Source organism: Pseudonocardia halophobica (assembly GCF_027922425.1).
Taxonomy (GTDB): domain Bacteria; phylum Actinomycetota; class Actinomycetes; order Mycobacteriales; family Pseudonocardiaceae; genus Pseudonocardia; species Pseudonocardia halophobica.
On record NZ_BSFQ01000001.1, the window covers coordinates 1 to 55,216 of the forward strand.

The window sequence follows — 55,216 nt, forward strand, 5'->3', positions numbered from 1 at the left end:
CTCCTCAGAAGCCACCAACGACAAGAACCGATCAGCCACACCCTGCCGTCGCGGGCGTCCGGAACACCTCGTCCCGAACATCAACAACCTTACGGAGGACCGATGACCATCGCGACACCGCAGCTGCCCTTCGCCCGCCCTGGCGTGCTGGACATCGCGCCGCTCTACGCCGAGCTGCGCGAGCGCACCCCGATCTGCGTGGTGCGCACCGCGACCGGCGACCCCGCGTGGCTGGTCACGGGGCACGCCGAGTGCCGCACGCTCTTCGCCGACCCGCGCCTGGGCCGGTCCCATCCCCACCCCGAGCGCGCCTCCCGGGTGTCCGGCTCGGCGATCCTGGGCGGGCCGATGATGGGCGACCCCGAGACCGAACGCGAGCAGCACGCGTTGATGCGCCGCCTCCTCGCCCCGGCCTTCTCCGCCCGCCGGATGCTGCGCCTGCGGGAGCACGTCGACGAGCTCGTCGGGCGGGCGCTCGACGCCCTCGAGGCCGCCGGCTCACCCGCCGACCTGCACGAACACCTCGCGCTGCCGGTGCCGATCCTCGTCATCTGCGAGCTGCTCGGGGTGCCGTACGAGGACCGGACCCGGTTCCGCGCCTGGTCGGAGGGCGCGGGGCGGCTCGACGACCGCGAGGCCGCCCAGCAGTCCCTCCAGGCCCTGGTCGGCTACGTCTACGGCCTGGTGGCGCGCAAGCGCGAGGAGCCGGGCGAGGACGTGCTCAGCGACCTCGCCGCGTCCGGCCCGGAGCACGACTGGCAGAGCGCCGCCCTGGCCGCGGCCCTGCTCTTCGCCGGCCACGAGACCACGGTGACCCGCATCGACGTCGGCACGGTGCTCCTGCTGCAGCATCCCGGGCACTGGGCCGCGCTGGCCGCCGATCCCTCGCTGGTGCCCGACACCGTCGAGGAGGTCCTGCGGCTGGCCGCGCCGGGCGGCAGCGGGCTGCCCCGCTACGCGCACGCGGACGTCGAGATCGGCGGTGTGACGATCCGGACCGGCGACTGCGTGGTCCTCGCCCCCGCGGCCGCCAACCGGGACCCGGACGCGTTCGCCGAGCCCGAGCGCTTCGACCCGGGCCGCGCCGACGCCCGCAGCCACCTCTCCTTCGGTCATGGACCGCGCTACTGCATCGGCGCGAGCCTCGCTCGGGTGGAGCTGCAGGCCGTGTTCACGGCGCTCCCGGCCCGCTTCCCCGGGCTGCGCCTGGACCGCCCGGTCGAGGCGCTGCCGTTGCGGTCCGACCTGCTCACCGGCGGCCTCGACGCCCTGCCCGTCGCCTGGTGAGACGCCCGAACCCCGTTCGCCCAGGTCACCCGAGGTCGTGAGTGGCAACTGCCCCTAGAGGGGCAGTGGGCACTCACGGGGCCAGGAGGCGACCGGCGTTCGGGACCTCGGGTGGGAGGCCCAGCTCCTGCAGGATCCGGTAGGTGGTCGCGGTGGCCGCGGAGAGCACCGGGATGCCGATCTCGTCCTCGACCGGCTGGATCGAGGGCAGGGACGGCATCTGGACGCAGCAGCTCAGCACCAGCGCCTCGGCGCGGGACAGGTCCAGCTCGTGGCGATGTTTCCGCAGGTCGGCCGGGTCCAGCCGGGCGACGGCGAGGTTGTCCGGCACCTCCAGCGACAGCGAGTCGACCACCTCGACGCCGGCCGCCTCCAGGTACTCGACCACGGCCTGGGTCAGCGGCTTCATGTAGGGCGTGATGATCGCGACCCGGGACACGCCCAGGGCGGCGATGCCGTCGAGCAGCGCCCCGGCCGAGGAGATCACCGGGGCCTGCGCGCCCTCGGCCCGCAGCGCCGCGGTGATCGAGTCCTCGGCGGTGCAGTGGTAGCCGGGCCCCTGGGCCATGATCGCGACCAGGCAGGCCGTGGCGACGACGTCCGGGCGGGCGTCGGCCAGCTCGGTCGCCGCCCGCTCGGCCTGCGCGTTCATCGCGCGCAGCTGCTCCGGCGTGACGTGCTGCATCCGGGCCCGCGCGGAGTGGAAGACGAACCGGTTGGCCGGGTCGACCTCCTCGCGGGCGCGCAGCATCCGCGGCAGCTCGGTCTCCATCGTGAGGTTCGAGCTCGGGACGATCATCCCGATGTGGTGGTCGGTCATCGCTGCTCCACCGGGCGCATCTCCGGGACGGTGAGCTCGCCGGCGTCGACGATCAGCTCGTCGTCGAGGTAGAGGCTGTTGCCGCGCATCGGGATGTCGAAGTGGCACGCGGTGTCGTTGGGCCCGCCGAGCTCGTTGTTCGGGCCGATGGAGAACATGACGTTGCCGTAGAAGCTGCGCAGCTCCATGCCCATGCCGCCGCCGAACTGGGTCAGCCCGTGCCAGTGCGCGCGCTCGTCGAGGCCCCAGCCGACGTGGCTCATGCCGTAGCCGCGCGGGTCGTCGAAGCTCTCGATGTAGGAGGAGAGCAGGTCCGCGTCCAGGCCCGAGGAGCCGGCGCCGCCGCGGATGTCGCGGATGAACCCCTCCTCGATGGTGATCTCCACCGGGGTCTGGACGTAGGTGTTGAACGGCAGCAGCACGTCCCCGGGGGCGAGGACGATCTTCCCGTCGACGCCGTCGTCGGCGCCGCCGGTGAACACGAACGCGGCCGGCCAGTGGTCCCAGCGGCCGGGCTGGTCGGTGTAGCCGTACTCGCTCATCGTCGGGTAGACGCCGAGCTTGTAGGTCACGTCGGTGCCGTGCGGGCTGGTGATCCGCATGGTCTGCGCCTTGGCCAGCAGCTCCGCGCCGATCTCCACGCGTTCCCGCAGCTCCATTGTCGGCATCAGCCGGGCCAGCAGCGGGGCCGGCTCCACCGCGGTCAGGATCCGCGTCCCGGCGGCCTGGATCTCGAACTGCTCCGGGCTGAACAGCAGGAACGTGCAGTCCACGACCATGTCGACGCTCTTGAGCGCCTCCACCGCCAGCCGGTTGTCCGCCAACCCGGAGTCGCCGACCGCCCACGCCCCCGACGCGCTCGTCGGTGCGGGCAGCCGCAGGTGGAAGCCCTGCGCGCCCAGCTTGCCGATCGCCCACAGGAACGCGTCGGCGTACTCGGCGCGCTCGTTCCCGCGGGTCAGCACCGCCACCGTCTCGCCCTCGTGCACCGCCGAGAGGGTCAGCTGCTGCAGGCAGATCTCGTTGAACAGGTTCTGGTCCATGGCTCCTCCGGCCTCGGCTCCCGAGATAGTCCGAACACTGACGATTACCGGTACGAGCCGCTGCGTCAAGCGCTGGATGTGACATCCGGGTGACGAAATGCCGGATCGGCCGGACCTGAACCGGTTACGAGACGTCCCGATCGGTCCCGGCCCAGTGCTGCGCCCGCAACTCCCGCTTGAGCACCTTGCCCGCACCGGACAGCGGCAGGACCTCGACGAACTCCACGGACCGCGGGGCCTTGTACCCGGCGATGAGGCCCTTGACGTGGTCGCGCAGCTCGGCGGGATCGGGGTCGCTCCCCGGCGCCCGGACGACCACGGCGTGCACCCGCTCGCCCCACTCGTCGTCCGGCACCCCGATGACCGCGCAGGCGGCGACGGCCGGGTGCCCCGCGAGGGCGTTCTCCACCTCGGCCGAGTACACGTTCTCGCCGCCGGTCACGATCATGTCCTTGAGCCGGTCGACGACGAAGACGTAGCCCTCCGGGTCCATCCAGCCGCCGTCGCCGGTGTGCATCCACCCGTCGCGGACGGCCGCGGCGGTCTCGTCGGGCCGGTTCCAGTAGCCGAGCATCACGTGCGGACCCCGCACCGCGATCTCCCCGACGGTCCCGCGCGGCACCTCGCGGTCCTCGGCGTCGACGATCCGGACCTCGGCGTGCGGCGCGGCCCGGCCGGCCGAGCGCCGCAGCCGGTCGGTCGCGTGGTCCTCGGGCAGCAGCAGGGTGGCGACGGGCGAGAGCTCGGTCATGCCGTAGGCCTGCACGAACTCGGCGGTCGGCATCCGCTTCGCGGCCCGCTGCAGCACCGCCTCGGAGATCGGCGAGGCGCCGTAGGTGAGCCGGCGGACGGAGGAGAGATCGGCGTCGGCGGTCTCGGGCGGGTCGACCAGCATCTGGATCATCGTCGGGACCAGCAGCAGGTCGGTGACGCCGTGCCTCGCGATCGCCTCGGCGACCCCGCCCGGGGTGAACGACGGGACGATCACGTGGGTGCCGCCGACGACGTTGCGGGCGACCCAGGCGGCACCGTCGGCGAGGTGGAACATCGGCGCGGCGTGCAGCAGGCGCCCGCCCGGCGTGGCCAGCGCCCCGGACGCGAGCGACCCGAGCGCCGACGCGAGCAGGTTGGTGTGGCTGAGCACCACGCCCTTGGGCGTGCCGGTGGTGCCGCCCGTGTACCAGATCCCGGCGGGCGCGTCGCCGCCCCGGCGCGCGTCCTCGACCGGTTCGTGCCCCGCGACCAGCACCTCGTGCGCGACGGTCCCCTCGGGCGCCGGGCCGTCGCCGCACCAGACGACGCGGCGCAGGTCCGGGGTCTCCGCGCGCAGGGCGGGCAGCAGGCCCGCGAAGGTCTCGTCGACCAGCAGGATCCGCACACCGGCGTCGCGCAGCGAGAAGGCGATCTCGGCCGCGCTCCAGCGCACGTTGACCGGGGCGAGCACGCCGTCCGCCCACGGCACGGCGAACAGGTACTCGTGGTAGCGGTCCGAGTTCAGCGACAGCATCGCGACCCGGTCCCCCGGCCCGCAGCCCAGGTCGCGCAGGCCGGCGGCGAGCCGCGCCACCCGGTCGATGGACTCCGCCCAGGTCCGTACCCGGTCCCCGGCGATCGTGGCCGGGAGGTCCGGGGTCTGCTGGGCCGCCCGGTGCAGGGCCTGGGTGAGGTACATGGTCGCCTCCGGGGCAGCGCTGCCGTGGCCCCGGAACGTAGCGGCCTGTCCGGTTTCGCACCACCCGCCGGTCAGCGGAGAAGCTCCGGGTCGAGCCCGGCGAGACGCCCGCGGTCGGCCAGGATGTCGATCTCCGTGATCCGGCCGTCGACGACGGTGAACGCCAGCAGCGCGACCGGGCGGCCGTCGAGCGTCCCGAGCACCCCCGGCTCGCCGTTGACCAGCACCGGGTGCCGGACCTGGTCCTCGCTGCGGTAGGCCGCCGCCTGGCCGGCCACCGCCCGCGCCCCGTGCACCGCGCGCAGCCCGTCGCCCGTGTCGGCACGCAGCACGACGTCCGGGTCGAGGACCGCGACCAGGCCCTCGATGTCCCCCTCGCGCGCCGCGGCCAGGAACGCGTCGACCACCTCGCGGCGCGCGCCGCGGTCCGGCCGCAACGCCGGCTCGGCCCCGCGGACCCGGCGGCGGGCGCGGCTGGCGAGCTGGCGGGCCGCGGCCGGGGTGCGCTCGACGAGAGGCGCGATCTCGTCGAACGGCAGCCCGAACATGTCGTGCAGCACGAAGGCCAGCCGCTCGTCCGGCGCGAGGGTCTCCAGCACGACCAGCAGCGCGAGCCCGACCGAGTCCGCGAGCTCGGCGCCGTACTCGGGGTCCGCGGCGTCGTCGCGGCGGACGATCGGGTCCGGCAGGTGGTCCGGGAAGGGCTGCTCGCGGCGAGTCTGGCGGGCCCGCAGCTGGTTGAGCGCCACCCGGGCGACGACCGTGGTCAGCCAGGCCCGCGGGTTGTCCACGTGCGCCGGGTCCGAGCGGTGCAGGCGGATCCAGGCCTCCTGCACGGCGTCGTCGGCCTCGCTGAGCGAGCCCAGCACCCGGTACGCCACCTGCCGCAGGTACGGCCGGTGCTCCTCGAAGTCAGCCACCGGATCCATCCGTCACATCCTCCCGTCGGCGCGTGTCGAGGTGGTGACCCACGAGAACCCGCCGATGTGACGGCGGGACGGAAGGAGACCGACATGTCCTCACGCATGACCAACCCCGCCATGGTCGTCCCCGGTGCCCTGCAGGCCCTGCTGGCGCTCGGCGAGGCGGAGAAGGCGACCGGCATCCCGGAGACCGTCCTGGAGCTGGTCCACCTGCGCGCCAGCCAGATCAACGGCTGCGCGGTGTGCCTGCACATGCACGCCCGCGCCCTGCGCAAGGCCGGCGAGTCCGACGAGCGCATCGACACCGTGGCCGGCTGGCGCGACGCCCCTTTCTTCACCGACGAGGAACGGGCGGCGCTGGCCCTGACCGAGGCCGTGACCCGGCTGGCCGACCGCGCCGACCCGGTGCCGGACGAGGTGTTCGAGGAGGCGGCCGCGCACTACGACGAGCAGCAGCTCGGCGCGCTGATCCTCTCGATCGCGAACATCAACCTGTGGAACCGGCTCAACGCGACCACCCGGCAGGTCGCCGGCGCCTACTAGGCCGCACGAAACTACTGGGGCTGGCGGAATGCGGCCGCCGCCGCGACCCCCTTCGCCGGGTCCCAGCCCGGCACGTCCGCGACGGCCCGGATCATCGCCTCGGTGATCCGGCCGTCCGCGGCGAGCAGGGCCGCGACCGCGGCGGGCGACACCGCGCCGTCGACCTCGTTCTCGCAGAACTCCACGACGAGGTCGCGGCAGGCGTCGTCGCTCAGCGCGGGCAGCCCGACGCCGGTGAACCCGTCGGACCTCTCGTAGGGGGCGCGGGACCACCCACCGTCGAACCCGTAGACGAAACCCACCCACTCCCCGGCGGCCATCGAGGCCTCCGCCGGCGGGGCCCACCAGTCCGGGGCGCCGGCGAGCGGGTCGGTCTCGGGCTCGCCGAAGTACTCCGCCGCCGTGCGGAAGTAGGTGTCGGAGTACTCGTGGTCGTTGCCGATCAGGACCGCCCGGTCGCCGAGCGGGTGCAGGTCGGCCCAGTTGCCGCCGCGCCGGGCTCGGCGAAGCAGGAGCTCCCCCACCCGCGGGTGGCGCAGATCGCGGCGAAGGCGGCCCAGCGGCCGCGCATCTCGGCGGGCGTCGGCAGGTCGAGTGCAACGAGGGTCACCCGGACAGGGTGTCCTACGCCGGTGTCCAAACATGAAACACCTCGGAGGGGGAAGGCTCCGGGAGGGTGGCGGCAGCAGCAGCCTCCCCGAGAACGACGAAGGAGTCGATCCCCGCATGAAGACCAAGGCCGCGGTCGTCTACGAGACCGGCAAGCCGATCGAGATCGAGGAGCTGGAGCTCGACGGCCCGAAGGACGGCGAGGTCCTGATCCGCTACACCCACGCCGGGCTGTGCCACTCCGACGTGCACATCTCGCACGGCGACCTCGAGGCCCGCCTGCCGATGGTGCTCGGCCACGAGGGCGCCGGCATCATCGAGGAGGTCGGCCCCGGCGTCACCCGCGTCAAGCCGGGCGACCACGTCGTGTGCTCCTTCATCCCGAACTGCGGCACCTGCCGCTGGTGCGCCACCGGCCAGCAGGCCATCTGCGACATGGGCGCCACCATCCTCGAGGGCTACCTGCCCGGCGAGCGCTTCCCGTTCACCGGCCCCAAGGGCAACTACGGCGCGATGTGCATGCTGGGCACCTTCTCCCAGTACTCCACCATCCACCAGAACTCGGTGGTCAAGGTCGACGACGACCTGCCGCTCGACAAGGCCGTCCTCGTCGGCTGCGGCGTGCCCACCGGATGGGGCTCGGCGGTCAACGCCGCCGACGTCAAGCCGGGCGAGACCGTGATCGTCTCCGGTGTGGGCGGCATCGGCATCAACGCCGTGCAGGGCGCCCGCTACGCCGGCGCGAAGAACCTCATCGCCGTCGACCCGCTGCAGAACAAGCGCGAGAAGGCGATGGAGCTCGGCGCCACCCACGCCGTCGGCTCCATCGAGGAGGCGGCCGACCTCGCCCGCCAGATGACCAACGGCAACGGCGCCGACAAGGCCGTCGTGACCGCGGGCATCGTCACCGAGGAGATCGTGACCGGCGCGTTCGACGCGATCGGCAAGGGCGGCACCGTGGTGCTGACCGGCCTGAACAAGCTGTCGGCGCAGAACGTCAACCTGCCCGGCTCGATCTTTACGCTGTTCAAGAAGACGGTGAAGGGGTCGCTCTTCGGCGACTGCAACCCGACCACCGACATCCCGAAGATCCTGGGCCTGTACCAGTCCGGGGACCTCAAGCTCGACGAGCTGATCACCAAGACGTACACCCTCGAGCAGGTCAACGAGGGCTACGACGACCTGCTCAACGGCAAGAACGTCCGCGGCGTGCTCGTCCACGAGCACTGAGTCCCGGACACCCGATCCGCCGCGGCGGGACCGGAAACGACCGGTCCCGCCCCGGCGGGGGAGCTTGCGGACCCGCCCGTCGAACAGAGCCTCAGGCCGGCCGCTCGCGCAGCGCCTCCGGGTCGATGTGCAGCTCGCGGATCCGGCGGTAGAGCGTGGTGCGGCTGATCCCGAGCCGGCGGGCGGCGTGCACCTTGTTGCCCCCGCAGCTCTCCAGGCAGCGGACGATCGCGTCCCGCTCCGCCTGCCACAGGGCGCCCGGGACCGGTTCGCGCGGCCCCTCCCGGTAGCCCGGCGGCAGGTCGGCCTCGGTGAGGTCGCCCGCCGAGCGCCGCCCGGCGACGTACCCGACGACCGTGGCGAGTTCCCGCAGGTTCCCCGGCCAGTCGTGTGCGGCGAGGGTCCGGAGCGCTCCGGTGGTGAACCGGACGGCGCCGCCGGCGCGCTCACGCAGCAGCGCGCCGGCGAGGGCCGGGATCCGGTCGCGCCGGCTGCGGACGGTGGGCAGCTCGAGGCGGACCGGACATCGGGCCCCGAACGCGGCCGTCTCCCCGGGCGGCAGGCCGTCGAGGCCTGCCGTCAGCACGAGCCGCACGCCCCGCCGGTCCGCCTCGTGCCCGAGGTGCGCCGCGACCGCCGGGGCCAGCAGGTGGGCGTCCTCGACCAGCAGGGTGCCCCCGCCGGTCGCCTCGGCCAGCGGCACGTGCGTCTCCGCCACCGTGACGAGGGCGCCGGCCAGCACCGCGACCGGTCCCGCGCCCGCGAGCTGGGTCGCGACCGTCGTCCGGCCCGTGCCCGGCTCGCCGAGGACCAGCACGTTCGCCTGCTCCGCGCGGTAGCGCAGGATCCGCGGCCGCAGCTCGGCGTGCCAGTCCCGGTCCGGCACGGGCACCGCCACGCGCACCACCGAGGGCCGCTCCGGCCGCTCCAGCTCCACGAGGAAGCCCCCGCCGCCGACCGGCTCGACGCGGGCGACCATCCGCCGGCCCGACGCCAGCTCGACCTCGGTGTGCACCGCCCCCGGCCGGCCGTGCCGCAGGGCCTGCAGCGCGGCGTGGTCGACCGGCTGCAGCAGGTCCGCCGCGGCGTCGTTGGTCAGCACGAGGTCGGGCCCGAACGCCACCAGCGGCCCCGCCGCCCGCAGCCGCGCCGCCTCGAACGCCGCGAGCACCCGGCGGTGCGAACCACGGGCCTCGGCCAGCATCCCGTCGGCGATCTGCTGGGCGGCGCCGAGCAGGAAGGGCCGCAGCAGCGGGCTCGCGTCGGCGGTCAGGCAGGTGATGTCGAGGACGCCGGCGTGCCGCCCGGTCAGCGGGTCCCGGATCGGCACCCCGTAGCAGGCGAACCGCTTCAGCGACTCCAGGTAGTGCTCCGCCCCGACGACGGCGATCCCGCGCCGCAGCTCGGCGACCGTGGCCACCGAGTTGGTGCCGCTGACCTGCTCGGTGAACAGCTGGCCCGGCACGACCCCGACGGACTGCAGCACCGGCTCCAGCTCGGGCGAGCCGAAGCGGATGTCGACCAGCCGGGTCTCCCGGTCGGCCAGGACGAGGGCGAACCGGGACCCGCGCAGGTGCCCCTCGAGCGCGGTGAGCACCGGGCCCGCCGCGCGGCGCAGGCGCGTGCCGGGATCGGGCTCGACGACCGCGCCGACGTCGATGCAGGCGGCGGGGTCCAGCCCGCAGGACTCGATGCGATGCCAGGACTGGGCGATCTCGGGACGGAGCACGGACAAGCCCGGACCCTCCTCGCTGCGGGATCCGACGGTGGGGAGTCGACACCGATCTTATGCCGCGCCACGCATCCGTCGACTCCGAGCGGACGAACCGAGGGGTCCTCAGGTTGGCCACAGGGGACGTGTGCACGATGTGACGGGTGCAGCTCGACATCGACCGGCCCCCGACGGCCGTGGCTCCCGAGCGCCCGCGGCCGGATCTGCTCGGTCGCGTCGCCGTGCTCGTGCTCGGGGTCGTCACGGTCCTGTCGGTGGTGCGTGCCTTCGGCCCGCTGACCTACCCCGGCGACATCTGGCGCCAGTCGGACACCGCGTCGATGGCGCGCAACTACGCCGAGCACGGCCTGAACCTGTTCATGCCCCAGATCAACTGGGGCGGGAACGGGCCCGGCTACGTCGAGTCCGAGCTGCCGATCATGCCGTGGCTCACCGGCATCCTGTACACGCTCTTCGGCGACCACGAGTTCCTCGGCCGGCTGGTGTCGCTGGCCTTCATGCTGCTCGCCACCGCGGCCTTCTGGGGCCTCGCGAAGCGGATCCTGCCGCCCACGGCCGCCCGGTGGGCGCTGATCGCCTGGGCCGTCTCACCGGCGTTCATGCGGTGGGGCACGGCCTTCATGCCCGAGGCCACCGTCCTGGCGTTCACGCTGCTGGCCCTGCTGGCCTTCTGCCGCTGGCTGCAGGAGGACCGGCCGGGGTGGCTGGTGGCGGCGGCCGGAGCGGTCTCACTGGCCGGGCTGGCCAAGCCGACCTCGTTGCACGTCGGGCTCGTGATGGCGCTGTGGCTGCTGCTCGCGGCGCGCGACCGGTTGCGCCGGCCCTCGGTCTACCTGGCCGGGCTCGCCGCGCTCGTGCTGCCCGCGCTGTGGCTGCGGCACGCCTCGGGCCTCTACGAGACCTACGGGAACACCTTCGGCGTGATCTCCGGGGGCGACGACAAGTTCGGCAACCTCGCCATGTGGCTGGGCGCCGACTTCTACCTCGGCAACCTCCGCAGCGAGGTGCTGTTCATCTACGGCGTGGTCGGGGTGCCGTTCGCACTGCTCGGCGCGGTGTGGCTGTGGCGGCTCCGCCGCGGGGCACCGGCCGCGCCGTTCCTGCTCGCCGGCGCGGTCGCGCTCGTCGTCTACTACTTCGCGGTCGGCCGCTACAGCGGCTCCGACCTCGGCATCCAGTACCACGTCTACTCGCTGCCCTACGCCGCGGTCGCGACCGGCATCGGCGTCGTCGCGGCGCAGCGGCTGCTGCGCGACCGGCTCGGCCCGCGGCTGGTCGCGGCGCTCGGGGTGCTGACCGTGCTGGCGCTCGGCGCCCAGTCGGTCAACGTCTTCCGCCAGTCGTTCGACCCCGACGCCGGCGCCCTCGGCACGTGCGCCACGCAGCTGGCGGCGGTGTCCCGGCCCGGGGACCTCGTGGTCGTCGGCACGGACAGCACCACGACGATGGACGGCGTCGCGAACAACTACCAGGAGCCGGTGATCCTCTACCGGGCCGACCGGTACGGCTGGGTGCTGGCCGCGGACCAGTACGACCCGGCCCGGCTCGCGGGCATGCAGGCGCAGGGGGCCCGCTGGTTCGTGAACCCGGTGCCCGGCCAGCTCACCGGGCCGCTGGCGAGCTGGTTGCGCGACAACGCCGAGCAGGTCCGCACCTCGGCGTTCGACGGCTGCGACGTCTGGGCCCTCCGCGGCGCCTCCTGAGCGGGCCCCTCACTCGGCGGCGGCCAGCCCCGAGCCGTCCGGGGCGCCGAGCAACGGCACGGGGACGCTGACCAGCGTGACGGTGGTGCCCGCGTCGTCCCGGCGGATCGACACCCGGTCCATGCAGCCGCGCATGACGCTCATCCCGTAGCCCTTCTCGCCGTGGTCCGGGCGCCACACGCCCTCGTCCCGCACCGTCACGACGACCTGGCGGTGCGTGGGCCCGGCCACCAGCCGGCCGACGACCTCGACGTCCCCGGGGACGCCCCCGGCGTAGGCGTGCTTGACCGCGTTGGTGCAGGCCTCGCTCACGGCCAGGATCGCGTCGACGCGCTCGGCCTCGGGCCACTCCAGCGCCTGGAGCCAGCGGTCCAGCCCCGCCCGGAAGAAGGCGAGCTGCACCGGGTCCGCGCCGAACCGGATGCTGTAGAAGCCCGAGTCGTCCGCCATGCCCCGAGGATGACGAACCCCGGGGCCCTTCGCGACCGCTGGCCGGAGGCCGCCCCGATCACCCGTGCCGGTCAGCTCGGCGCGCGCGGCTCCGGGACCTCCACGACGACCGGTTCCTCGGCGGGCGAGGGGATCCCGGCCGCCTCGGGCCCGACCACCTCGACCAGCTCGGGCCCGCCCTCGACGTCGAGCCCGGGCGTGCGGTCCGTCCCCGCGAGACCGAGCACGCGGCGGCGGGCCCGGGCCCGCCTGTCCAGCTCGGCCTGCTCGGCCGCGGTCCACGTGTGCCGCTCGACCGGCGGCTGCCTGGAGACCATCGCCCGTACCCCCTGATCACCCTCACCCGGAAGATCCACCGCCACCACCCGCTGTCAGCGGGATCACGCCGTGGTGCGGCACACCCAGTGTGCGCCCGCCACGCCCGAAAGCCCAGGTCCCGGCCCCGGCCGGGCCCTCCTGTCGGGCGGGGCCGGTCGGACGGGACGGTCCGGGCCGGTTCGATGGTGAGCTGCGATGTCATCTCTCCGTAACATCGGATCCCCGTCGCCGTCCGGCCGACGGCACGGACGGGGCAGCACGAACGGGCAGGGCGGTGCACGAGTGGGTCGAGTCGGTCGCTTCCGCCCGATCCTCGCCGGAGCCACCCTCCGCGACCGGATGTTCGCTTGCGGCGGGGCGCTCGCCGCGCTCTGCGTCACCGCACTGCTCGGGGCGATCGTCGTGGGGCACACGGCGGCCCTCCCGTACCTCGTGGCGCCGATCGGCGCGTCGGCCGTGCTCGTGTTCGCGGTTCCCGCGAGCCCCCTCGCGCAGCCGTGGTCGGTCGTGGGCGGCAACGTGCTGTCGACGCTGGTCGGGCTCGGCGTGCTGGCCCTCGTCGACGACCCGTTCCTCGCCTCCGGCCTCGCCGTGGCCGGGGCGATCGCGGTGATGTCGCTGCTCCGCTGCCTGCACCCGCCCGGCGGGGCGGCCGCGCTGATGACGGTGATCGGCGGCAACGTGATCGCGGGCGCCGGCCCTCTGTTCGCCTTCGTCCCGGTCGGTCTGAACTCGGTCGTCCTCGTCACGCTCGGGTGGCTGTTCCACCGCTTCACCGGCCACGCCTATCCGCACCGGACGCGGCGGGCCGATCCCGCGGAGCGCCGCAGCCGCTTCCGCGCCGAGGACGTGGACCGCGCCCTGGACGAGGTCGGCGAGGCGTTCGACATCAGCCGCGAGGACCTCGGGCTCCTGCTCCGCGAGGTCGAGACCCAGGCCCTCGTCCGGCGGCACGGCGAGCCCACCGCGGGCGACGTGATGTCGCGCGAGGTCGTGCGGGTGGAGGTGCACGACACCGCGGACACCGCGCGGGCCCTGCTGCTCGCGCACGACGTACGCACCCTGCCGGTGCTCGCCGCCGACGAGACGGTGGTCGGGACGGTCGGGCTCCGCGAGCTCGTCCGCCCCGGCGCCTGCGTCGGCGAGCTGGCCTCGCCGCCCCTGACGGCCCCCGCGGACCTGCCCGCGCTGGCGCTGAGCCGCGCCCTCACCGACGGGCGCGCCCACGCCGCCGTGATCGTCGACGCGGCCGGGCGGCTGCGCGGGATGGTGACCCAGACGGACCTGATCGTGGCGCTCTGCCGCGCCCTGACCGACCCGGTGTGAGAGCGCGACCCCCGGTGCCCGCGAGTACCCCGACGTCGATAGAGGTGGCCCGGCTGACGCCGAAGGCCGCTGCGAGTTGCTCGACCGCTCGGCCGACGGCGAGAGCGGCTCGGGCCGTGGCAACCTGTTCGGGTCGAGCTTGCCGGGCCGGTCCGGCCGCTGCGCTGGGCCTCAGTCGACATCCTCGTGTACGCCGGCAGCAGGGGGCATCGCGAAGGTCTGGACGTGGTCGATGGCTGCCTGTAGGGCGTTTTTCAGCGGAGCGATGTCGCGGGCGACCTGGGCCAGGAGCATGCCGCCCTGGAAGGCGGAGAGCAGGAGATAGGCCAGTCGGGTGGGATCCGCGTCGTTGCTGATGCGGCCGGACTTCTGCATCCGTTCGAGTCCATCTCGGAAGATGTCTCTCCACTGCTCGAACGCGTTCGCGAGTTCCGTGCGAACGTCGAGGTCGGTCTTGATGATCTCGCTGGCGAGCGACCCGAGGCTGCAGCCTTCCTGGTAGGAGCGCTCGTAGGCGATGTAGTAGCCCGCCCATTCCCGAAGCGAGTCGAGGCTGTCGAAGTGGGTGAACCGCTCACTGCGATGGAACGTGAGGACGCGCTCGGCCTGCCACTCGATGACCGCGAGGACAAGGCTCTCCTTGGTCGGGAAGTAGTGGTTGAGCTGTGACCCGCTGACGCCGGCCGCGCGACGGAGCTGTTCGTTGTTCGTCGCGTGGACGCCCTTGGTGTAGATCAGCTCCGCGGCGTGCTCGAGGATGCGGGCTCGGGTCGCCTGCCCCTTGGCCGTGAGCTTCTGCGGCACCCGGGCTTCCGTGGCGGCGTCCATGACCCACACGATAACCCAGATTGGGCTTGACAGCCCACATCGTGCCGTGTTGACTCCCATCAGTGGGCTAACGAGCCCAAAAAAGCGGCGCACGGAGCCGGCGCCCATGAGATGTGGAGGCACCCATGAAGGCGATCGTCGCGATGGATCAGGCAGCGGAAGCGGCCGGGATCACGCTCGCGGAGCGGCCCGAGCCGAAGCCGGCGATCAACGACGTCGTCGTTGAAGTCCATGCGTCGGGCTTCGTCCCCGCAGAGTGGGAGTGGCCCTCGACGTGGGTCGATCGCTCGGGTCACGATCGCGTCCCGGCGATCATCGGCCATGAGTTCGCGGGAGTGGTCTCATCCCTCGGCTACGGCACGACGGGACTCTCGCTGGGGCAGCGGGTGTTCGGGATCACGGACTGGCACCGCGACGGAACGCTGGCCGAGTACGCGGCGGTGGAGGCACGCAACCTTGCGCCGCTGCCGGGGAACGTCGACTTCACGGTGGGTGCGAGCCTGCCGATCTCCGGCCTGACCGCGTGGCAGGGCCTGTTCCAGCACGGTCGTCTTCGGGCGGGGCAGAGCGTCCTCGCACACGGCGCCGCGGGCGCGGTCGGATCTGTGGTGACCCAGCTCGCCCGGGAGTTCGGCGCCTACGTCATCGGTACCGGTCGGGCGGCGGACCGCCAGGCGGCGCTCGACTTCGGCGCGAACGAGTTCCTCGCCCTCGATCACGAGGATCTCGACGACATCGGCAGGGTCGACCTGGTCTTCGATGTCATCGGCGGTGAGATCCAAAGGCGCTCGGCGAGCATCATCCGGCCCGGCGGGACACTGGTGTCGGTGGTCGGACCTGTCGAGACTCGCCCTGTCGACGCCTTGGCGGTCGACTTCGTCGTCGAGTCCGTTCCGAGTCAGCTGGTGGAGATCGTCGACCGGGTACGAGATGGGCGGCTTCGCACGCACGTCGGAACCGTCGCGACCCTCGACGAGGCCATCCCCGCGCTCAACCCGACAGAGCGGCGCAAGGGCAAGACCGTCATTCGCGTGCGCCCCTGAGCGTCGCGCGGGCGGCTCATGTCCGGCGATGCGGAGAACCGCCACATTCGGTCGGTCAGCTCAGCGCCGAGCAGGGCCAGACGAGCGGCGCAGTCGTGGCGGCGGGCTCGGAGCAGCCCGACCGTCGGGACGTCGATAGCACCCGGCGCATTTGGTAGCTCTCGCCGTACTTGAGCAGCATCCCCGTCCGCAGTTCGGACGTAATTCCCATCCAGCCGGACGGTGCCTGCGCTGAGATCCAGGTCCTCGGGTCGATCTCATGCTGGGTCATCCAGCGGTCCAGAAGCGCCCCGACGGTCGCGCGGGTGCGAGCCACCTCGAGGTCGTCGGCATCGGCCAGCAGGCGCGTACGGAGCTTCTCAGCCTCCTTCTGGGCCGCCCGCTCCGAGCGGGCGTTGCCCGGCTGCTCGATCGGGACGCTGTCCGTGAGGATGATCCGCTCGCCGGTGCTGGGATCCTCGCCGGTCGACACGCGTACCTGGAACCTGTGCGCATCCGGCGGATGCTGCCCCGTCGCCGCGACTTCGGCGGCTCCTCCACGGCGGCCACAGGCTGGAAGCGAGCAACGCTTGTGGATCAGACCGTGGATCGTGATCCACTTCGACGCCCTGGAACGAGTCGGGCCCCGACCAAATTAACTGGTCAGGGCCCGGTTCCTTGCTGTGCGCCCGAAGGGATTCGAACCCCTAACCTTCTGATCCGTAGTCAGATGCTCTATCCGTTGAGCTACGGGCGCGTGTACCGCATTCAGTTGTACTACATGCCGTGTCCGACCCGAGAGTCGGCCCACGCCAGCGCGGAGGCTCCGGGATTTGAACCCGGGATGGGGGGTGACCCCAAACCGCATTAGCAGTGCGGCGCCATAGACCAGACTAGGCGAAGCCTCCCGGGGCCTCTCGGCCTCCAGCGGGTCCAAGAGTACACACGGCCCGGAGGGGGTTCGCACCCCACCCCGGGTCCGCGTGCCGGGGGCCCGTCAGCCGGGCGTCTCGGCCAGGTCGAGGAAGGGCCCGAGGGCGTCCGGGTTCTGCAGCGCGCCCTTGCTCACGGCCTTGTCCGGGCTGACGCCGGCGAGGATCTTCTTGACCGGGACCTCGCACTTCTTGCCGTTCAGGGTGCGCGGCACGGCGTCGACGAGCACGAACCGGTCCGGCACGTGCCGGGGCGAGAGCTCGCTGCGCAGGGCCTTGCGCAGCCGCGGCTCGACGTCGTCCAGCGACGCCCCCGGGGCCAGCACGAGGAAGCACAGCAGCGCCCCCTCCTCCTTCGCGCCCAACGCCGTGGTGTCGATCACAAGGGAGTCGGCGACCTCCTCGAAGCCCTCGACCACGGCGTAGAAGTCCGCGGTGCCCATCCGGACCCCGCCGCGGTTCAGGGTGGAGTCCGAGCGGCCGTAGATCACGAAGGAGCCGCGCGGGGTGGCCCGCACCCAGTCCCCGTGCCGCCAGATCCCCGGGTACATCTCGTAGTACGCCTCGCGCAGCCGGCTGCCGTCCGGGTCGTTCCAGAACATCACCGGCATGGACGGCATGGGCTGGGTGATGACCAGCTCGCCGACCTCGACCGGATCAGCGCTGACGAGATCTTCGCCACGCTCGTCGAACGAGTGCACGTCGGCGCCCAGCGCGGCGACCGACAGCTCGCCCAACCACACGGGCACGGTGGGCGCCGAGGCCACGAACGCCGCGCAGACGTCCGTGCCGCCGGACACCGAGCAGATCTGGATGTGCTCGCCGCAGGCCTCGGCGATCCAGCGGAAGCCCTCGACGGACAGCGGGGAGCCGGTGGAGCCCAGGGCCCGCATCCGGGACAGGTCGTGGGAGTCCCGCGGCCGCAGGCCCTTCTTCAGACAGGACTGCACGAACGGTGCCGACACCCCGAAGACCGTGACGCCGTGCTTCTCCGCCAGCGCCCACAGCGCATCCAGGTCGGGGTAGCCCGGGTTGCCGTCGAACAGCAGGATCGTCGACCCGACGAGCAGGCCGCCGACCAGGAAGTTCCACATCATCCAGCCGGTGGTGGTGAACCAGAAGAAGGTCTCCCCCGGACCCAGGTCGTTCTGCAGCCGCATGGCCTTCAGGTGCTCGAGCACGATCCCGCCGTGGCTGTGCACGATGCCCTTGGGCAGCCCCGTGGTGCCCGACGAGTAGAGCACCCACAGCGGGTGGTCGAAGGGCACCGCCTCGAACTCCAGTGGGCCCGCCTCGGCGGTGAACTCCGCCCAGGGCGTGGTGCCCTCCAGCGTCGCCTCAGGGTCGAGATAGGGCACCAGCACGGTCTGCCGCACGGTCGGCAGCTGCTCCTGCAGCGCCGCGACGGTCTTCCGGATGTCGAAGGCCTTACCGTTGTAGCGGTAGCCGTCGACCGCCAGCAGGACCACCGGCTCGATCTGGGCGAAGCGGTCGTGCACGGCCCGCGCGCCGAAGTCCGGCGAGCAGGAGGACCACACCGCGCCCAACGACGCCGCCGCGAGGAACGTGACCAACGTCTCGACCGAGTTCGGGGCCAGGGCCACCACCCGGTCACCCTTGGCGACGCCCGCGGCGACCAGCCCGGCGCGGGCGCGGGCGACCTGGTCGCGCAGCTCGGCGTGGGTCACCGTGCGCTCCAGCCCGTCCTCGCGGGCGAACACCACGGCGGTGTCGGCGTCCTCCCGGCCCGGCCCCGGGGTGAGCGCGTGCTCGGCGTAGTTCAGCGTGGCGCCCGGGAACCACTCCGCGCCCGGCATCTCCCGCGAGCCCAGCACGGCCGTCGGCCGGTCCCGGAAGATCACCCCGAGGAACTCGGCGGCCGCGGCCCAGAAGCCCTCCAGGTCGCGGACCGACCAGGCGTGCAGCGCGGCGTAGTCGGTGTCCGAGCCCAGCTCGACGCCCTTGTGCTCCTGCACCCACCGGGCGAACTCCGCGATGGCGGTGCGACCTGCCTGCTCCGGCGACGGGGACCAGAGGACCTCGGGGACGTCGACGTCGAGAGTCATGGCGTCATCGTCGCCGACGCCGTGCGTCCCGGGCCACCCCCGGAGGACGGGGTGGTGACGCGCCTCTCAGCGCAGGTGGGAGTCGAACCAATTCAGCATCCGCTGCCACGCGTCGGCAGCGGTGGCCGGGTCGTCGTCGAAGCGGTGGCCGGAGCCCGGGTAGGTCACCAGGTCCGTGGCGACCTCGGACTCGCGGGCGGCGTCGAGCAGCCGGTCGAGCTCCGCCTTGTCGTCCCGGTCGCCGTAGATGCCGAGCCACGGGCAGGTCAGGCCGGGCGCGGCGGACACCAGCGCGGGGAGCGGACCCACCGGCTCGTCGATCCCGCCGCCGGCCACCGTGACCGCGGCGCCCAGGGTCCGCCGGGCCGCCACCAGCAGCGCCACGCTGCCGCCCAGGTCGAAGCCGATCACGCCCATCTGGTCCGGGGCGACCTCGTGATCCGCCAGCCAGCCGAACGCGGTGTCGGTGTCGGCCATGACCTGCTCGCCGTCCAGCCGGGCGACGTGGTCGGCGACCTGCTCCTCCGCGCCGTCGAGCTCGTCCGCCCCGTCGCGGTGGTAGAGGTGCGGCGCGACGACCAGCCAGCCGTCGCCGGCGATCCCCTCGACGAGCCGGCGCACCGTGTCGGTGACCCCGCGCGCCTCGTGCAGCACGACGATCCCGCCGCGGGCCGTGCCCTCGGGTTCCGCGACCGTGAGGCGCAGGTCGGAGCCGTCGACCAGGGGCACCGCCTCGGTGCGGATCTCGCTCATGTGGACAGCCTTCCACGACTGCGGGGCACGCCGGGGACGGGGCGGGCTACCGTGACGCACATGACGCCGATCCGCCCCGACCTGGACTCCCTGCCCGCCTACGTCCCGGGCCGGGCGATCCCCGGGGCGATCAAGCTGGCGAGCAACGAGGTCGCGCTGGCGCCGACCGCGCCGGTCCTGGCGGCGATCGCCGAGGCCGCGGCGGCCGGCAACCGGTACCCGGACCTCGCCGTCGTCGGGCTGAGCGAGCGGCTCGCCTCGGAGCTCGACGTCACACCGGACCGGATCGCGGTCGGCTGCGGCTCGGTCAGCCTCTGCCAGCAGCTCGTGCAGATCACCTGCCGGGAGACCACGGACGAGGTCGTCTACGCCTGGCGGTCCTTCGAGGCCTACCCGATCGTGACCCAGATCGGGAACGCCCGCGCCGTCACCGTGCCGCTCGACGGCGACTTCCGGCACGACCTCGAGGCCATGGCCGCCGCCGTCACCCCGCACACCCGGCTCGTGTTCGTCTGCAGCCCGAACAACCCCACCGGCACGGTCGTGCACCGCGCGGAGTTCGCGCGGTTCATGGACGCGGTGGGCCCGGACGTCGTCGTGGCGCTCGACGAGGCCTACCACGAGTACGTCACCGACCCCGAGGCCGTCGACGGGCTGCCGCTGATCGACCGCTACCCGAACCTCGTGGTGCTGCGGACCTTCTCCAAGGCCTACCGGCTCGCGGGGCTGCGGGTCGGCTACGCCGTCACCGCGCCGGAGATCGCGACCGCGCTGAAGAAGGTGTGCGCCCCGTTCAGCGTCAGCACCGTGGCCCAGGCGGGCGCGATCGCCGCCCTCGACCACGCCACCGAGCTGCTGGCGGCGTGCAAGGAGGCCGTGGGCGAGCGGGTCCGGGTGCGCGAGGCCCTGCTCGCGGCCGGCTACACCGTGCCGCACACCCAGTCGAACTTCGTGTGGGTCTCGCTCGGCGAGCGGACCGCGGACTTCGCGGCGCACTGCCTGGAGCACAAGGTCGTGGTCCGGCCGTTCCACCCGGACGGGGTCCGGGTCACGGTCACCACCCCGGAGGAGGACGACCGATTCCTCGAGGCGGCCCGCAGCTTCTGACCCGGGCCGGATCCCGGGGTCCTTCGACCCGGTATCTCCGGGCATTTCCCCGATGTCCGGGCCGCTGCACGGGTGTTCACTGCGGATATGAGCAACTCGCCGTACGAGTACACCGGCCACCAGTCCGGGGACGCCCCGCTCGTGCCGCGCGACGACGAGCGCAACTGGGCCATGGCCGCGCACGTTCTCAGCTTCGTGTCCGCCTGGTTCGCGCTCGGCCTGTTCGCGCCGCTGATCGTGCTCCTGGTGAAGGGCGGCGACTCGGCCTACGTGCGCCGGCACTCGGTCGAGTCGCTGAACTTCCAGATCAACGCCCTGGTGTGGACGGTCGTGTTCGGTCTGCTGATCTTCGTGGGGATCGGGCTCGTCCTGCTGCCGCTCTACGGGGTGTTCTACGTCGCCTGCGTGGTGCTGGGCACGGTCCGGGCCTCGCAGGGCGTCGACTTCCGCTACCCGCTCACCCTGCGCCTCGTGCACTGACCCGCGCACGCGGACGGGCCCGGACCGTGGTGGTCCGGGCCCGTCGCCTGTGCGTGCGGTGGGAGTGGTGCGTTCTCGGTCAGTGTCGTGCGCCGCGCCTCGCCCAGAGGTTCGAGACGAGCACCACCAGGATCACCGCCACGACGATCTGGAAGATCGTCTCCCAGAAGTTCCAGCCCGACGTCCGCAGGTTCAGGGCCCGCGCGATGAACGTGCCGATGAACGCGCCCACGAGGCCGACGATGATCGTCAGCCAGATCGGGATGTTCTGCTTGCCGGGCACGAGCAGGCGGGCCACGGCGCCGATGATGAGCCCGAACACGATCGCGGTGATGATGCCGGTGACGGTCATGGAACTCTCCCGACTTCGTTGCAGGGCCACCCCCGCGGTCGCCCCCCAGGGCGTCTGCCTAGCACAGCGCAGCGACCACGGCCTGCCGGAAGGGCGGTCGGGACCGAAGCGTTATCTCTCGTTCCGTCGCAGGTCAGGAGTACACCCGGACGGATGACCACGGTCGGCCCAGCGGCCGCGCCGGAGGACCCGAACGGGACGAATATCGTCACCGTCCGTTTACGGCCGTCGATCACCGGGCACCCGCACCTCGACCACATCGGACACGCTCCGGAAGAACCCGGCGCGATCGTGAGGAGGAACAATGGGCGTCATCGGTTGGATCGTCGTCGGGCTCATCGTCGGTGCCCTTGCCAAGCTGATCATGCCGGGCAAGGACCCGGGCGGGATCATCGTCACCTGCATCATCGGCATCGTGGGCGGCCTGCTCGGCGGCTGGATCAGCTCGGCCCTCTTCGGCGTCGACACGGGAAGCTTCTTCGACCTGCGCACCTGGGTGATCGCCCTGATCGGATCTCTGGTGCTGCTCGGTATCTACCGGCTCATCGTCGGCCGCCGTTCGCGCAGCCACGCATAACGCGAGCCGCCGCACTGCACACGAACGGCGCCCGCCCGGAGAACCCGGGGACGGGCGCCGTCGTGTGTGCGGCCCCGGCCTGCTCAGCCCTCGAGCACGTACCCGGCCCCGCGGACCGTGCGGATCCGCTCGGGGCCGATCTTGCGGCGCAGGTAGGAGATGTAGACCTGGACGAGGTTCGGCGAGGCCGGCTCCGACCACACCTGGTTCGCCAGCTCCTCGTGCGACACCGTGGCCCCCGGTTCCGTGAGCAGGGCTGTGAGCAGCGAGAACTCGGTGGGCGACAACGACACCGGGCTGCCGTCGACGGTCACCTCGCCGAGCTCGGTGTCGACCACCAGCTCGCCGCGGCGGATCAGCGTGTGCCCGAGCGCGCCGGTCAGCCGCAGCCGCAGCCGGATCCGCGCGGACAGCTCGTCGACGGAGAACGGGCGCAGGACGTAGTCGTCCCGGTCGCTGCGCAGCTGGGCGATCACCGCGTTGCGGCGCTCACGCGGGGTGAGCACGACCACGGGCACGCTCGGCGACTCGGCGTGCACCGCCGCGAGGACGGCGGCGTGCTCGGGTCCGGGCAGGTCGACGTCGAGCACCAGGAGGGCGGGAGGGGCGGCGCGGATCGTGTCGAGGACGGCGATGCCGTCGCCGGCGAGATCGGCGCGCATCCCCTCCGCACGGAGGGAGCGCAGCACCGACGCCGACGCGGCGGTCGGGGGCAGCGCCACGAGGACGGGGGCGTACGGGGGCACGGAGGCTCGAGCCGTCGCCTGCGACGGCACGAACACGGACGCACCCCCCGGGGGAGCAGCGGGGAGCATCACGGACAGCTTGGCGTGAAAGCCCCACGATCACAATCCGTCAACGGTTCGAACGGCGTGTGCCGGACCGACGAGCGGCTCTCCCTGAGAGGGAGGCTGCTCCGAACGGAGCAGTCTCTCCGGGGATCCCGGGGAGAACGGGGCGCTCCGGCGCCTCACGGCGACCTGTCGGCGCGCTGAGGCAACCCCGGCTCTCAGCTTCGCCCGGTCGGTACGGCGTTGCTCCATATGGTCATCGATCATGCGACGGAAACCCTCCGCCGCGGAGGACCGGCTCGACCCCCGCGAGCTGGTCGCCCGACTCTCCGCGGAGCACGGCTCCCCCACCGGCCGACCGGGCCGTCCCACCCGTCGGCGGCACGCTGCCGGCGCCACGGCCACGATCCCCACGCCGCGCTCCGCCGACGACCCGGCCTCCGACCCCGACTCCCCGGACCTCGCGGACTCCCCGCGCGAGCCCGCGTTGCTGACGCACACGTCGTCGCTGCCCCCGGTCCGGCTCGACCCCGAGGGTGCCGGGCCACCGCCGATCAGCCCGATGACGGGGATGCCGGTCATCACGGCCGCCGACATCATCGCGGGCCCGGGCACGGGTGAGCTCGCCGACGGCACCGGGGCCGCGGACGACACCGACATCGAGCGGGAGGCCCCCGAGCCCCGCCGCGGCCGGCGCCGCGCCCCGCGCTCGGCCCTGCGCCGGTGGGCCCCGGTCACCGTCGGCACCGCCGCGGTCCTCGTCGCGGCCGCGGTCGCCCTGCTGCTGCGCCCGGTCTCGGACGAAGGGCCGGACCTGTCCGCGTCGCTGACCTCGTCGGACACGGCCCAGGGCACGCCCGACGCACCCTCGACCGGCGTGGCCGCCATCCCGGCCCCCGGCGCGCTGAGCCAGGCGGTGGACTCAGCGCGCGAGCACGCCACGACCACCACGCGCCCGCCGGCCGCGGCCGCGAACCCGGCGACCGGCACGGCCCGGGCGCGCGGCCCGGTCTCCGGCGGGGACGGCTCGACGGCGGCCGGCCGCCTGGGCTGGACGCCGATCGGCGGCGACGAGTTCTCCGGCGGCCTCGGCAAGTGGGGCCTCTACGACGGCGCGGGGCACGGCGGCAACGGCCGGCGCACCCCCGACGCGGTCTCCACCTCGGGCGGCGTCCTCACCATCCGCGGCGACTCGAACGGCAACACCGGCGGCATGGCGTACAACGAGAGCCGCCAGTACGGCCGGTACGAGATGCGCGCCAAGTTCCCGGCGGGCGACTCGCAGTACCACCCGGTGCTGATCCTCTGGCCGAGCGACATCGAGTGGCCGCGCGGCGGCGAGGTCGACTTCGCGGAGACCGACAGCGCGTCGGGCGGCGTGTCCTTCTTCCTGCACTACGGCGCGGACAACAACCAGAAGTCCGCGAACCGGAAGATCGACATCACCCAGTGGCACAACTACGCCGTGGAGTGGACGCCGAACGGGATCACCGGCTACCTCGACGGGCAGCAGTGGTTCTCCAGCACCGATCCGGGCACGCTCCCGCCGGGGAAGATGCACCCGACGATCCAGCTCGACTACTTCCCGGACGGCGGCTCCCCGCGCCCGAGCGAGATGCAGGTCGACTGGCTGCGCATCTACTCCTGAGCCGGGTCACTGCCGGCGGATCAGCCGGACCACGTCGTCGACGCGCGGCTCCAGCAGCGCCCACCCGTCACGGAGGAGCTCCAGGGGCCGCCCGTCGGCGAGCTGCCAGATCACGGCCCCCGCCGTGAGTGCGGCCAGTGCGACCAGGACCAGCAGCAGCCGCCCGAAGCGGGCCCGGCGCAGGCGGCGCCGGCGCCGGGCGGCCGACTCGGCCCAGGTCCGGGGGCCGGTGGCGCGCCTCGATGCCCGGGTGGCACGGTGCGCCGGCCCCTGCGGCGGACGCCGCACGGGGATGCGGGCGGTCGGACCGTCGGTCCAGGTCGGCTGCAGGCTCATGGGTCGATCCATCCGGCGGCGGGTCGGTCATCACTCTGTCGAGCAGATGTCTGTCCGCGTTAACCGTCGGACTGGGCCGAACGGGCGTTCCTGCTCACCCGTTCCACCTACGGTGACCGGTCTGTTCCGCTCCGTGCGACTGCGCTACGTGGGGTAGCGGATCAGCAGCGAGGCGTGCACGTCCTCCGGTCCGACGGCGGCGTATCCGTGAGGAGCGTCGGCGGCCCACTCGAGATACCCGCCGGGCCCGGCGAGGCTTGGCGCGTCGAGCCGGCCGGCGCGGAGCTCGCCGGCGAACACCGTCGCGTGCTCGGTGACCCCGGGGTGGTGGGCCGGCGAGACCTGCTCGGCTCCGGCGGGGATCCGCATCCGGTAGAGCTCGTAGGTGGCCGGGCCGTCGTCGAACACCCGCAACAGCTCCATGTCGACCGCCGCACCGCGGATCCGGGGGCTGCCGCCGCCCGCGACGAGCGCGGTCAGGGCCACCCCGAGCGCGGCGGCCACCGCGTGCAGCGTGTCCAGGGTGGGGTTGCGGGTGCCGGCCTCGAGCCCGGAGAGCGTGGCCTTGCCGACCGACGCGCGGCGGGCCAGCTCGGACAGCGACATCCCCCGTTCGGTGCGCAGCGCCCGCACGCGCGGGCCGACGTGCGCGGCACCGCCGGGGAGGGCCGGCGCGGCGCCGATCCCCGGCTCCCTTGCCGCCGTCGCGTCCACGCGGTTATGGTCCCATCCCGGCGGCCGTTCCGTAAACGGAACGGCCGGGAGGAGGCGTGGTGCGCGCGATCGCACGACCGGTGCTGGCCGGGGTGGTCACGGCGATCGTCGGCTTCGGCGGCTCGTTCACCGTGGTGCTCACCGGGCTCCGGGCGGCGGGCGCGTCCGAGGCGCAGGCGGCGTCGGGCCTGCTGGCGGTCGCGGTGGGGTCCGGGATCGTCGCGCTGGTCCTGGGCCTGCGCACCCGCATGCCGGTGAGCATCGCCTGGTCGACGCCGGGGGCGGCGCTGCTGATCTCGTCCGGCGTCCCGGAGGGCGGCTTCCCGGCGGCGGTGGGCGCGTTCCTGCTGTGCGGGGTACTGATCGTCGTCGCCGGGCTGGTGCGCCCGCTCGGCCGGCTCATCGCCGCGATCCCCGGCCCCATCGCGGCCGCGATGCTCGCCGGGGTGCTGCTGGACCTCTGCCTCGCGCCCGTCCGCGCCCTGCACGACGTTCCGCTGCTGGCCGCGCCCGTGATCGTCGTCTGGGCGCTGGTGGCGCGGTTCGCCCGGCAGTGGGCGGTGCCGGCCGCGCTGGTGGTGGCGATCGCGGGCATCGCGCTCACCGGGCCGGGCCTCGGCGGGATCGACCTCGCGCCGCGGCTGGAGTGGACCACGCCGGTGTTCACGCCGTCGGCGTTGATCGGGATCGGGCTGCCGCTGTTCCTGGTCACCATGGCCTCGCAGAACGTGCCGGGCATGGCGGTGATGGCGCAGTACGGCTTCGTGCCGCGGCTGCGCGGGATCCTCGTCGCGACCGGCCTGGCGACCCTCGGCGCCGCCCCCTTCGGCGGCCATGCGGTCAATCTCGCGGCGATCAGCGCGGCACTGGCCGCCGGGCCCGACGCCGACCCCGACCCGGACCGGCGCTGGATCGCCTCGGTCACGGCCGGGCTCGGCCTGGCGGTGCTGGGCCTCGGCGCCGGGCTGGCCACCGCGCTGCTCCTGCTCTCCCCGCCGGTGCTGGTCGAGGCGGTCGCGGGGCTCGCCCTGCTGGGCGCGCTCGCCGGGGCCGTGACCTCGGCCGTCGCGCAGCCCGACGACCGGGAGGCGGCGATCGTGACGTTCGTGGTCACCGCCGCCGGGGTGTCCTTCCTCGGCCTGGGCTCGGCGTTCTGGGGTCTGCTCGCGGGTGGCGCGATGCTGCTCCTGCACCGCCGCCGCACCCCCCGACCCGTGAGCGGCAACCGCCCCTAGAGGGTCAGTCGCCGCTCACCACCCCTGCTGACCTGCGATTTCGGTGAGCAGGGCCGCGAGCCGGGCGTCGGACTCGGCGAGGGCGACGCGGTCGAAGGTCGAGGAGCTGACCAGCAGCTCGTCGGCGCCGGTGCGGGTGAGCAGCGCGTCGAGCCGGGCGGCGACCGTCGCCTCGTCGCCGACGATCGTGCGCCGCAGCGCGCCCTCGACCGTGGTCCGCTGCCGCTCGGTCAGCGGCCGGTCCGGGTCGGGCGGCTCCAGCGGCGGGAACTCGCCGGTGCTGCGTGCGGCGGCCAGGGCCCAGGCCTCGGGCAGGGCGAGATCCGGGTCGCCGACGAGGAGGTCGAGCGACACGACCACGTACGCCCGCTCGCCGGCCCGGTCGCGGTAGTCGGCGAGGGCCTCGGCTCCGGCCGGGGTGTCGTCGAGCACCGGGCCGCCGACGACGACGGGCAGCCCCAGGTCCCCGGCCACCGCCATCCCCTTGCCCGTGGCCAGCACGAACAGCGGGACCGGTGCGTCGAGCCGCGGGCGGGCGGTGACGGGCCCGCTGCCGTCGAGGTAGGCGCGGAGCTCGTCGAGGTCCTCGCGGAACGTGTCGGTCCCGTCGGTCCGCAGCGCCCGCCGGACGGGTGCGGTGAAGCCGAGCGAGCGCCCGACGCCGAGATCGACCCGGCCGGGGTGCAGCGCCGCGAGCACCCCGACCTGCTCCGCGACGACCAGCGGCTGGTGGTTGGGCAGCATCACCCCACCCGACCCCACCCGGATCCGCTCGGTCGCGGCCGCGACGGCGGCCATGAGCACGGTCGGCGCCCCCGAACCGATGCCGGGGACGGCGTGGTGCTCGGCTACCCAGAACCGGTGGTAGCCGAGCTGCTCGGCCCGGCGAGCCCGCTCCACGGTGTGCCGCACCGCCGCGGAGTCCGGCTCACCCGCGCGGGTCCGCGACCGGTCCAGCAACGAGAGACGCACACCCCGTCCAACACGGCGCGAGTCGGCAGTATTCGGTCACCGAGTCGGTCGCGTGAGAGTGCCGGCTCGCGGGATCAGGTGAGGTTGCGGCGCTCCAGGAGCGGGCGGATCTCGGGGTCGCGGCCGCGGAAGGCGCGGTAGGCCGCCATGGCGTCGACGCTACCGCCCCTGGACAGCAGCTCCCGGCGGAAGTGGTCGCCGTTCTCCCGGCGCAGGCCGCCGTTCTCGGCGAACCACTCGACGGTGTCCGCGTCGAGGACCTCGGACCAGATGTAGGAGTAGTAGCCGGCCGAGTACCCGCCCGCGAAGACGTGGTTGAAGTAGGTGCTGCGGTAGCGCGGCGGCACGAGCGGGTGCGCGATCCCGGCCTTGCGCAGCGCCTCGGCCTCGAAGGCCAGCACGTCCTCGACGGTGTCGTCGACGCTGAGCGTGTGCCAGGCCTGGTCCAGCAGCGAGGCCGCCAGGTACTCCGTGGTCCGGTAGCCCTCGCCGTAGGCCCGGCTGGCCAGCAGCTTCTCCAGCAGCTCGGGCGGCAGCGGCTCGCCGGTCTCGTGGTGCCGGGCGTACCGACGGAGGATCTCCGGGCGCTCCAGCCACATCTCGTTGACCTGCGACGGGAACTCGACGAAGTCCCGAGGTACGGACGTCCCGGAGAAGGTGGGGTACCGGACGGCCGAGAACAGCCCGTGCAGCGCGTGCCCGAACTCGTGGAAGAGGGTGCGGACCTCGTCGATCGTCAGCAGCGTGGGCTCGCCCTCGGCCGGCTTGGCGATGTTCAGCGTGTTCATCACGACGGGCCGGGTGCCGAGCAGCCCGGCCTGCGGGACCAGGGCGTTCATCCAGGCGCCGCCGCGCTTGGACTCGCGGGCGTAGTAGTCGCCGCCGTAGAGGCCGAGCGGGGTGCCGTCGGCGTCGAAGACCTCCCAGTACCGGACGTCCGGGTGGTAGGTCGGCAGGTCGTGGCGCTCGTGGAACTGGATCCCGTACAGCTCCTCGGCCGCGTGGAAGACGCCGTGCTGCAGCACCCGCTCCAGCTCCAGGTACGGGCGCAGCAGGGCCGCGTCGACCTCGTACCGCTCCCGGCGGACCCGCTCGGCGTAGAACGCCCAGTCCCACGGCTCGAGCGCGTGCCCGGCGATCGCGGCGAGGTCGGCGGCCTCCGTGTCGGCGTTGCGCATCGCGGGCGGGGCGAGGTCGGCCAGCATGGCGGCGACGGCGTCGACCGAGGCGGCGGTGTTGTCGTCGATGACGTAGGCGGCGTGGCTCGGGAAGCCCAGCAGCCGCGCCCGCTCCGCACGCAGCGCCGCGAGCCGCAGGACGACGTCCCGGGTGTCGTTCTCGTCGCCCTGCGCGCCGCGCCCGATCGACGCCTCGAAGATCTCGCGCCGCAGCTCCCGGTCGGTGAGCGACTCGAGCACGGGCTGCCCGGTCGGCAGCACGAGGGTGATCAGGAAGCCGCTGCCGTGGCCCCGGTCCTTCGCGGCGGCCGCCGCGGCGGAGATCGCGCCCGGGGACATCCCGTCGAGTTTCGCGGGGTCGTGGACGTGCACGGCCGCCGCGTTGGCCCCGGCGAGCAGCCGGCCGCTGAAGGTCGTGGACAGCGAGGACAGCTCGGCGTTGATCGCGCTGAGCCGCTCCTTGTCGGCCTCGCCCAGCTCGGCCCCGGCCCGGACCGCGTCCCGGTGGTGGCGCTCGAGCAGCCGCAGCGACTCCGGGTCGAGGCCCAGCTCCCCACGCTTCCCGTGCAGCTCGGCGATCCGCGCGAACAGCCGCGGATCCAGGGCGATCGCGTCGGCGTGCGCGGCGAGCATCGGCGCGACCGCGGCCCGCACCTCCTCGATCTTCGGGGTCGTGTGCGCGCCGGCGCGGCTGAAGAACACCCGCGAGACCCGGTCGAGCGTGCGGCCCGAGAGCTCGAGCGCCTCGATGGTGTCGGCGAAGGTCGGCGGACCCGAGTCCAGGATCGCGTCCACCTCGGCCCGCTGCTCCGCCATCCCCGCCTCGAACGCCGGCAGGTAGTCCTCGTCGGTGATCGCCGCGAAGTCCGGGAGGCCGTAGGGCAGCTCGCTGGGCACGAGGAAGGGGTTCGCCATCCCCTCACGCTAGCCCGGGCCGAGGTGTCGGAGCGCCGCACGCGCGGCGGGGGGTCACCAGAGCGACTGGACCACCACGCCGTCGTGCAGGGTGGAGACCTTGTTGCGCTTGCTCCACTCCATGAAGGCCGGGAGGTCCACCCAGTCCTGGATCGCCAGCCGCCAGTGCTCGGGCACCCCGGCGGGGCCCTGGTAGATCTCGTGCAGGACGAAGATCGTGTTCCCGGTCGGCGACGAGTTCGGGTCGACCGGGTCGGACAGCTCGGGCCCCTTCGAGATCTCGTAGGAGAGCAGCGCCTCCTCGCCCTCCCGCGGGTGCCCCGTCATGAACTCCGCGTGGCTGGCGAAGATCCGGTCGCCCTCCGCGACCTCGTCCGGGCCGACCGTCCACATGACGACGATGTTCGTCCTGCCCGTCTCCGACATCGGTGTCCTCCTCGGGGTCGGCCCCGCCCCGGCGGCGGGACGCCCACCCGGGATACGCGCACCGACCCACCGCGGGCACTACGTACTTGTGCGTACCGGCCCCGCCAGCAGGTCCGCCGCCCGCTCCCCGACCATCACCGCGGTCGCGGCGGGCCCGCGCCGCGGCACGGCCGGGAGCACCGAGGTGTCCGCGACCCGCAGGTTCCCAAACCCGTGCACGCGCAGGTCGGGATCGACCACGCGGCCGAGGGCGGCGCTGCCGCAGAGGTGCACCGAGGTGGTCAGGACGTCCCGGATCCAGCCGTCGAGCCGCACGTCGTTGCCCAGCACCCAGCCCTCGGGTGCGGCGCGGTCGAGGTCCGCGACCCGCAGCAGGTCCGCCGCGACCCGGACGGCGGCCCGCAGCCGTCGTCGATCGGCCTCCGTGCGCAGGTAGCGGTAGTCGAGCAGCGGCGGGGCGAGCGGGTCGGCGGAGGTGATCGTGAGGTCGCCGTGGCTCTCGGGGCGCTGCAGGGCGCACATGAGGTGCACGTCGCCGCCCTCGCTGAACGGCCGCGCGAACAGCAGGACCTCCAGGTCGCCGGCCGGGTCGGAGCCCGAGTCGAGGTTCAGCGCCGCCTGCCCGGCGACGGCGTCGGGGTGCGGCGGCGGGCCCGGCCACCGGAAGGGCAGGTAGACGCTGGGGTGGTCGGACCACCCCTGCCCGACGGGCAGCTCCGCCCGCAGCGGGACGCCGGCCTGCTGCAGCACCGGCGCCGGCCCGATCCCGCTGTGCAGCAGCAGGTGCGGCGAGCCGACGGCCCCGGCCGCCAGCACTACCTCGCCGGCCCGGATCGTCCCCGCCGTCGTCTCGACGCCGAGGGCCCGGTCGCCCGCGAGAAGCACCCGCAGGGCTCGGACGTCCGGGCGCACGGTCAGCGTCGGCGCCTCCGGCGCCGCGCCCCAGGGCGGCGGGAGGTACGCCGTCGCGGTGCTGATCCGCACGCCCTCCGCCGCGTTCGACGGGATCGGTCCCGCCCCGGGCGGCCCGCCCGCGTTCTTGTCCGGCTCCGCCGGATAACCCAGCGTGGAGCAGGCCGCGAGGAAGACCGGCGTGACCGGGGCCAGCAGCCGTCCCGCCGGCCGGCGCACCCGCAGCGGACCGGCCGAGCCGTGCCGCGGCCCGTCGACGTCGAGGTCGGCCTCCGAGCGCCGGTAGTACGGGAGGACGTCGTCGAAGGACCAGCCGGGGACCGCCCAGTCGGCGAAGTCCTGCGGCACGGCCCGCACGAAGTACGACCCGTTGATCGCCGACGAGCCGCCGACCACGCGCCCGCGCGGCACCGAGACCATCCGCCCGCGCACCAGCCGGGCGGTGTACTCCCAGTTCAGCGGGTGTCCGGGCGCGGTGGCGGCGAGCGAGGCGGCACTGGTGACGTCGGGCAGCCGGGAGGCCGGGCCCGCCTCGACCAGGCAGACGGAGCGGTCGCCACGCTCGGCGAGCCGCCCGGCCAGCGCGCACCCGGCCGAGCCCGCGCCGACCACCACCACGTCGTACCCGGGGTCGGTCACGGTGCGAGGATGCCGCACGTGAGCCCCCGGGACAGCAGTGCCGCGCGCGACCTCGCCGACTTCGTCTCCGCCTCCCCCACCCCGTACCACGCAGTGGCCGAGTCCGTCCGCAGGTTGCGCGAGTCGGGCTTCACCGAGCAGGTCGAGACGGAGGACTGGGACGCCTCGCCCGGCGGGCGCTTCCTGGTGCGGGACGGCACGCTGCTGGCCTGGCACGTCGGCGACGGCGCCCGGCCCGGCTCGCCGCTGCGGATCTTCGCCGCGCACACCGACTCCCCCACGCTGAAGGTGAAGCCGCGCCCGGACACCGGGGCCGCGGGCTGGCGGCAGGTCGCGGTCGAGGTCTACGGCGGCGCGCTGTGGAACTCCTGGCTGGACCGCGACCTCGGACTGGCGGGCCGCCTGGCGCTGTTCGACGGGACCGTGGTGCCGGTGAACGTCGACCGCCCGCTGCTGCGCGTGCCGCAGCTGGCGATCCACCTGGACCGGCAGGTCAACCAGGGCCTCACCCTCGACTCCCAGCAGCACCTGCTGCCGGTCTGGGGCATCGGCGACGTCCGGGAGGGCGACCTCGTCGAGTTCCTCGCCGCCGAGGTGGGGATCGACCCGCGGCAGGTCGCGGCGCACGACCTCGTGGTCCACGACCTCACCCCGCCCGCCCGGCTCGGCCGCGAGGGCGAGCTGCTCGCCTGCCCGCGGCTGGACAACCTCGCGTCGGTGCACGCCGGGCTGGCGGCCCTGCTCGCGGCGTCGCGCTCCAACACCGGCGTGATCCCGGTGTTCGTCGGCTTCGACCACGAGGAGATCGGCAGCGGCACGGCGACCGGCGCGGCGGGCCCGCTGCTGGAGACCCTGCTGACCCGGCTCGCCGGCGGGTTCGACGCCCGGGCGCGCGCGTTCGCCGCGTCGCGCTGCCTCTCGGTGGACGTCACCCACGCGGCGCACCCCAACTACCTGGAGCGACACGACCCGGGGCACCGCAGCATCCCCAACGGCGGGCCGACGCTCAAGGTCAACGCCAACCAGCGCTACGCCACGGACGCTCCGGGCGCCGCCGCCTGGCAGCGGGCCTGCCGCGGCGCCGGCGTCCCCACCCAGTACTTCGTCGGGAAGAACACCGTGCCCTGCGGGACCACGGTGGGGCCGATCGTGGCGACCCGGCTCGGGATCCGGACCGTCGACGTCGGCATCCCGGTGCTGTCCATGCACTCGGCGCGCGAGCTGTGCGGCGTCGACGACCCCGGGCACCTCGCCGCGGCGGGCGCAGCCTTCCTCGCAGACCCGTCATAACGGGCTTACGGGACTCCTGTCACGCTTCCGTTTGACGCCGCACCTACGTGGGGTCACCGTCGGGCCGTCTATCCGCGACGACGACGACGGGGAGCAGACCGATGACCGGCACCACGGATTCTCGCGACGACGAGGCGATCCAACGGTCCCAGCGGCGGCGGGCGGTGGTCGCCTCGACCGTCGGCACGACCATCGAGTGGTACGACTTCTTCCTCTACGGGACGGCGGCCGCGCTCGTCTTCCCCAAGCTCTTCTTCCCGGGTCAGGACCCGTACGTCGGGATCCTGCTCGCCTTCGGCACGCAGTTCGCCGGCTTCGCGGCGCGGCCGATCGGCGCGGCGATCTTCGGTCACTACGGCGACCGGATCGGCCGCAAGTCCACCCTGATCATCACGTTGCTGCTGATGGGGATCGGGACGGCGCTGATCGGCGTGCTGCCGTCGTACGCCGCGATCGGCATCGCCGCACCCCTCCTGCTGACGATCCTGCGGATCGTGCAGGGCGTCGCGGTCGGCGGCGAGTGGGGCGGGTCGGTGCTCCTCGCCATGGAGTGGGGCCACGCCAAGCAGCGCGGGTTCATGGCCAGCTGGCCGCAGCTCGGCGTCCCGCTCGGCCTGCTCCTGTCCACCGGCCTGGTGCAGCTGATGTCCTCGACCACCGGCCCGGCCTTCCTCACCTGGGGCTGGCGGGTGCCGTTCCTGGTGAGCGTGGTGCTGGTCGGCGTCGGGCTGTACGTCCGGCTCCGGGTCCTGGAGAGCCCGGAGTTCGCGGCGGTCAAGGCGAAGCAGACCGTCGTGAAGATGCCGATCATCGACGCCTTCCGCACCCAGTGGCGGGAGATCCTGAGCTCGGCCTTCGTGCGGCTCTCCGAGCAGGCGCCCTTCTACCTGTTCATCACGTTCGTGCTCAGCTACGGCACCCAGCAACTGCAGCTGGCCCGGGGTTCGCTGCTCAACGCCACGCTCATCGCCGCCGCGATCGGCCTGTTCAGCGTGCCCTTCTTCGGCTGGCTGTCGGACCGCATCGGCCGGCGGACCATGTACGGCATCGGCATCGTGTGCACCGCGCTGTTCGCCTTCCCGTACTTCGGCCTGCTGAACACCCGCGTCGGTGTGCTGGTGCTGCTGGCGATCGTGCTGTCGCTGGTCTTCCACGACATGCAGTACGGCCCGCAGGCCGCGCTCATCGCCGAGAGCTTCGGCACCAACATCCGCTACAGCGGCGCGGGCCTGGGCTACCAGCTCGCCTCGGTGATCGCGGGCGGGCCCGCCCCGCTGATCGCGGCGTACATCCTCAAGAACACCGGCTCCAGTACGGGGATCTCCTGGTACATCGTCATCTGCTGCGTCATCGCGATGATCGCGCTCCTGGTGATGCCGAGACGCTCGCTGACGGACGAGCGGTCGGTGCGGGCCGCCGTCACGCAGGGGTAGGACCGGGCCCGCCCGCGTCCCGGCGATACGGTCCGTGGTCGTGACGGACGTCTGCTTCGAGACCGCCCGCGGCATGGCGGCAGCGCTGCGCCGCATGGAGATCTCGGCGCGCGAGCTGGTCGGGGCCCATCTCGACCGGATCGGGTCCTGCAACGGGGCGGTCAACGCCGTCGTCACGCTGGTCGCGGAGCGTGCCCTCGCCGAGGCCGCGGCGGCCGACGAGCGGCTCGCGGCGGGCGAGCCGGTCGGGCCGCTGCACGGCCTCCCGATGGCGCACAAGGACACGCACGCCACGGCCGGGATCCGCACCACGAAGGGTTCGCCGATCCTGGCCGACGACGTCCCGGTGGAGGACGAGCTCGTGATCGAGCGGATCCGGGCCGCCGGGGCGATCACGCTCGGCAAGACCAACGTGCCGGAGTTCGCCGTCGGCTCGCACACCTTCAACCCCCTCTTCGGCGCCACCCGCAACCCCTACGACCTGGGCCGCAGCGCGGGCGGCAGCTCCGGCGGCGCCGCCGCGGCGCTGGCCACGGGCATGCACCCGCTGGCCGACGGCAGCGACACGGGCGGGTCGCTGCGCAACCCGGCCTCGTTCTGCAACGTCGTCGGGCTGCGGCCGGCGCCCGGCCGCGTGCCGTCGCACCCCGTCGAGCTGGCCTACTCCACCCTCAATGTGCAGGGGCCCATGGCGCGGACGGTCTCCGACGTCGCGCTCCTGCTGTCCGTGATGGCTGGGCCGGACCCGCGCAGTCCGATCGCAATCGAGGAGCGGGGGTCGGTGTTCGACGCGCCGCTCGAGCGGGACCTGACCGGGCTGCGGGTGGCGTGGTCCCCGGACCTCGGCGGCTCGATCCCGGTCGACGCGGCCGTGAGGGCGGCGCTCGAGCCGCAGGTCCGGGTGTTCGAGGAGCTCGGCGCCACGGTGGAGCGGGCCGACCCGGACCTGCGCGGGGCGGACGAGGTGTTCCGCACCCTGCGGGCCTGGAGCTTCGCGGTGTCGATGGGCCCGCTGCTGGCCCGGCACCGGGACCGGATGAAGGCGACGCTCGTCGGCAACATCGAGGAGGGGCGGCGGCTGACCGGCGCGGACGTGGCGCGCGCCGAGATCCTGCACTCCGCCCTGTTCCAGCGGATGCGGCGGTTCTACGAGCGGTACGACGTGCTCGCGCTCCCGGTCTCGCAGGTGCCCCCGTTCCCGGTGGAGATGGAGTACCCGACCGAGATCGCGGGCGTCGCCCAGGGCTCCTACCTCGACTGGATGCGCTCGGCCTACCTGATCTCGGCCTTCGGCCACCCGGCGATCTCGGTGCCCGCCGGTTTCACCCCCGACGGGCTGCCGGTCGGGTTGCAGCTGGTCGGCGCGCACCGCGGGGAGGCCGGCCTGCTGCAGGTCGCGCACGCCTTCGAGCAGGCCACCCGCGTCGGCGAGCGCCGGCCGCCGCTGGTCGCCTGACGTGCGTCGCCCCCGGCACCCAGGGGGTGCCGGGGGCGGCGAGATTCGCGTCAGCTCCCCCTGACGCGGTGGCTTCGAGCTCGTGACCAGCATGAACCCGAGATGGAGCCGACACCAGGTGGGTAATGTGCGTACACAAGATTGAGGATGCGGGCGCTAGGGTGGCCCTCCGATCCACGGGGGGACAGCATGTTGATCACCACGATGAACGACGTTCCGGGGCACCGGATCACCCAGGTCCACGGCGAGGTCTTCGGGCTCACGGTGCGCTCGCGCCACGTCGGCTCGCAGCTCGGCGCGGCCTTCAAGTCGCTCGCCGGCGGCGAGCTCAAGGGCATGACGAAGAACCTCGAGGCCAGCCGCGAGGAGGCGATCGACCGGCTCACCCGGGCCGCCGAGGCGCACGGGGCCAACGCCGTGGTCGCGATGCGCTTCGACACCACGGAGATGGGCGACACCTGGTCCGAGGTGTGCGCCTACGGCACGGCCTGCTCGGTCGAACCCGCCTGAAGCAGCTCCGCGACGGCGTCGGCGGCCTTCAGCCCCGAGCCGGTCAGCACGGCGACCACCCGCTCGCCGGGGTGCAGCACGCCGCGGTCCCGGAACGCCCGGACCGCGGGGACGACCTGCGCGCTCGTCGGCTCGGCGTAGAGGCCGCGGCGGGCGAGCTCCAGCGTCGCCGGGCCGATCTCCTGTTCCGGCACGGCCACCATCGCGCCGCCGGAGGCGCGCACGGCCGCGAGCACCTCGCGGTCCCGCACCGGCTGCGCGATCGCCGTGCCCTCGGCGATCGTGCGGGGCCAGGCGGCGGGCGCGACGGCGTCGGACCCCGCCTCGAAGGCCGCGACGAGCGGGCTGCAGTGCCGCGGCTGCGCGACCAGCAGCCGGGGCCGGCGGTCGATCGCGCCGGCCGCGAGCAGCTCGCCGAAGCCCAGGTGGCAGCCCAGCACGAGGCTGCCGGCGCCACACGGGAGGACGACGGCGTCGGGCGCTGCGAAGCCCAGGTCCTCCCAGATCTCGTAGGCCAGCAGCTTCGTGCCCTGCAGGAAGAACGGATGCCAGTTGTGGCTGGCGTAGAAGACCTCGGCCGAGCGGCGGACGGCCTCGTCGGCCGTGGCCTGCCGGCTGCCCGGGACGAGGTCGACGGTCGCCCCGTGTGCGCGGCTCTGCCGGATCTTGGCCGGTGAGGTGGACTCCGGCGCGAGGATCGTGGCCGCGATCCCGGCCGCCGCGGCGTAGGCGGCCACGGACGAGCCGCCGTTGCCGCTGCTGTCCTCGAGGATCGCGGGCACGCCCTGGGCGCGAAGCACGGAGAGCATCACCGAGCTGCCGCGGTCCTTGAAGCTGGCCGTGGGGTTGAACCACTCGAGCTTGAGGCCGAGGTCCACGTCGTCGACCCGGTGGGGCAGCAGCGGGGTGAGGCCCTCGCCGAGCGTCACGGGCTCCAGCGGGAGGGGCAGGGCCGCGGCGTAGCGCCACTGCGAGCGCACGGCCGGGTCGACCTCGTCGCGGGTGATCCCCGGCAGCGGCTCGACCAGGAGCGGGGAGCCGTCGTCGCCGCGCCAGCGCGGCTCGTCGAGCGGGTAGCGGCGGCCGGACCTGTCGAGGAGCATCGCCCGCCATCCTGGCGCACCCGCGCGTGGACGCCGGGCTCGGCCGCCACCGTCCGCACCCGTGACGGCCGGCGGGATCCGGGCGCCGGAGGAGCGGGAGGACACACCGCAGGGGCTCGACCTGACCCGGGTGGTAGTGGCGCGGACCCGGTCCGGCAACATAACGTCGTACCCGGATCGACGACCTCAGGGGGCCGTATGTCATCGCAGGGCTCGGGCAAGCACTCGGCCGTGGCGGCGGTGGTGTCCGCCATCGTGGCGGTCGGACTGCTCGCCCTGCTGTTCCTCGTGGTCACCGGCTTCGCCCCGCCGCTGGGCGCGAGCGGCGTCGAGATGATCGTCGGCCTGGTCGGCTTCGGGGTGCTCTACTGGCTCCTGGCGAAGCTCGTCTTCCCGCAGTTCGAGAAGCTCTACGCCGAGCGCGAGGACCGGATCGAGGGCGGCCTCGCCCGCGCCGAGGAGACCCGCAACCAGGCGCTGGAGCTCAAGCAGCAGTACGAGGAGCAGCTCGCCGAGGCCCGCGCCGAGGCCGCGCGCATCCGCGACACCGCCCGCTCCGAGGGCGCCGAGGTCAAGGCCGAGCTGCGGGCGGAGGCCGAGCAGGACGCCGCCGCCATCCGCGCCCGCGCCGCCGACGAGATCGCCACGCAGCGGGCCACGGCCGCGCAGGCCCTGCACGCGGACCTGGGTGCGCTCTCGACGCAGATGGCCGAGCGGATCCTGGGCAGCACGCTGTCGGACCGCGGCTCCTCCGCGATCGACCGCCACCTGGCCGAGCTCCAGGGCTCGCAGCGCTCCGCCACGAACTGAGTTCGCCGTCTTCGGACCCCGCCGCACTCGGTGCGGCGGGGTCCGGTCGTTCTCGGGCCTCGCGGTCAGGGACTGCGCCGTTGCGCGCGGCCGGGTTCCGCCTGGTCGGTCGCGGTACCGGCCCGCGGGAGGAGGCCCGCGACGGCGCAGGCCAGGAAGCAGAGGGCGCCGGCCGCGGTGGTCCAGTTCGCCGCGGCCAGGTCCAGCATCGAGCCCGTGCCGGGGACGACGTACCCGGCGACCGCCGCGATGCCGAACAGGATGCAGCCGAGCAGGTTGACCCCGGGCTGCCACCACCCGCGCCCCTGCCGCACCGGGAGCAGCCCGTGGCGGGCGGAGGCGCGGTAGGCGATCGCGCCCGAGACCAGGAAACAGACCGAGCCCACGGCGTCCGGGCGCCAGACGAGCCGGTCGTAGAGCGGGTCGTCGAGCGTGACCAGCAGCGCCCGGAAGGTCGTGACGTTGAACGACAGCGTCCCCACCCACTGGACCGTCGCCGCCCACCACGCGGCGCGGCCCGCGCCCGGCTCGTCCCGCCCCGGCGCCGCCAGCACGGTCTGCAGCGTCCCGCCCGCGGTGAAGAACAGCGACGCGACGAAGAACGTGAGCGCGTCCGCCTGTGGCCCCACCAGGTCGATGTAGCCCGGGAAGGGGCCGAGGACGAAGCCGACCGACCCTACGGCGAACGCCGCGGCCATCGCATGCCCCAGCCTGACCGCGGGGCGCTCGCCGGATCCGGCCGTCATGCGGGCCAGTCCAGCGGGTGTACGCGGTCGCGGGATCACCCCTCGGGGAGGAGAGGTGGCGGAGCGTCCGCCGGGCCAGTATCAGGTTTTCACGTCTCGGTGCACGGGGCGCGTCGACTACGCCGCGGCGCACCTGCTCGACGACGCCCGGGTGAGCGGACTCCGGCCTGGCGGAAGCGGAGGGATTCGAACCCCCGGACACTCTCGTGTCTCTCGCTTTCAAGGCGAGTGCATTCGGCCGCTCTGCCACGCTTCCGTCGGGCAGCCTAGCGGCTGGCCGTGGAGCCGGGTCGCCGCTACGAGCACTCCCGCAGGCCGGCGGCGACGCGCTCCATGAAGACGGCGGCCTGGGCCCGCTCCTCGGCGTCGAGCAGGTCGACGACGTACTTGCGCACGCCGGTGACGTGGGTCGGCGCGGCGGCGACGAGGCGCTCGTAGCCGTGCGGGGTGAGGGTGGCGAAGATGCCGCGGCCGTCGGAGACGTCGCCGTCCCGGCGCACCAGCCCGGCCTTCTCCATCCGCGTGATCTGGTGGGACAGCCGCGACTTAGACAGCGCCAGCACGTCCGCGAGGGCGCTCATCCGCATCCGGTGACCGTCCTGTTCGGACAGCATGACGAGCACGCCGTAGTCGCCGTGGGAGAGGCCGTGGCCCTCCTGGAGATCACGGTTGAGCCGGTTCTCCAGCAGCGTCGAGGAGAGGATCCAGGCGCGCCAGAACCGTTGCTCGCTCTCGTCCAGCCACGGGGTGGAGGACGCCTCCGGCTCATCCGACGCGTGATCCGTCACGACTCCGCACCCTACTGGGGGGCCTCGGGCCGGTGGTTCCGCGATGCGTCGCCGCCCGTCCGGCTCCGGGCCCCGGCCGCCCGGTGCGACCGTCCGGCCGGGCGCGCGCGTGATGTCGCCCCCGCCGGCCCGGTGTGATGGGATCTCGTCGTCGGTCCGCGGGGCACCCGCCGGGCCCCGGGGGAGGAGCACGGATGCGGTTCGACGAGAACGCGGACCTGGACACGTCGAACATCGACGACCTGCGCGGATCCGGCGGCGGCGGGGTGGGCGGCCGGGTCGCCCTCGGCGGCGGCGGCCTCGGGATCGTGGGTCTCCTCGTCTTCTTCCTGCTCTCCTCCCTCAGCGGGGGCGGGGGCGGCACCTCCGGCGGCTTCGCGCTGCCGGGCGGGCTCTCCGGGCTGCCTGCGGGCCAGAGCGCGGACAACACGCAGATCGCCGAGAGCTGCCGCACCGGCGCCGACGCCAACTCGAACCTCGACTGCGAGGTGACCGCGGTGGTCAACTCGCTCGACGGCTACTGGTCCGACGCGTTCGCCCGTGCCGGCCAGACCTACACCCCGCCCCGCACCAACTTCTTCTCCGGCCAGGTCAGCACCGGCGGGTGCGGCAGCGCGACCTCCGACGTGGGGCCCTTCTACTGCCCGGGCGACTCCGAGGTCTACATCGACCTCACCTTCTTCCAGGAGCTCGAGCAGCGGTTCGGCGCCCAGGGCGGTCCCTTCGCCCGCTCGTACGTGATCGCGCACGAGTACGGGCACCACATCCAGAACCTGCTCGGCACCAACCGCCAGGTCCGCTCCGGTGACAGCGGCCCGACCTCCGGCTCGGTGCGGCTGGAGCTGCAGGCCGACTGCTATGCCGGGGTGTGGGGCAACCACGCCACCACGACCCCGACGGCCTCGGGCCGGCCGCTGATCACCGACGTGACCGACGCCGACGTGGCCGCCGCCCTCGACACCGCCTCGCGCATCGGCGACGACTACATCCAGAGCAACCTCGGCGGCGGCCGCGTCGACCAGAGCCAGTTCACGCACGGCAGCTCGGCCCAGCGGGAGAAGTGGTTCACCACCGGCTACGACACCGGCGACCCCGCCCGCTGCGACACGTTCAGCACCAACAACCTGGGCTGAGCCGCCACCGCACTCCGGTCACTCCCGCTCCAGGACCTCGAGCGCCTCGCAGTCGCACCGGGCCCCGAGCGCGCACAGGCCGCCCTCCAGCGGGTCCCACGGAACGCGGTGCGTGCGCGCCCAGCGCCGCGCCTCGCGCAGAGAGCCGTCGCAGCTGCGCACGGCGAGGCGGGCGGCGAGCCGGCCGCGCAGGGCGTCGACGTGCCCGGCGCACACACCGAGCACCACGCAGACGACCCGCTGCCACGCGGAGGCGGGCGGGGTGTCGGAGGAACCGGGGAGTGCGGTCCGGTCGGGCTCGGGGTCACGGCCGTGAGTGGTCATGGCCGCACGGTCGGCCGCGGCACCGACGCTCCCGGCGCCCCGGACCGGGACTGCGCCGGAGTTGTCCACAGGATCAGGGACCTGTGGACAACTCCTCACGCCGCGCCGAGCAGTCCGGCAAGCTCCGGGCCGTGCCCCTCGACGACCAGGTCCCAGCCCGGCCGCGCGAACCGTTCCGCGGTCAGCCGCAGCCGCACGTTCTCCACCGGCTCCCCGCGCGGCGCCACGATCGAGATCCCGTCGCGCACGTAGCCGAGCTTCTCCGACACCCGCAGCGAGGCCACGTTGTCGGCGAACGCGTCGGAGCGGGCGTGCCGGGCGCCGAGGTGGTCGAACGCGTAGCCGAGGATCGCCGCCCGCATCTCCGTCCCGAACCCGCGTCCCTGGTGCTCCCGGCCGAGCCAGGAGCCCGAGTCCACCTCGCGCCGGGCGGCGAACCGGGTGGTCGTCAGGCTCTGCACCCCGATCACCCGGCCCTCGTGCCGCACCAGGAAGTGCAGGGCCCACGCCTCGGGCGCGAACCGGGCCCGTTCGGACCAGTAGTACTGCAAGGAGCCGCGGCCCATGTAGCGCGGATCCGCGTCCGTCCACGGCACGAGGAAGGGCATCCGCTCCGGCGGGTGGACGCCCGCGTAGGCGACGTCGACCAGCTCGGCCAGGCCCGCGTCGTCGTCGGGGCGGAGCTCGAGCCGCGGGGTGCGCAGGACGAGGTCGCGCTGTGGCCAGTGCCGCACCGTTCCCACCATGGCGCAGCAGCCTGCCGGACTGCGTCCGCCGCGACGACGGAATAGCGTCCACGGACATGTACGCGATCACGGTGGCGGAGCCGGGCGGCCCGGAGAACATGCGGTGGACCGAGGTCGAGGACCCGGAGCCGGGCCCCGGCGAGGTGCTGCTCGACGTCGTCGCCACGGCGGTCAACCGGGCCGACCTGCTGCAGCGGCAGGGGAACTACCCGCCGCCGCCCGGGGCGTCGGACATCATCGGCCTGGAGTGCTCCGGCCGGATCGCCGAGCTCGGCGAGGGGGTCACGGGCTGGTCGGTCGGCGAGGAGGTCTGCGCCCTGCTCGCGGGCGGCGGGTACGCGCAGAAGGTCGTGGTGCCGGCGGCCCAGCTGCTGCCGCAGCCCGAGCGCGTGGACCTGGAGACCGCCGGCAGCCTGCCCGAGGTGGCCTGCACGGTGTGGTCGAACGTCGTCGACCGGGCCGGCCTGGCGGCGGGCGAGACCTTCCTGATCCAGGGCGGCAGCAGCGGCATCGGCACCCATGCGATCCAGGTGGCGAAGGCGCTGGGCGCCCGCGTCGCGGCCACGGCCAACCCCGCGCGGTTCGACGTCTGCCGCGAGCTGGGGGCCGACATCGTGATCGACTACAACGCCGACGTGCCGGAGGAGCTGAAGAAGGCCACGGACGGCCACGGGGCGGACGTCATCCTCGACAACATGGGCGCCAAGGGACTCAAGGCCAACGTGGCGGCCCTCGCGCCCGACGGCCGGCTGATGATCATCGGGATGCAGGGCGGGGTGAAGGCCGAGATCAACATCGGCGCGCTGCTGGCCAAGCGGGGCAGCGTCGCGGCGATGGGCCTGCGCGGGCGCCCGGTCGAGGGGCCGAACGGCAAGGGCGCGGTCGTCGCGGGCGTGCGCGAGCAGGTCTGGCCGCTGCTCGGCGACGGACGGGTCAAGCCGGTCGTGCACGCCCGTTTCCCCTTGTCGCAGGCCGCCGAGGCGCACCGCACGCTGGAGGCCGGCGGCGTGGTGGGCAAGCTGCTGCTGGTCGCCGAGTAGGCGGGCATGATGGGGACATGACGGCACCAGAGGACAACGACGGACAGCAGCAGGTCATGGTGATCGGGCCCGACGGGCGCCCGGTCGGCATGGCCAGCGTGCCGCAGTCGGAGATCCGCCAGGCCGACGGCGACGACGGCGAGCAGGGTGGCATCGGCAGCATGGTCGAACAGCCGGCCAAGGTGATGCGGATCGGCACCATGATCAAGCAGCTGCTCGAGGAGGTGCGCGCCGCACCGCTCGACGAGGCCTCCCGTGCCCGGCTCCGCGAGATCCACGAGAACTCGATCAAGGAGCTCGAGGAGGGCCTCGCCCCCGAGCTGCGCGAGGAGCTGCACCGCCTCTCCCTGCCGTTCACCGACGACGTGACCCCGAGCGAAGGTGAGCTGCGTATCGCCCAGGCCCAGCTGGTGGGCTGGTTGGAGGGTCTCTTCCACGGCATCCAGACGGCACTGTTCGCCCAGCAGATGGCCGCGCGGGCGCAGTTGGAGCAGATGCGCCGCGGGCTCCCCCCGGGCATCGGCGGCCAGCTTCCGGGCCAGGTGCCGGAGGGCGGCGGGCGCGGCACCGGCCAGTATCTCTAGAGCGTCGTCCGTGCAGGTCGCGCCCGGCGGACCACCGCTCGCGGCCGGAGGTTCACCCGTCGGTACCCTCGTCGGGTGGCCGTGACCGTGGACGACAGCACCGCCGGGCGGGCGCGCCCGGTGATCGCCGACGCGCCCGGCTCGCGGAGCTGGGCGCGCGCGTTCGGCGACCTGCGCCAGGGCTGGCAGCAGCGGGCCCTCTGGGGCCACCTGGGCTGGCAGGACATCAAGCAGCGCTACCGCCGCTCCGTGCTCGGTCCGCTGTGGATCAGCATCAGCATGGGCGTGATCGCCCTCGGCCTGGGCCTGCTCTACTCGCTGCTGTTCGGGCTCCCGCTGGCGACCTTCCTGCCGCACGTCGCCGTCGGCCTGCTGATCTGGAACTTCATCTCCGGCTGCGTCCTCGAGGGCAGCGAGGTCTTCATCGCCAACGAGGGGCTGATCAAGTTCCTCCCGGCCCCGCTGTCCCTGCACGTCTACCGGCTGGTCTGGCGGCAGACGCTGTTCTTCCTGCACAACATGGTCATCTGGGTGATCCTGATGATCGTCTTCCCGCACCCGCTGGGCTGGTCGCTGCTGCTGGCGATTCCCGCGTTCGCACTGCTCGCGGTCAACGGCGGGTGGATCGCGATCCTGTCCGGCATCCTCGCCACGCGGTTCCGGGACATCCCGCCGATCATCGCGAGCGTCGTCCAGCTCGTCTTCTACCTGACGCCGATCGTCTGGTCGGTCGACATCCTGTCCGGCAACCCCGCCGTCCAGGAGCGGGCCCGACTGGTCGAGATCAACCCGGTCTTCCACTTCCTGGAGATCCTGCGCCGGCCGCTGCTGGGCCAGGAGACGGTGTGGCGGTACTGGTACGTGGTCCTGGCGATCACCGTGATCGGCTGGTCCGTCGGGCTCCTCTGCATGCGCAACTACCGGGCCCGCGTGGCGTACTGGGTGTGAGATGAACGAGCCGAGCATCGATCTCGACGCCGCCTGCGTCGACTTCCCCATCTTCGACGCCAAGACGCGGTCGCTGAAGAAGTCCGTCCTCGGCCGTGCGGGCGGCCGGATCGGCACCGAGGCGAAGGTGCCGATCATCGAGGCGCTGCGGGACATCACCATCGCGCTGCGCAAGGGCGATCGGGTCGCGCTCGTCGGCCACAACGGCGCCGGCAAGTCCACGTTGTTGCGGCTGATGTCCGGCATCTACGAGCCCACCCGGGGCCGGGCGGCCGTGCGCGGCAAGGTCGCACCCATCTTCGACCTCGCCGTCGGGATGGACCCGGAGATCTCCGGCCTGGAGAACATCATCATCCGCGGGCTCTTCCTCGGGATGACCCGCAAGGAGATGGAGTCCCGGGTCGACGACATCGCCGAGTTCACCGAGCTCGGCGACTACCTGTCGATGCCGCTGCGCACCTACTCGACGGGCATGCGGGTGCGGCTCGCGCTCGGCGTCGTGACCAGCATCGACCCCGAGATCCTGCTGCTCGACGAGGGCATCGGCGCGGTCGACGCCGAGTTCCTCGCCAAGGCCCGCGACCGGCTGAACGAGCTGGTCGAGCGCTCCGGCATCCTCGTGTTCGCCTCGCACTCGGACGAGTTCCTCGCCGACCTCTGCGACACCGCGATCTGGATGGAGCACGGCACGATGCGCGAGTACGGGCCGCTGCGGGAGGTGCTGCACCACTACAAGGGGCGGGACGTCCTCGCCGACCACCCCGTCCACGGCCTGCAGCGCCAGGCCCACGAGGACGCCGCCTCGTGAGCGAGCCGCTCCCCCCGGGGTCGGTCGTCGCCGTCGTCGTCACGCGGCACCGCAGCGAGCTGCTGGTCGACTCGCTGGCCGCACTGGCCAAGCAGACGCACCCGATCGCGCACCTCGTCGTCGTCGACAACGGCCCGGACCGGCCCGCGCGCGAGGTCGTCGAGGCCGCCGGACTGCCGGCCACCTGGCTGCCCTCCTGGCACAACCTCGGCGGCGCCGGCGGGTTCGCCCTCGGCATCCTGCACGCCCTCGCGATGGGGGCCGACTGGGTCTGGCTGGGCGACGACGACGGGCACGCCGGCGACGAGGCCGCCCTGGCCACCCTCCTCGACCTCGCCGAGCGGCGCGGGCTCGCCGCCGTCTCGCCGGTCGTCGCGGACAAGGCCGAGCCGGACCGGCTGGCGTTCCCGCTGCGCCGCGGCCTGACCTGGCACCGCACCCGCCCCGCGCTGCTCGCCGCCGACCCCGAGGGCGACCAGGAGCTGCTGCCCGGCATCGCGTCCTTCTTCAACGGGGCCCTGTTCCGGGCGTCGACGCTCGACGTCGTGGGCGTGCCGGACCTGCGGCTGTTCGTCCGCGGCGACGAGGTCGAGACCCACCGTCGGATGCTGCGCTCCGGGCTGCCCTTCGGCACCGCTCTGCAGGCCACCTACCTGCACCCGCAGGGCGGCGAGGAGTTCAAGCCGATGCTCGGCGGGCGGCTGCACGCGCAGGACCCCGAGGACCCGACCAAGCGCTACTACACGTACCGCAACCGCGGGTTCCTCATGAGCCAGCCGGGGATGCGCCGGATCGGGCTGCTGGAGCTGCCCCGGTTCGCCTGGTACTTCCTCGTCACGAAGAAGGACCCGCGCGGGTTCCGGGACTGGCTGCGGCTGCTCAACCAGGGGCGCGCCGAGCGCTTCCACCGCGCCCCCTGAGCGGCGGCCACCGGGTGCGTCGCTACCCTCGACGCGTGACCGCGACCGAGCCCGAGGCGACTCCCGCCCCCGCCGGCCACGGGCTCGTCGGCCAGCTGATCCGGTTCGCGGTGGTCGGCGTGCTGTCGGCGGCCGTCGACTTCGGGATCTACCACCTGCTGCTGGCCCTCGACGCGCCCACCTGGCTCGCCCGCGCGATCAGCTTCATCTGCGGCACCACCACCGCCTACCTGCTGAACAAGCGGTTCACCTTCGGCGACGCCGCCGGCGGCCGCGGCCGGCTCGCCGGGTTCGTGCTGCTCTACGCCACGACCTTCGGCATTGCGGTCGGGGTGAACGCGCTGGCGCTGTACCTGCTGCCCGAGGTCGCGTTCAAGGCCTCGATCGCCTGGGTGATCTCGCAGGGCACCGCCACCGCGATCAACTTCGTGATGCTGCGGACCGTGGTGTTCCGGGCCCGGTGAGCTGAGGCACGGGCGCGAGGCTAGAAGGCGAGGCCGCCCAGCCGGTAGCGCTGCCGCACGGTCACCGAGCCCATGCCGGCGCGCCCGTAGACGCGGAAGTGCGGAGCGCCCCGGCGGGCCGCGGCCGGCACCTTGCTGCGGACCGTGCCCATGCCGGCGACCAGGCCGTCGACGTCCGCGGTGGCACCGTCCGGCACCAGCAGGCGGGCCGAGCCCGCCCCGAGCTCCAGCTCGACCTCGATCACCGGGTGGGTGAGCTCGGCGTCGGTGAAGTCGAGCAGCACCGCGCCCATCGTGCTGTGCACCCGCAGGCGCGCCGGGACGACCCAGCGGCCCGTGCGGCGCAGCGAGCCCATCCCCGTGCGCAGCACCATCGGCGGGCCGACCGGGGTGGAGAGCGCGGTGGGCTGCATGACGTCGAGCGGCTCGCCGGGGAGGTCCGCGAGCGGCGGGACGAGATCGGAGGCGTAGCGCGCCGCGTAGACCACGGCGAGGCGCTCCTCGAGCTCGGCCACGGTGATCCGGCCCTCGCCCAGCGCCGTGTGGAGGCGGGCCGCGGCCCGCTCCCGGTCGGCGTCGGAGATCCTGATCTCCGGGCGGGGTGGAACGGTCACCCGTGCAGGGTAGCGGCCAGCGGGAACGCCCACGCCCCCTCCAGCGGCACGCCCTCGGATCCGGTGACGCGCCGGGTCCAGTCGAGGACCGGGGTCGGGTCCTCCCCCGGCCGCGGTGTCACCAGGACCACCGTGACGCCGACTTCGCGCAGGTCGCGAGCCGCTCCGGCGGGGTCGGGCGGCGCAGCGAGCGTCGGCCACTCCTGTGCGAGGGCCGCGCCGGCCTGGTAGCGGTTCCACGGCGACTGCAGGAGCAGCGGATGGTCGGCATCGGCGCCGAGGAAGTAGCCGCCGCTGAGGCGGTAGCCGAAGCCCGACGCGATCTGGGCACGGAGTGGATCGGCGCCGCCGTACCAGTCGCCGGTGATCCGGGGCCAGGTCTCCACCACCTGTCCCGCGAGCTGTGGATGAGCCGGTACGGCCGCGGAGGTGGTGCGCTGCGCGTCGGCCGGGATCCAGGACATCGCGGCGACGACGGCGACCAGCGCGACGGGCCGCGGGACGCGGTCGAGCGCGAGACCGGCCAGCACCGCGACGGCCAGCGTGACCACCACCTGCAGCCGGACCGGCTCGACCTCGCCCAGCAGCGGCACCTTCACGAGGGCACGCCAGGGCAGGGGGACGCCGGTCGGCTCCCCCGCCACGAACAGCTGCGGCCCGAGCTCGAGGACCCAGGCGACGGCCCCGACCGCGGCGGCGATCCCGGCCGCGGTCCCGCACGTCAGCACGGTCAGCAGGAGCAGCAGCAGGACCGCGACCCCGAGGTAGCCGCCCTGCTCCCCCAGGTTCCCCTGCATCCCGATCGGGGCGGGCACGGCCCGGATGGCGGTGAGCCAGGTGGGGGCGATCGTGTTCGCGAGGTCGGCGCTGCCGTACTCGGGTGAGCGCAGTGGCGCCCGCGGGCGAGCAGGCCCGGCGAGGAGCAGGTACACCGCGTACCCGGCGAGGACGGCGAACACCCCGAGGCACGAGACCCCGGCCTCGACCAGCGCGGGAAGCCGGTCGGCAGCGCGTCCCGGGTAGCGGACGGCGAGCACCATCGCCAGCACGACCAGCATCAGGACGCCGATCGCGAGCGTCTGGGTGTAGAGCCAGGTCTGCGCCGCCAGCGCGAGCCCGGTGAGCGCGCCGAGCAGCCAGGGCCGGCGGAGGTCGCGCACGAACAGCCGGTGGGCGAGCGCCAGCAGGACCGGCGGCAGCACCGCCCAGACGAGGTTGAGGTGCCCGGCCTGCAGGTGGGCGACCATGAACGGGGAGAAGGCGTAGAGCGCCCCGGCGGTCGCACGCGCGACCCGCGACCGCACGATCCCACCCAGCGCGGCCGCCGCGGCCACCCCCGACACCACCGGCCCGAGGACCATCCCGCCGTTGAACGCCGCCGTCGCGCCCGCGGTGAGGGTGACCGGCGCGAGGAGCACGCCGAGCAGCGGGACGGCCGTGTTCCACAGCGCGTTGACCCCGACCGGGTAGTGCTGCAGGTCCGTCACCAGCGGGTTCGTTCCGGTGGTGAGCGCGTGCGCGGTGTGCGCGAGCCACCACGTGAAGCCCGTGGCGTCGGTGGACGTCCGCCCGATCGCGCTGCCCGCGAAGTCCCCGAGCGCACGGTGCTGCAGGAGCAGCGAGATCGCGAGGTAGACCAGCGCGGCGACCCCGAGCCACCCCCGCCCACCCCGCTCCGCCCGCACCGCAGCGCTCGGCGCGGCGAGAGGTGGGGCGGGCACGGGCGGCAGGGTGGCACAGGTGGGCGACTCGGCGAACACGGAGCGTCGGGACCGTCCCGGCCGCGATCCGTGCCAGGCTGCTCCCATGCACCTCGCGTCCGCGGGAGCTCGACACGCCGCACCGCGGACGCAGTGGACGGCGCCGCGGCGCTCCTCGCCGTGGGGGCTGCCCGCCCTCGCACTGGTCTACCTGGCGTGCTCGCTGGGCCTGTACCACCGGGTCCTCGGCGACCTGACGGCGTCGACGGTCGGCTGGGCCTCCTCGGACAGCCACCAGTTCACCTGGTGGCTCGAGTGGTTCGTCCACGCCGTCTCCACCGGCGCGAACCCCCTCTACACGATCTACCAGCACTATCCGTACGGCGTGAACGGCATGTGGAACGTGCCCGTACCCGTTCTCGCCGCGCTCCTGGCCCCCGTCACCGCGACCGCAGGCCCGGTGGTCGCCTTCAACGTCGGGATGATCCTGGGGCCGGTCGCGTCCGGTGTCGCCTTCGTCGCCGCGACCCGCCGGCTCGTCCCGAGCCTGATCGCGCGCGGCGTGGCCGGCGGCCTGTACGCCTTCTCGCCCTTCGTCGTGGCGCACGCCTCGGTGGGTCACCTGAACCTGGTGTGGGCGTTGTTCCCGCCGCTCCTCATCTGGTTCATCGACAAGGCCCTGCTGCGGCACGACGCCACGCCCTACCGGACCGGGGCGGCGTTCGGCCTCGGCCTGGCTCTCCAGACCGGGCTCTACACCCAGACCCTGGCGGTCGGTGCGGTGGCTCTGCTGGTCGCGGCGCTCGTGCTCGCACTGCGACATCCCGCTCTGGCCCGCCCCAGGGTGCCGACGCTCGCCCGGTCGACACTGTCCTGCCTGGTCGTCTACTTCGTGCTCTGCGCCTATCCCCTCTACCTGCTGCTCGGCGGCCCGGGCCGACCACAGGAGCGCATCCGGCCGCCGGACGCGACCACGGCCGACGCCGCGAACCTCCTGGTCCCCTCGTCCCTCACGGCGATCCGGATCGATCCGGCCGACTACGCCGGGCGGCTGGCGCTGCACCCGGGCGAGCAGGGTGGCTACATCGGGCCCGCGCTGCTCCTGCTGGTCGCTGCGGCCCTGATCGTCGGACGTCGTCGCGAGGCCGCCAGGTCGGCCGGCCTCGTCGCCGCGATCCTGGTCATCCTGTCCTTCGGCCTCCACCTCGTCGTGCTGGGCGACGTACGCCTGCCGGTCATGCCGTGGCGACTGCTCCTCGACGTGCCGCTGCTCGGGGAGGTCGAGCCGGTCCGGTTCCAGATCTTCATCGCGGCGTGCCTGGCCCTGATCGTGGCGCTCTGGGTGGAGGACCTCGCCGACCGACCTCGGCCGGCCACCTGGTGGGCCGCCGTCGGGCTGACCGTGCTCACCGTGGCGAGCTGGTTGCCCGCGACGGACGCGGTCCGCACCGTGCACACCCCCGTGCCGACCTTCTTCACCCACTCGGCCGCCCGGACGCTGGGGCCGGGAGCGGTGGTCGAGACCGTCCCGCGCGCGACGGGAGCGTGGGAGGGAGGCGCCGGTCCGCTGCTGTGGCAGGCGGAGTCGGGCATGGCCTACCGCACCACGGGCGGCTACTTCATCGGGTCGGAACCGGGGGTCCCGCTCCTGCTCCAGGGCCAGGTCAACGCCTACCAGGCCGGCGTGGACGCGATCGTCGAGCGCGGCGCCGATCCCGGGTCGCCGGACACCGCCCGTCAGGATCTGGTGCGGCTCGGCGTGAGTGCGATCGTCGTGGCACCGCAGGAAGGGCGGTCGATGGACCCCCGGGTTCTCGAGTGGACCCGCGTCGTCAGCGGCGACCCCGGCCGGCAGGTCGACGACGTGGCCGTCTTCCGGCTGGCCCGGTGAGCCGGGGTGCCGACACCTCGTGACCGGCGTCTCCACCCGGCTTCCCCGACCCGGGTCGGTCCGGGAGGCCGGGCGGAGCGTCGGTAGCCTGGCTCCCGATGACCAGCCCAGCCAGCGAGACCCGGTCCCTCCACGGGTGGGGGCGCACGGCGCCCACCGTGGCCACGGTGATCACGCCCCGGACGCCGGAGGAGGTCGCCGCCGCGGTGAAGGCCGCGGGCCGTCGCGGGATCATCGCCCGCGGCCTCGGCCGGTCCTACGGCGACCCGGCGCAGAACGCCGGCGGCACCGTGCTCGACATGACCGGGCTCGCCCGGATCCATTCGATCGACGCCGACTCGGGCGTCGTCGACCTCGACGCCGGCGTCTCGCTCGACGCCCTCATGCGGCGCGCGCTGCCCTTCGGGCTGTGGGTGCCCGTCCTGCCCGGGACCCGGCAGGTCACCATCGGCGGCGCGATCGGCGCGGACATCCACGGCAAGGCGCACCACGTCGTCGGCTCCTTCGGCAACCACGTCGAGGCGATGACGATCGTGCTGGCGGACGGCTCGATCCGCGAGCTCACGCCCGAGGGGCCGGAGGCCGAGCTCTTCTGGGCCACCGTCGGCGGGATGGGCCTGACCGGCGTGATCGTGCGGGCGCGACTGAAGCTGCACCACGTCGAGACCGCGTACTTCAAGGTCGACACCGAGCAGATCGACAACCTGGCCGAGCTCATGGCGCGCCAGACCCAGGACGACGAGAAGTACGCCGAGTCGGTCTCCTGGTTCGACGCCGTCACCACGGGCGAGCACTTCGGCCGCGGCCTGCTGACCAGGGCGAACCACGCCACGCTCGCGGACCTCACCCCCAGGCAGCGCCGGAACCCGCTGAAGTTCGACGCGCCGCAGCTGCTGACCGTCCCCGACGTCTTCCCGCCCGGGATGCTCAACCGCGTCACCGGCCGGCTGTTCAGCGAGCTCTGGTACCGCAAGTCCCCCACGAAGCTGGGCGCGATCCAGAACATCACCCAGTTCCTGCACCCGCTCGACATCGCGGGCGAGTGGAACCGCGGCTACGGCCCGCACGGCTTCCTGCAGTACCAGTTCGTGGTGCCGCTGGAGCGCGGCGACGTGATCCGCACCGTGCTGGAGCGGATGACGGAGGCCGGCCAGGTCTCGGCGCTCAACGTGCTCAAGCGGTTCGGCGAGGGCAACCGGGCCCCGCTGTCCTTCCCCAAGCCCGGCTGGACGCTCTGCGTCGACATCCCGATCGGACCCGGCCTGGGCGAGCTCTGCGAGGAGCTCGACCGGATCGTGCTCGACGCCGGCGGCCGGCACTACCTGGCCAAGGAGTCGCGGACCACGCCGGAGGCGATCCGGCGCGGCTACCCGCGGCTCGAGGAGTGGCGCAAGGTGCGCGCCGCCGTGGACCCCGCGGGCGTCTTCGCCTCCGACCTCGCACGACGACTGGAGCTCATCTGATGATCGATGCCGTGGGCAACCCGCAGAGCATCCTGCTGCTGGGCGGGACCTCGGAGATCGGGCTCGCCGCGGTCGAGGCCTTCGCCTCCGACCGGCCGATGCGGGTCGTGCTCGCCGCGCGGCCGTCGCAGCGGCTGGCGGACGCGAAGGCGCGGCTCGAGGCCAGGGGTTGCGCCGTCGAGACCCTCGACTTCGACGCGACCGCGCTCGACACCCACACCGCCGTCGTCGACAAGGCGTTCGCCGAGGGCGACGTCGACGTGGCGATCGTGGCGTTCGGCCTGCTCGGGGACAACGAGGAGGCCTGGACGGACGTCGCGAAGGCCGTCGAGCTCGCGCAGGTCAACTACACCGCGGCCGTCTCGGTCGGGGTGGCGCTCGGCGACCGGCTGAAGCAGCAGGGCCACGGCTCCCTGGTGGCGCTGTCGTCGGTCGCGGGCGAGCGGGCGCGCCGGTCGAACTTCGTCTACGGCTCCACCAAGGCGGGGCTCGACGCCTTCTACACCGGCCTCACCGAGGCGCTGCGGCCCTTCGGGGTCACGGTCACCGTGGTCCGGCCCGGGTTCGTGCACACCAAGATGACCGAGGGCCTCAAGCCCGCCCCGCTGTCGACCACCCCGGAGGCGGTCGCGGAGGTCATCGTGCACGCGGTGCGCACCAAGCAGGAGCTGGTGTGGGCGCCCGCCCCGCTGCGCTTCGTGATGTCGGCGCTCCGGCACGTCCCGCGGCCCGTCTTCCGTCGCCTCCCCCTGTGAGTGCCGACTGCCCCTAGAGGGTCACTTGGCACTCACGACCCCCTCTGAACAGCGGAAACAGGTACTCCCACCGAGATCGCGGCGGTACCTGCGAAGCACCGCCGACACCTCGGCCGCCACCTGGCACGGCCGGCTGGACACCTCGACCCAGCCGAAGACCAGCCGCGACCGCCCGGCCAGCTCCGCCGCGTTGTCGCGACGGCGGTCGCGCAGCGCCGTCTCGGGCTGCAGGTGGGTCCTGCCGTCGAGCCGGACGGTGAGGGGGACGCCCGCGTCGTCGTACGTCACGTCCTCGTAGAGCGTGCGCCCGTCGACCAGGGCGGGGACCTGACGACGGCCGGCGGGCAGACCGTGAGCCTGCTCGACGTCGACGGCGTAGCACTCCTCGAGCACCGACTGCACGCCGCCGGCGATCAGCCGCACCGCCTCGTCGAGCGCCTTCCGGTAGCGGCGGGGTGGACGCTGCTGCAGCCGCCGCCACACCGTGCCGGCCCCGACGCGCCCCGTCCCGATCAGGTCGGTGAGCCTCTGACGGGCGGCACGGGCGGTCGGCTCCTCGACGGCGACGTCGATCGCCGCGTCGGCACGGCCCGTCACCGGCGGGTCGGTGCCGACCACGATGTGCGCGTGTGCCCGTGAGCGATGCACCACGACATGTGGCCGCTGGGAGACCGCCGAGCAGCCGTACCTGACGGTGATGTGCACCGGACCCGGCTGCGGAGGCATCAGACCCCACCGCTCCGCGGCGGTGCGGTGACTGAGCACGGCACTCGCGCCGCCGTAGAGCAGCGCGGCGCGGAGGCGAGCCTCCTCGGGCAGGGGTCCGGTGAAGGTCGCGTAGACGCGCGGGAGGACGCGCTGCCACCGGCCGGCGTCCAGCTGGTTCAGCAGGTGCTTCTGCGTGAGGCCGAAGTCGCGGAGAAGTTGGCCTGCGGTGACGAGGCCGTGCTGGGCGGCGAGCACGGCCTCCCAGTCGGGGTGGTCGGTCGGACGCGGCGAGAGGTGCGGCATGCGGACAGGGTCCGGGCAGGTGCCCTCTCCGCGGACCGTTTCGGAGAAAGAGGGCACCGGGAACCGCGCACGGCTCTCCTCGCGTTTCCGCAGCTCAACCGGGGTCGTGAGTGGCAACTGCCCCTCTAGGGGCAGTTGCCACTCACGGGTTACCAGGTGTCGACGTGCAGGACCTCGTCGAGAGGCTGGCGCGGGGCGGGCTTGAAGTCGGTGCCCTTGGTGTAGGCGACCGGGAGCAGGACGCCCTGCTTCACCGTGCCCGGGACGCCGAGCAGCTCGGCGACCTCCTTCTCGTAGCGCAGGTGGAGGCTGGTCCAGGCGCTGCCCAGGCCGCGGGCGCGCAGCGCGAGCTGCAGGCTCCACGCGGCGGGCAGCAGCGAGCCCCACAGCCCGGCCTGGTTGCCCGCGGGCAGCTCCTCGGTGCCGGTCTCGATCGCCCCGATGATCAGCACCGGGACCTCGGCCATGACCTCGGCCAGGTACTCCGCGCTCGACGCCACGCGCTTCTGCGTGGCCTCCCGCGCGGCGTCGCCCGCCGGGTGGTTGGCGGCGTAGCCCGCCGAGTTGCGGTAGGCGTCGAAGGAGCGGGCGTAGAGGTCCGCGACGGCCTTCCGCTTGGCCGGGTCGGTGAGCACGATCCAGTGCCAGCCCTGCTTGTTGCTGCCGCTCGGCGCCTGCAGCGCCACCTCGAGGCTCTCGCGCACCACCTCGAGCGGCACCGGTCGCTCCAGGTCGAGGCGTTTGCGCACCGAACGGGTGGTCGTCAGCAACTGGTCGGGATCCAGCGGGAGCAGCTCTGCCATGCCCCCGATCATGCCCCGCGGACCGGGGAACCGGCAGCGCTCAGGTGCCCGAGTTCTCCACGACGAAGATCGAGCTCTCGCCCTCGCCCGGGTTGAGGAACAGCCGGCCCGCGCAGAACTGGACGAACGAGGGCACCGCGCGGAGGTCGAGGAACCGCGGCAGCCGGCCGTACGGGACGTCCCAGAGGCCGTCGGAACCCTCGCGGACGATCGTGAACCCGCCGTGCACGAGGAACTTCCGCCATTCCTCGTGCGACTTCAGGTTGACGTGCGTGGGGTCGGCGAAGCCGTTCCACTTCTCCCCCGCGAGCGCGTGCCCGCGGCCGGCCGGGTCGGG

At 73.5% G+C, this 55,216-nt stretch carries 56 protein-coding genes and 3 tRNA genes (1 of these 59 cut by a window edge); 26 read left to right on the top strand and 33 right to left on the bottom strand.

Going from position 1 to position 55,216, the window contains the following annotated elements; all coding sequences use genetic code 11:
• The first annotated feature begins 102 nt into the window (after nt 1-102).
• Entirely contained in the window at nt 103-1,287 is a 1,185-nt protein-coding gene (locus PKE99_RS00005; RefSeq protein ID WP_037054710.1) for a cytochrome P450, read from the top strand.
• 73 nt (nt 1,288-1,360) lie between these two features.
• Here the strand turns inward: PKE99_RS00005 and PKE99_RS00010 are convergent, their stop codons facing one another.
• The 4 genes from PKE99_RS00010 to PKE99_RS00025 form a co-directional block, all read right to left on the bottom strand.
• Nucleotides 1,361-2,107, bottom strand: coding sequence for a maleate cis-trans isomerase family protein (locus tag PKE99_RS00010; protein WP_037054712.1), 747 nt, complete (start codon nt 2,105-2,107; stop codon nt 1,361-1,363).
• The gene (locus PKE99_RS00015; RefSeq protein WP_271214829.1) at nt 2,104-3,150 is read right to left on the bottom strand and encodes a 2,5-dihydroxypyridine 5,6-dioxygenase NicX family protein; all 1,047 of its coding nucleotides are present in this window, start codon (nt 3,148-3,150) and stop codon (nt 2,104-2,106) included. The genes PKE99_RS00010 and PKE99_RS00015 overlap by 4 nt, the downstream gene beginning before the upstream one ends.
• A gap of 124 nt (nt 3,151-3,274) precedes the next feature.
• Entirely contained in the window at nt 3,275-4,822 is a 1,548-nt protein-coding gene (locus tag PKE99_RS00020) for an acyl-CoA synthetase (protein ID WP_037042344.1), read from the bottom strand.
• 71 nt (nt 4,823-4,893) lie between these two features.
• Complete coding sequence (locus tag PKE99_RS00025) at nt 4,894-5,751, bottom strand: sigma-70 family RNA polymerase sigma factor (RefSeq protein ID WP_037042342.1); 858 nt, start codon at nt 5,749-5,751, stop codon at nt 4,894-4,896.
• An 84-nt stretch (nt 5,752-5,835) separates the two neighbouring features.
• Between PKE99_RS00025 and PKE99_RS00030 the strand changes: the two genes are divergently transcribed.
• Complete coding sequence (locus tag PKE99_RS00030) at nt 5,836-6,288, top strand: carboxymuconolactone decarboxylase family protein (RefSeq protein WP_037042628.1); 453 nt, start codon at nt 5,836-5,838, stop codon at nt 6,286-6,288.
• An 11-nt stretch (nt 6,289-6,299) separates the two neighbouring features.
• Here the strand turns inward: PKE99_RS00030 and PKE99_RS00035 are convergent, their stop codons facing one another.
• Nucleotides 6,300-6,812, bottom strand: coding sequence for a hypothetical protein (locus tag PKE99_RS00035; RefSeq protein ID WP_051737001.1), 513 nt, complete (start codon nt 6,810-6,812; stop codon nt 6,300-6,302).
• A 202-nt stretch (nt 6,813-7,014) separates the two neighbouring features.
• Between PKE99_RS00035 and PKE99_RS00040 the strand changes: the two genes are divergently transcribed.
• A complete protein-coding gene (locus PKE99_RS00040; RefSeq protein ID WP_037042341.1) occupies nt 7,015-8,127 on the top strand; it encodes an NDMA-dependent alcohol dehydrogenase in 1,113 nt (370 codons plus the stop codon).
• Nucleotides 8,128-8,218: 91 nt separating this feature from the next.
• Here the strand turns inward: PKE99_RS00040 and PKE99_RS00045 are convergent, their stop codons facing one another.
• Nucleotides 8,219-9,856, bottom strand: coding sequence for a sigma-54-dependent Fis family transcriptional regulator (locus PKE99_RS00045; RefSeq protein WP_037042339.1), 1,638 nt, complete (start codon nt 9,854-9,856; stop codon nt 8,219-8,221).
• A 146-nt stretch (nt 9,857-10,002) separates the two neighbouring features.
• Here PKE99_RS00045 and PKE99_RS00050 point away from each other — a divergent pair, with 146 nt between their 5' ends.
• Entirely contained in the window at nt 10,003-11,562 is a 1,560-nt protein-coding gene (locus PKE99_RS00050; protein WP_051737000.1) for an ArnT family glycosyltransferase, read from the top strand.
• Between the two features lie 9 nt (nt 11,563-11,571).
• On the opposite strand, the gene PKE99_RS00055 is transcribed toward PKE99_RS00050, so the two are convergent.
• Both PKE99_RS00055 and PKE99_RS00060 read right to left on the bottom strand, forming a co-directional pair.
• Nucleotides 11,572-12,012, bottom strand: a complete 441-nt coding sequence (locus PKE99_RS00055) for an ATP-binding protein (protein ID WP_051736999.1) — start codon at nt 12,010-12,012, stop codon at nt 11,572-11,574.
• 71 nt (nt 12,013-12,083) lie between these two features.
• On the bottom strand, nt 12,084-12,329 hold the full coding sequence (locus tag PKE99_RS00060; RefSeq protein WP_037042335.1) for a hypothetical protein: 246 nt from the start codon (nt 12,327-12,329) through the stop codon (nt 12,084-12,086).
• 283 nt (nt 12,330-12,612) lie between these two features.
• On the opposite strand from PKE99_RS00060, the gene PKE99_RS00065 reads away from it, so the two are divergent.
• Nucleotides 12,613-13,656, top strand: a complete 1,044-nt coding sequence (locus PKE99_RS00065; protein ID WP_037042333.1) for an HPP family protein — start codon at nt 12,613-12,615, stop codon at nt 13,654-13,656.
• A 171-nt stretch (nt 13,657-13,827) separates the two neighbouring features.
• On the opposite strand, the gene PKE99_RS00070 is transcribed toward PKE99_RS00065, so the two are convergent.
• Complete coding sequence (locus PKE99_RS00070) at nt 13,828-14,484, bottom strand: TetR/AcrR family transcriptional regulator (protein ID WP_037042623.1); 657 nt, start codon at nt 14,482-14,484, stop codon at nt 13,828-13,830.
• A 125-nt stretch (nt 14,485-14,609) separates the two neighbouring features.
• Here PKE99_RS00070 and PKE99_RS00075 point away from each other — a divergent pair, with 125 nt between their 5' ends.
• Nucleotides 14,610-15,527, top strand: coding sequence for an NADP-dependent oxidoreductase (locus tag PKE99_RS00075; protein WP_037042331.1), 918 nt, complete (start codon nt 14,610-14,612; stop codon nt 15,525-15,527).
• Between the two features lie 55 nt (nt 15,528-15,582).
• Here PKE99_RS00075 and PKE99_RS00080 read toward each other — a convergent pair whose 3' ends face one another.
• From PKE99_RS00080 to PKE99_RS00100, 5 genes are all read right to left on the bottom strand, one after another.
• The gene (locus tag PKE99_RS00080) at nt 15,583-15,999 is read right to left on the bottom strand and encodes a hypothetical protein (RefSeq protein WP_037042329.1); all 417 of its coding nucleotides are present in this window, start codon (nt 15,997-15,999) and stop codon (nt 15,583-15,585) included.
• 191 nt (nt 16,000-16,190) lie between these two features.
• A tRNA-Arg gene (locus PKE99_RS00085) sits at nt 16,191-16,263 on the bottom strand.
• A gap of 61 nt (nt 16,264-16,324) precedes the next feature.
• Nucleotides 16,325-16,414 (bottom strand) — tRNA-Ser (locus tag PKE99_RS00090).
• Nucleotides 16,415-16,503: 89 nt separating this feature from the next.
• A complete protein-coding gene (locus PKE99_RS00095; protein WP_037042327.1) occupies nt 16,504-18,504 on the bottom strand; it encodes an acetoacetate--CoA ligase in 2,001 nt (666 codons plus the stop codon).
• A 66-nt stretch (nt 18,505-18,570) separates the two neighbouring features.
• Nucleotides 18,571-19,257: a dienelactone hydrolase family protein gene (locus PKE99_RS00100; RefSeq protein ID WP_037042325.1), complete on the bottom strand. Its 687-nt coding sequence runs from the start codon at nt 19,255-19,257 to the stop codon at nt 18,571-18,573.
• 60 nt (nt 19,258-19,317) lie between these two features.
• Between PKE99_RS00100 and hisC the strand changes: the two genes are divergently transcribed.
• Together hisC and PKE99_RS00110 are read left to right on the top strand one after the other, a co-directional pair.
• Nucleotides 19,318-20,364: a histidinol-phosphate transaminase gene (hisC, locus tag PKE99_RS00105; RefSeq protein ID WP_037042621.1), complete on the top strand. Its 1,047-nt coding sequence runs from the start codon at nt 19,318-19,320 to the stop codon at nt 20,362-20,364.
• 87 nt (nt 20,365-20,451) lie between these two features.
• Nucleotides 20,452-20,844: a DUF4870 domain-containing protein gene (locus tag PKE99_RS00110; protein WP_231498096.1), complete on the top strand. Its 393-nt coding sequence runs from the start codon at nt 20,452-20,454 to the stop codon at nt 20,842-20,844.
• Between the two features lie 79 nt (nt 20,845-20,923).
• Here PKE99_RS00110 and PKE99_RS00115 read toward each other — a convergent pair whose 3' ends face one another.
• Nucleotides 20,924-21,196, bottom strand: coding sequence for a GlsB/YeaQ/YmgE family stress response membrane protein (locus PKE99_RS00115; protein ID WP_037042323.1), 273 nt, complete (start codon nt 21,194-21,196; stop codon nt 20,924-20,926).
• A gap of 304 nt (nt 21,197-21,500) precedes the next feature.
• Here PKE99_RS00115 and PKE99_RS00120 point away from each other — a divergent pair, with 304 nt between their 5' ends.
• Entirely contained in the window at nt 21,501-21,773 is a 273-nt protein-coding gene (locus tag PKE99_RS00120) for a GlsB/YeaQ/YmgE family stress response membrane protein (protein ID WP_037042322.1), read from the top strand.
• Nucleotides 21,774-21,856: 83 nt separating this feature from the next.
• Here PKE99_RS00120 and PKE99_RS00125 read toward each other — a convergent pair whose 3' ends face one another.
• Nucleotides 21,857-22,519 carry a response regulator transcription factor gene (locus tag PKE99_RS00125; RefSeq protein WP_231498095.1) on the bottom strand — a complete coding sequence of 221 codons (663 nt, stop codon included), beginning with the start codon at nt 22,517-22,519 and terminating at the stop codon, nt 21,857-21,859.
• A 310-nt stretch (nt 22,520-22,829) separates the two neighbouring features.
• On the opposite strand from PKE99_RS00125, the gene PKE99_RS00130 reads away from it, so the two are divergent.
• Entirely contained in the window at nt 22,830-24,212 is a 1,383-nt protein-coding gene (locus PKE99_RS00130) for a glycoside hydrolase family 16 protein (RefSeq protein ID WP_051736998.1), read from the top strand.
• A gap of 6 nt (nt 24,213-24,218) precedes the next feature.
• Here PKE99_RS00130 and PKE99_RS00135 read toward each other — a convergent pair whose 3' ends face one another.
• The gene (locus tag PKE99_RS00135) at nt 24,219-24,548 is read right to left on the bottom strand and encodes a hypothetical protein (RefSeq protein WP_037042319.1); all 330 of its coding nucleotides are present in this window, start codon (nt 24,546-24,548) and stop codon (nt 24,219-24,221) included.
• Between the two features lie 144 nt (nt 24,549-24,692).
• Nucleotides 24,693-25,262: an XRE family transcriptional regulator gene (locus PKE99_RS00140; protein ID WP_197040514.1), complete on the bottom strand. Its 570-nt coding sequence runs from the start codon at nt 25,260-25,262 to the stop codon at nt 24,693-24,695.
• A gap of 59 nt (nt 25,263-25,321) precedes the next feature.
• Between PKE99_RS00140 and PKE99_RS00145 the strand changes: the two genes are divergently transcribed.
• Nucleotides 25,322-26,497 (top strand): benzoate/H(+) symporter BenE family transporter, encoded by a 1,176-nt coding sequence (locus tag PKE99_RS00145; protein WP_037042611.1) that lies wholly within the window; start codon nt 25,322-25,324, stop codon nt 26,495-26,497.
• Between the two features lie 15 nt (nt 26,498-26,512).
• Here the strand turns inward: PKE99_RS00145 and PKE99_RS00150 are convergent, their stop codons facing one another.
• The 4 genes from PKE99_RS00150 to mftG form a co-directional block, all read right to left on the bottom strand.
• Nucleotides 26,513-27,469, bottom strand: a complete 957-nt coding sequence (locus PKE99_RS00150) for an MsnO8 family LLM class oxidoreductase (protein WP_037042317.1) — start codon at nt 27,467-27,469, stop codon at nt 26,513-26,515.
• A gap of 74 nt (nt 27,470-27,543) precedes the next feature.
• The gene (locus PKE99_RS00155) at nt 27,544-29,562 is read right to left on the bottom strand and encodes a M3 family metallopeptidase (protein WP_037042315.1); all 2,019 of its coding nucleotides are present in this window, start codon (nt 29,560-29,562) and stop codon (nt 27,544-27,546) included.
• Between the two features lie 54 nt (nt 29,563-29,616).
• On the bottom strand, nt 29,617-29,988 hold the full coding sequence (locus tag PKE99_RS00160) for a hypothetical protein (protein ID WP_037042313.1): 372 nt from the start codon (nt 29,986-29,988) through the stop codon (nt 29,617-29,619).
• Between the two features lie 78 nt (nt 29,989-30,066).
• Nucleotides 30,067-31,539: a mycofactocin dehydrogenase MftG gene (gene mftG / locus PKE99_RS00165; protein ID WP_037042311.1), complete on the bottom strand. Its 1,473-nt coding sequence runs from the start codon at nt 31,537-31,539 to the stop codon at nt 30,067-30,069.
• 18 nt (nt 31,540-31,557) lie between these two features.
• On the opposite strand from mftG, the gene PKE99_RS00170 reads away from it, so the two are divergent.
• The 4 genes from PKE99_RS00170 (at nt 31,558) to PKE99_RS00185 (ending at nt 36,228) form a co-directional block, all read left to right on the top strand.
• Nucleotides 31,558-32,829 carry a M18 family aminopeptidase gene (locus PKE99_RS00170; protein WP_231498094.1) on the top strand — a complete coding sequence of 424 codons (1,272 nt, stop codon included), beginning with the start codon at nt 31,558-31,560 and terminating at the stop codon, nt 32,827-32,829.
• A 101-nt stretch (nt 32,830-32,930) separates the two neighbouring features.
• Nucleotides 32,931-34,262, top strand: coding sequence for an MFS transporter (locus PKE99_RS00175; RefSeq protein WP_037042307.1), 1,332 nt, complete (start codon nt 32,931-32,933; stop codon nt 34,260-34,262).
• Nucleotides 34,263-34,302: 40 nt separating this feature from the next.
• Nucleotides 34,303-35,718: an amidase gene (locus tag PKE99_RS00180; protein ID WP_037042609.1), complete on the top strand. Its 1,416-nt coding sequence runs from the start codon at nt 34,303-34,305 to the stop codon at nt 35,716-35,718.
• A 204-nt stretch (nt 35,719-35,922) separates the two neighbouring features.
• Nucleotides 35,923-36,228 (top strand): YbjQ family protein, encoded by a 306-nt coding sequence (locus PKE99_RS00185; protein WP_231498093.1) that lies wholly within the window; start codon nt 35,923-35,925, stop codon nt 36,226-36,228.
• Here PKE99_RS00185 and PKE99_RS00190 read toward each other — a convergent pair.
• On the bottom strand, nt 36,195-37,331 hold the full coding sequence (locus PKE99_RS00190) for a threonine synthase (RefSeq protein ID WP_037042305.1): 1,137 nt from the start codon (nt 37,329-37,331) through the stop codon (nt 36,195-36,197). The two genes, PKE99_RS00185 and PKE99_RS00190, sit on opposite strands and share 34 nt — an antisense overlap.
• 198 nt (nt 37,332-37,529) lie before the next feature.
• On the opposite strand from PKE99_RS00190, the gene PKE99_RS00195 reads away from it, so the two are divergent.
• Nucleotides 37,530-38,141, top strand: a complete 612-nt coding sequence (locus tag PKE99_RS00195; RefSeq protein ID WP_156067320.1) for a F0F1 ATP synthase subunit B — start codon at nt 37,530-37,532, stop codon at nt 38,139-38,141.
• A gap of 65 nt (nt 38,142-38,206) precedes the next feature.
• On the opposite strand, the gene PKE99_RS00200 is transcribed toward PKE99_RS00195, so the two are convergent.
• From PKE99_RS00200 to PKE99_RS00210, 3 genes are all read right to left on the bottom strand, one after another.
• On the bottom strand, nt 38,207-38,887 hold the full coding sequence (locus PKE99_RS00200; protein ID WP_051736997.1) for a hypothetical protein: 681 nt from the start codon (nt 38,885-38,887) through the stop codon (nt 38,207-38,209).
• 168 nt (nt 38,888-39,055) lie between these two features.
• A tRNA-Ser gene (locus PKE99_RS00205) sits at nt 39,056-39,143 on the bottom strand.
• Between the two features lie 40 nt (nt 39,144-39,183).
• Nucleotides 39,184-39,675, bottom strand: a complete 492-nt coding sequence (locus PKE99_RS00210; RefSeq protein WP_051736996.1) for a MarR family winged helix-turn-helix transcriptional regulator — start codon at nt 39,673-39,675, stop codon at nt 39,184-39,186.
• 194 nt (nt 39,676-39,869) lie between these two features.
• Between PKE99_RS00210 and ypfJ the strand changes: the two genes are divergently transcribed.
• On the top strand, nt 39,870-40,808 hold the full coding sequence (ypfJ, locus tag PKE99_RS00215) for a KPN_02809 family neutral zinc metallopeptidase (RefSeq protein ID WP_037042304.1): 939 nt from the start codon (nt 39,870-39,872) through the stop codon (nt 40,806-40,808).
• 18 nt (nt 40,809-40,826) lie between these two features.
• Here ypfJ and PKE99_RS00220 read toward each other — a convergent pair whose 3' ends face one another.
• Nucleotides 40,827-41,132, bottom strand: a complete 306-nt coding sequence (locus PKE99_RS00220; RefSeq protein WP_156067318.1) for a DUF2695 domain-containing protein — start codon at nt 41,130-41,132, stop codon at nt 40,827-40,829.
• A gap of 95 nt (nt 41,133-41,227) precedes the next feature.
• Nucleotides 41,228-41,878 (bottom strand): GNAT family N-acetyltransferase, encoded by a 651-nt coding sequence (locus PKE99_RS00225; RefSeq protein WP_037042301.1) that lies wholly within the window; start codon nt 41,876-41,878, stop codon nt 41,228-41,230.
• Between the two features lie 56 nt (nt 41,879-41,934).
• On the opposite strand from PKE99_RS00225, the gene PKE99_RS00230 reads away from it, so the two are divergent.
• From PKE99_RS00230 to PKE99_RS00255, 6 genes are all read left to right on the top strand, one after another.
• Complete coding sequence (locus PKE99_RS00230; RefSeq protein ID WP_037042299.1) at nt 41,935-42,918, top strand: NAD(P)H-quinone oxidoreductase; 984 nt, start codon at nt 41,935-41,937, stop codon at nt 42,916-42,918.
• Between the two features lie 17 nt (nt 42,919-42,935).
• Nucleotides 42,936-43,502, top strand: coding sequence for a bacterial proteasome activator family protein (locus tag PKE99_RS00235; protein WP_037042297.1), 567 nt, complete (start codon nt 42,936-42,938; stop codon nt 43,500-43,502).
• 75 nt (nt 43,503-43,577) lie between these two features.
• Nucleotides 43,578-44,450, top strand: coding sequence for a galactan export ABC transporter permease subunit Wzm/RfbD (wzm, locus tag PKE99_RS00240; protein ID WP_051736995.1), 873 nt, complete (start codon nt 43,578-43,580; stop codon nt 44,448-44,450).
• A gap of 1 nt (nt 44,451) precedes the next feature.
• Nucleotides 44,452-45,258, top strand: a complete 807-nt coding sequence (gene wzt, locus PKE99_RS00245; RefSeq protein WP_037042295.1) for a galactan export ABC transporter ATP-binding subunit Wzt/RfbE — start codon at nt 44,452-44,454, stop codon at nt 45,256-45,258.
• Complete coding sequence (glfT1, locus tag PKE99_RS00250) at nt 45,255-46,178, top strand: galactofuranosyltransferase GlfT1 (protein WP_037042293.1); 924 nt, start codon at nt 45,255-45,257, stop codon at nt 46,176-46,178. Before wzt ends, glfT1 begins: the two co-directional genes overlap by 4 nt.
• Before the next feature lie 35 nt (nt 46,179-46,213).
• The gene (locus tag PKE99_RS00255; protein WP_037042292.1) at nt 46,214-46,642 is read left to right on the top strand and encodes a GtrA family protein; all 429 of its coding nucleotides are present in this window, start codon (nt 46,214-46,216) and stop codon (nt 46,640-46,642) included.
• A 20-nt stretch (nt 46,643-46,662) separates the two neighbouring features.
• On the opposite strand, the gene PKE99_RS00260 is transcribed toward PKE99_RS00255, so the two are convergent.
• Together PKE99_RS00260 and PKE99_RS00265 are read right to left on the bottom strand one after the other, a co-directional pair.
• Nucleotides 46,663-47,256 (bottom strand): DUF1707 SHOCT-like domain-containing protein, encoded by a 594-nt coding sequence (locus tag PKE99_RS00260; RefSeq protein ID WP_037042291.1) that lies wholly within the window; start codon nt 47,254-47,256, stop codon nt 46,663-46,665.
• Nucleotides 47,253-48,977, bottom strand: a complete 1,725-nt coding sequence (locus tag PKE99_RS00265) for a hypothetical protein (protein ID WP_156067316.1) — start codon at nt 48,975-48,977, stop codon at nt 47,253-47,255. Before PKE99_RS00265 ends, PKE99_RS00260 begins: the two co-directional genes overlap by 4 nt.
• Nucleotides 48,978-49,062: 85 nt before the next feature.
• On the opposite strand from PKE99_RS00265, the gene PKE99_RS00270 reads away from it, so the two are divergent.
• The 3 genes from PKE99_RS00270 to dprE2 all read left to right on the top strand — a co-directional run bounded on the left by PKE99_RS00270 (nt 49,063) and on the right by dprE2 (nt 53,065).
• Nucleotides 49,063-50,847, top strand: a complete 1,785-nt coding sequence (locus tag PKE99_RS00270; RefSeq protein WP_037042288.1) for a hypothetical protein — start codon at nt 49,063-49,065, stop codon at nt 50,845-50,847.
• Nucleotides 50,848-50,945: 98 nt separating this feature from the next.
• Nucleotides 50,946-52,310 carry a decaprenylphosphoryl-beta-D-ribose oxidase gene (dprE1, locus tag PKE99_RS00275; protein WP_037042286.1) on the top strand — a complete coding sequence of 455 codons (1,365 nt, stop codon included), beginning with the start codon at nt 50,946-50,948 and terminating at the stop codon, nt 52,308-52,310.
• The gene (gene dprE2 / locus PKE99_RS00280; RefSeq protein WP_037042284.1) at nt 52,310-53,065 is read left to right on the top strand and encodes a decaprenylphospho-beta-D-erythro-pentofuranosid-2-ulose 2-reductase; all 756 of its coding nucleotides are present in this window, start codon (nt 52,310-52,312) and stop codon (nt 53,063-53,065) included. Before dprE1 ends, dprE2 begins: the two co-directional genes overlap by 1 nt.
• Before the next feature lie 21 nt (nt 53,066-53,086).
• On the opposite strand, the gene PKE99_RS00285 is transcribed toward dprE2, so the two are convergent.
• From PKE99_RS00285 to PKE99_RS00295, 3 genes are all read right to left on the bottom strand, one after another.
• Nucleotides 53,087-54,076 (bottom strand): putative endonuclease domain-containing protein, encoded by a 990-nt coding sequence (locus PKE99_RS00285; protein WP_037042283.1) that lies wholly within the window; start codon nt 54,074-54,076, stop codon nt 53,087-53,089.
• A gap of 149 nt (nt 54,077-54,225) precedes the next feature.
• Nucleotides 54,226-54,879, bottom strand: coding sequence for a nitroreductase family protein (locus PKE99_RS00290; protein WP_037042598.1), 654 nt, complete (start codon nt 54,877-54,879; stop codon nt 54,226-54,228).
• A 40-nt stretch (nt 54,880-54,919) separates the two neighbouring features.
• Nucleotides 54,920-55,216, bottom strand: the end of a protein-coding gene (locus tag PKE99_RS00295; RefSeq protein ID WP_051736994.1) for a class I SAM-dependent methyltransferase. It continues 405 nt past the right edge of the window; 297 of the gene's 702 nt are visible here — the last part of the coding sequence; its start codon lies beyond the right edge, outside the window — the gene reads right to left on this strand; the stop codon is at nt 54,920-54,922.

Coding starts and splice junctions, on each gene's coding strand:
- PKE99_RS00175 (WP_037042307.1), top strand. CDS start 32,931: ATGACCGGCACCACGGATTCTCGCGACGACGAGGCGATCCAACGGTCC.
- PKE99_RS00100 (WP_037042325.1), bottom strand. CDS start 19,257: ATGAGCGAGATCCGCACCGAGGCGGTGCCCCTGGTCGACGGCTCCGAC.
- PKE99_RS00230 (WP_037042299.1), top strand. CDS start 41,935: ATGTACGCGATCACGGTGGCGGAGCCGGGCGGCCCGGAGAACATGCGG.
- PKE99_RS00025 (WP_037042342.1), bottom strand. CDS start 5,751: ATGGATCCGGTGGCTGACTTCGAGGAGCACCGGCCGTACCTGCGGCAG.
- PKE99_RS00130 (WP_051736998.1), top strand. CDS start 22,830: ATGCGACGGAAACCCTCCGCCGCGGAGGACCGGCTCGACCCCCGCGAG.
- PKE99_RS00115 (WP_037042323.1), bottom strand. CDS start 21,196: ATGACCGTCACCGGCATCATCACCGCGATCGTGTTCGGGCTCATCATC.
- PKE99_RS00220 (WP_156067318.1), bottom strand. CDS start 41,132: ATGACCACTCACGGCCGTGACCCCGAGCCCGACCGGACCGCACTCCCC.
- PKE99_RS00040 (WP_037042341.1), top strand. CDS start 7,015: ATGAAGACCAAGGCCGCGGTCGTCTACGAGACCGGCAAGCCGATCGAG.
- PKE99_RS00235 (WP_037042297.1), top strand. CDS start 42,936: ATGACGGCACCAGAGGACAACGACGGACAGCAGCAGGTCATGGTGATC.
- PKE99_RS00135 (WP_037042319.1), bottom strand. CDS start 24,548: ATGAGCCTGCAGCCGACCTGGACCGACGGTCCGACCGCCCGCATCCCC.
- PKE99_RS00160 (WP_037042313.1), bottom strand. CDS start 29,988: ATGTCGGAGACGGGCAGGACGAACATCGTCGTCATGTGGACGGTCGGC.
- PKE99_RS00195 (WP_156067320.1), top strand. CDS start 37,530: ATGTCATCGCAGGGCTCGGGCAAGCACTCGGCCGTGGCGGCGGTGGTG.
- PKE99_RS00010 (WP_037054712.1), bottom strand. CDS start 2,107: ATGACCGACCACCACATCGGGATGATCGTCCCGAGCTCGAACCTCACG.
- PKE99_RS00110 (WP_231498096.1), top strand. CDS start 20,452: ATGAGCAACTCGCCGTACGAGTACACCGGCCACCAGTCCGGGGACGCC.
- PKE99_RS00285 (WP_037042283.1), bottom strand. CDS start 54,076: ATGCCGCACCTCTCGCCGCGTCCGACCGACCACCCCGACTGGGAGGCC.
- PKE99_RS00095 (WP_037042327.1), bottom strand. CDS start 18,504: ATGACTCTCGACGTCGACGTCCCCGAGGTCCTCTGGTCCCCGTCGCCG.
- wzt (WP_037042295.1), top strand. CDS start 44,452: ATGAACGAGCCGAGCATCGATCTCGACGCCGCCTGCGTCGACTTCCCC.
- PKE99_RS00055 (WP_051736999.1), bottom strand. CDS start 12,012: ATGGCGGACGACTCGGGCTTCTACAGCATCCGGTTCGGCGCGGACCCG.
- dprE2 (WP_037042284.1), top strand. CDS start 52,310: ATGATCGATGCCGTGGGCAACCCGCAGAGCATCCTGCTGCTGGGCGGG.
- PKE99_RS00225 (WP_037042301.1), bottom strand. CDS start 41,878: ATGGTGGGAACGGTGCGGCACTGGCCACAGCGCGACCTCGTCCTGCGC.
- PKE99_RS00270 (WP_037042288.1), top strand. CDS start 49,063: ATGCACCTCGCGTCCGCGGGAGCTCGACACGCCGCACCGCGGACGCAG.
- hisC (WP_037042621.1), top strand. CDS start 19,318: ATGACGCCGATCCGCCCCGACCTGGACTCCCTGCCCGCCTACGTCCCG.
- PKE99_RS00185 (WP_231498093.1), top strand. CDS start 35,923: ATGAACGACGTTCCGGGGCACCGGATCACCCAGGTCCACGGCGAGGTC.
- PKE99_RS00200 (WP_051736997.1), bottom strand. CDS start 38,887: ATGACGGCCGGATCCGGCGAGCGCCCCGCGGTCAGGCTGGGGCATGCG.
- ypfJ (WP_037042304.1), top strand. CDS start 39,870: ATGCGGTTCGACGAGAACGCGGACCTGGACACGTCGAACATCGACGAC.
- PKE99_RS00290 (WP_037042598.1), bottom strand. CDS start 54,879: ATGGCAGAGCTGCTCCCGCTGGATCCCGACCAGTTGCTGACGACCACC.
- dprE1 (WP_037042286.1), top strand. CDS start 50,946: ATGACCAGCCCAGCCAGCGAGACCCGGTCCCTCCACGGGTGGGGGCGC.
- PKE99_RS00030 (WP_037042628.1), top strand. CDS start 5,836: ATGTCCTCACGCATGACCAACCCCGCCATGGTCGTCCCCGGTGCCCTG.
- PKE99_RS00155 (WP_037042315.1), bottom strand. CDS start 29,562: ATGGCGAACCCCTTCCTCGTGCCCAGCGAGCTGCCCTACGGCCTCCCG.
- PKE99_RS00075 (WP_037042331.1), top strand. CDS start 14,610: ATGAAGGCGATCGTCGCGATGGATCAGGCAGCGGAAGCGGCCGGGATC.
- PKE99_RS00060 (WP_037042335.1), bottom strand. CDS start 12,329: ATGGTCTCCAGGCAGCCGCCGGTCGAGCGGCACACGTGGACCGCGGCC.
- PKE99_RS00120 (WP_037042322.1), top strand. CDS start 21,501: ATGGGCGTCATCGGTTGGATCGTCGTCGGGCTCATCGTCGGTGCCCTT.
- PKE99_RS00070 (WP_037042623.1), bottom strand. CDS start 14,484: ATGGACGCCGCCACGGAAGCCCGGGTGCCGCAGAAGCTCACGGCCAAG.
- PKE99_RS00005 (WP_037054710.1), top strand. CDS start 103: ATGACCATCGCGACACCGCAGCTGCCCTTCGCCCGCCCTGGCGTGCTG.
- PKE99_RS00015 (WP_271214829.1), bottom strand. CDS start 3,150: ATGGACCAGAACCTGTTCAACGAGATCTGCCTGCAGCAGCTGACCCTC.
- PKE99_RS00190 (WP_037042305.1), bottom strand. CDS start 37,331: ATGCTCCTCGACAGGTCCGGCCGCCGCTACCCGCTCGACGAGCCGCGC.
- PKE99_RS00020 (WP_037042344.1), bottom strand. CDS start 4,822: ATGTACCTCACCCAGGCCCTGCACCGGGCGGCCCAGCAGACCCCGGAC.